Below are 55,560 nucleotides of genomic sequence, written 5' to 3' on the forward strand. Positions count from 1 at the left end.
GCTCATCGCCGAGGAACTCGGCCACACCGTCAAGCGCGTCTCCGAGGCCGACGTCGAGGAGGGCCTCTTCGGCGAAGCCGACATCGACGATCATCTGGAGCCGCGTCCGCCGGTCGTGACCATCATGGGCCATGTCGACCACGGCAAGACCTCGCTGCTCGACGCCATCCGCTCGGCGAACGTCGTCGCGGGCGAGGCCGGCGGCATCACCCAGCATATCGGCGCCTACCAGGTGACCTCGCCGCTCGGCGGCAAGATCACCTTCATCGACACGCCCGGCCACGCCGCCTTCACCGCCATGCGCGCCCGCGGCGCCAAGGTGACGGATATCGTGGTGCTGGTGGTGGCGGCCGATGACGGCGTCATGCCGCAGACGGTGGAAGCCATCAACCACGCGGCCGCCGCCAAGGTGCCGCTGATCGTGGCGATCAACAAGATCGACAAGCCCGACGCCAGGCCGGAGCGCGTGCGCACCGAGCTCCTCCAGTACAACGTGCAGGTGGAGACCATGGGCGGCGAGACGCTGGAGGTCGAGGTTTCCGCCAAGCAGAAGACCAATCTCGACAAGCTGCTCGAGGCGATCGAACTGCAGGCCGAGATCCTCAATCTCCAGGCCAACCCCGACCGGGCCGCCGAAGGCACCGTCATCGAGGCCAAGCTCGACCGCGGCCGCGGTCCCGTCGCCACGGTCCTGGTCCAGCGCGGCACGCTGCATCCCGGCGACATCGTCGTCGCCGGCGCCGAGTGGGGCCGCGTGCGCGCTCTGGTCAGCGATGTCGGCGAGCCCATTGCCGCCGCCGGTCCTTCGGTTCCGGTCGAGGTGCTGGGCTTCAACGGCACGCCGGAAGCGGGCGACCGCGTCGCGGTGGTCGAGAACGAGGCCCGGGCCCGCGAGATCACCGACTATCGCGAACGCCAGAAGCGCGAGCGCGCCGCTGCCCGCATGGGCGCCGGCCGCGGCACGCTGGCGGACATGATGTCGGCGCTCAAGAGCGGCTCCGGCGCCAAGGAACTGCCGCTCGTCGTCAAGGCGGACGTGCAGGGCTCGGTCGAAGCCATCATCGGCGCGCTGGAGAAGGTCGGCAACGACGAGGTGAAGGCTCGCGTCATCCATTCGGGTGTCGGCGGCATCACCGAGTCCGACATCACCCTGGCCGAAGCCTCCGGGGCCGCGGTCATCGGCTTCAACGTGCGCGCCCACAAGGAAGCGCGCGAGGCGGCCGAGCGCACGGGCACCGAGATCCGCTACTACAACATCATCTACGACCTCGTGGATGACATCAAAGGCGTGCTCTCCGGCCTGCTGGCGCCCACGCTGCGCGAGGCTTTCCTCGGCAACGCCGAGATCCTGGAGGTGTTCAACATCTCCAAGGTCGGCAAGGTCGCCGGCTGCCGCGTCACCGACGGCCGCGTCGAGCGCGGGGCGAGCGTGCGCCTGATCCGCGACAACGTGGTGGTGCACGAAGGCAAGCTCTCGACGCTCAAGCGCTTCAAGGACGAGGTCAAGGAAGTTCAGGTCGGCCAGGAATGCGGCATGGCCTTCGAGAACTACCAGGACATGCGTGCCGGCGACGTCATCGAGTGCTATCGCGTCGAGGAGATCAAGCGGACGCTCTGAGGCGAGGAGACAAGGAGCGGCACCCCGCGGTCGCCGCTCCCTTCGGATGGGACGCCGGGGCAGGGCCCCGGCGTTCGGCTATCGTGACGGCGGGGCTTGCGGTGTTCGACCTGCCGATCGTCCCTGGTGGGCCAAAGCGTTTTGCGATTTGACGGAATCGCGTCAAGTCGCAAAGACGCGTCGAAACAAGGCGTTGGAGCAAAGCGCGTTTCCACCAGAACGCGCTTTGCTCCAGGGCTTGCTTGCAGTCGTGCGAGACGCCGCGGTTCCGGCCTCGCCGCGACGCATAAGTCTTCCCTCCCCTTGCGGGACGGGGAGCGGCTGGCGTGGCGCCTGAAGCGCTATTGGCGAATGAGTCCTTCGGGCGTGGCCGCTGGCCAGCCTGAAGTGGCGTCCGTTCCTGTTCTGCAGACGTGAGAGAAGAAGAGACCCCTTTGCCCCGTTTGACGCCCTCCTCCAGCAAGGCCCCCTCGCAGCGCCAACTGCGCGTGGCGGAGTTGATCCGCCATGCCGTCGCCGAGGCGCTGACGCGCGGCGAGATCATCGATCCCGTCATCGAGCGGCATGTCATCACCGTGCCCGAGGTGCGCATGTCCCCGGATCTGAAGATCGCGACGATCTTCGTCATGCCGCTCGGCGGCAAGGATGGCCCGCAGGTGATCAAGGCATTGGCGCAGAACGCCAGGTTCCTGCGCGGCCTGGTGGCGCGCCGCCTCACCATGAAGTTCACCCCCGACCTGCGCTTCCGCCTCGACGAGACCTTCGACCAGGCCGGGCGCGTCGACAGCCTGCTGCGCCAGCCCGAGGTCAGCCGCGATCTCGACAGGCCGCTGCCCAAGCTGGAAGGAGACGAGGAATGAGCGCTCCCCGTTCCAATCGGGTCGAGGTCAACGGCTGGGTCATCCTCGACAAGCCGGTCGGCATGACCTCGACGCAGGGCGTTTCCGTGGTCAAGCGCATCTTCAACGCCAAGAAGGCCGGCCATGCCGGCACGCTCGATCCGCTGGCCTCGGGGCTGCTGCCGATCGCGCTCGGCGAGGCGACCAAGACGGTGCCCTACGTCATGGACGGTCGGAAGGTCTATCGCTTCACCGTGCAATGGGGCGTGGAGACCACCACCGACGACACCGAGGGCACGCCGGTCGCCACTTCGCCGCTGCGCCCGGACAGCGCCGCGATCGCGGCGCTGCTGCCGCGCTACACCGGCCTCATCCGCCAGGTGCCCCCGCAGTTTTCGGCCATCAAGGTCAATGGCGAGCGCGCCTACGATCTCGCGCGCGACGGCGAGGACGTGGTGCTCGAGGCACGCGACATCGAGATCCACCGGCTTGCCCTGGTCGAAGCGACGACCGAGACCGCGACCTTCGAGGCCGAATGCGGCAAGGGCACCTATGTGCGCTCGCTTGCCCGCGACCTCGGCCGCGACCTCGGCTGCGGGGGGCATGTCGTCGCGCTGCGCCGCGCCGTGGTCGGATCCTTCGACGAGAAGGATGCGGTGACGCCGGACGAACTGCGGGCGATGAAGGAGGGCGGCGAAGGCCTCCTGCCGGTCGAGGATGCGCTCCTGCCGGTGGAGACCGCGCTGGAGGCGCTGCCGTCGGTGACCGTGTCGCGGCACGACGCCGGCCGTCTCGCTCGCGGTCAGAGCGTCATCCTGCGCGGGCGCGACGCGCCGATGTTCGAGGGCACGGCCGCGATCATGGCCGGCGGCGCGCTGGTGGCGCTGGCCGATCTCGAACGCGGCGAGCTTGTGCCAAAGCGCATATTCCATCTCGGCGGGCTGGACTAGGGATCATGACAAGTGGGCGCGCCTCCGAACTGGCGCATCTTCGATGCCCGGGGCGTGCCGTGAAGCGCGCGTCGGTCGCCGTCTGCCTGATCCTCGCCGGCCCGGGAGCTCAGGCGGCCGACCGCTGCATGGTCACCGACCCGACGGGCACGCCGCTCAATGTCCGCTCCGCCCCGGGCGGCAAGCGCATCCTCACCACCTTGCCCAACGGCGTCACGCTGGACGTCGACACCTATGCCGCGGATGCCTCCGGCAAGGCCTGGGCCCATATCGAGGGCGTCAAGGAGCATGGCGAGGCGACCGGCGGCTGGGTGCTGCGCGAGTTCGTCAGCTGCTTCTGACCCGGCGGGGCAAGGCTCTCAGGCGCCCGGCGCCTTCTCGTCCAGCGGCTGCCATTCCCCCTCCTGCAGGTCGATGACCTTGCCGCGCGGATCGGCGCGGGGCGTGTGCGGCCGCGCGGCAGGGGGGGAGCCGATGCGCCGGCTGCGCAGCAGGCTCGGCAGGATCAGTGCGAAGCCGATCGCGTCCGACACGAAGCCGGGCAGGATCATCAGGACGCCGCCGAGAGCCACCATGAAGCTCTCGCGGGCCGCGCCGTGCGGCGGTTCGCCGCGTCGGAAGGCGACGGTCATGCGCGTCAGCGCCTCGGCGCCCTGGCGCCGCAGCAGCGAGGCACCGATGAACGAGGTGGCGATCAGCGCCACCAGCGCGGGCAGGAGGCCGATCCGTCCGGCCACCCAGAAGAAGGCGGCGAACTCGACGAAGGGCAGGGCAAGCAGGCCAGCGAGCACCAGCCACAGCGGAGCAATGGCGGCTCGGGTCGTTTGCACGGGCATGGTCGTTTCGGGTCCTCTCAGCTTTCGCACTGGAATGGCGACGCTGTTCGTTCCATATAGGGAAAGATTGTGGCTTTGCCACGCCCAACCGATCTGCCCGGCTCGGGCTCAAGAACCGAAGGTCCCATGGGATTCGATCTTTACACCCTCATCTTTCTGGGGCTTGCCGTCTTCATCTTCTTCCGGTTGCGGTCTGTGTTGGGGCAGCGCACCGGCAATGAGCGCCCGCCTGCCGAGACGTTCCGGCGTGACACCCGCGAGCCGCCGCAGGCCGAGCCGAACGGCGGCAACGGCAAGGTGATACCCCTGCCGATGCGTCCGGCCGAGGGGGCTCCCGCCGCGGATGCGGCCCCGCGCGAGTTCCGCTGGAAGGAGTTCGCGGAGGAAGGGTCCGATCTGGCCGCCGGCTTCGACGCCATCGCGGCCGCCGACCAGAGCTTCGAGCCCAAGGCCTTCACCGTGGGCGCCAAGGCCGCCTACGAAATGATCGTCAACGCCTTCAACGCCGGCGACCGCAAGGCCTTGAAGAGCCTGCTCGGTCGCGAGGTCTATGACAGTTTCGTGCAGGCGATCACCGAGCGTGAGGGACGCGGCGAGGTGGTGCAGTCGAGCTTCGTCTCGCTCGACAAGGCCGACATCGTCTCCGCCGGCCTGAAGGGTCGTACCGCCCAGATCGCCGTGCGCTTCGCCTCGCAGATGATCTCCGCCACCAAGGATCGCGGCGGCGCCGTCATCGACGGCAGCCTCGACAGGATCTCGGAGGTGACGGATCTGTGGACCTTCGCGCGGGACACCGGCGCCAGCGACCCGAACTGGCTGCTGGTGGCGACCGAGGACGCCTAGGCGTGCTGGCGATGGTCCCGTCCTGCCGTGATGGAATGCAATCGAGATGACGGGCCGGCGCGGCCGCTGCACCGCGCGGCATCCCTCCTTGCCGGCATCGTCGGACTGGTCATGACCCTCGGCGTCGCCGAGGCTGCTCCGGTCGTCGCCGGCGCCCGGGTGGAGCGGGTGGCCTTCGCCGACCTGCCGGGCTGGGTGGCCGACGACCATGCCGAGGCCTGGCGCGCCTGGCTGGTGTCCTGCCGGGCCGATGCCGGCAGGGCGCCGCCGCTGCGCGCCGGCCGCGCGGTGACCGACAGGCTGGCGCGCCTGTGTCGGACAGCGCTGAAGGCCGGAACCAAGGACGCGGCCGCGGCACGGCGCTTCTTCCAGCGCCATTTCTCCGCCTTCCGCATCACGCCCGACGGAGGCAACGGTTTCTTCACCGGTTATTACGAGCCGGAGGTGGCCGGCTCCCTGACCGCGTCCGGCCCCTTCCGTACACCGCTCTACGATCGTCCGCCCGACCTCGTCACCTTCGCCCAGGGCGAGGCGCCGCAGGGGTTCGAAGGCTATGCCGCCGCCCGCCGCGCGGCGGACGGCAGCCTGGAGATCTATCCTGACCGCGCGGCGATCGAGGAGGGGGCACTCGATGGCCGGGGGCTGGAGCGTGTCTTCCTCGCCGACCCCGTCGACCGCTTCTTCATGCAGGTGCAGGGCTCGGGCCGCGTGCGCCTGCCCGATGGCCGCGTGGCGCGCCTGGCCTATGCCGGTCGCAACGGCCATCCCTACACCGCCATCGGCCGCATCGTTGCCGACCGGACCGGCACGCCGCGCCCGAGCATGACCATGGACGTGCTGCGCGCCTGGCTGGCCGAGGACAAGGACCGGGCTCGCGCGGTGATGCGCGAGAACAAGTCCTTCGTCTTCTTCCGCCTGGCCACCGAGCTCGACCCGACGCTCGGCCCGATCGGCGGTCAAGGCGTGCCGCTGACGCCGCTTCGCTCGCTGGCGGTGGACCGCGCGATCTGGCCCTATGGCCTGCCGGTCTATGTCGACGCCGAGGTGCCGGCGGCCGGCGGCGGGCAGGCGCCGTTCCGCCGCCTGATGATCGCGCAGGACACGGGCTCGGCCATTGTCGGGCCGGCGCGGGGCGACATCTTCTTCGGTCCGGGCGACGAGGCCGGCGCCAGGGCGGGCAGGACGCGCCAGTCCGGCGCCTTCGTGGTGCTGTGGCCGAAGGGGCCGGCGGGAGGGCGGCGATGACGCGGCGCCGGCCCGGCCTGACGGAAGAGGACATGGCGCTGTGGGCGCATGTCGTCGAGACGGTGGTGCCGCTCAAGCGCCGCCGCAGCCGCATGCCCAAGGCCGCGCCGCCCACCATGCCCGAGCCGGCACCGGAAGCCAAGGCACCGCCTCCGGCCGTTCCCCGCGTGCCCGAGCCGCCGCGGCCGGCCCCGCCCAAGGCACCGCCGATCCCGCCGCTGGCGCCCATCGACAAGCATGAGCGCCGCCGCCTGGTGCGAGGCGTGCGCGCCATCGACGGCCGCATCGACCTGCACGGCATGCGCCAGGCCGAGGCGCATTCCGCCCTGCGCGGCTTTCTCGCCCATTCGCAGATGCGCGGCGACAGCATCGTTCTGGTCATCACCGGCAAGGGGCGGGAGGACATCCAGTACGCCTTCGCGGATGAGCGCGGCGTGCTGCGCCGGGTCGTGCCGCAATGGCTGCGCATGCCGGATCTGCGGCGTTTCGTCGTGGGCTTCGAGGAGGCGCATCGGGGCCATGGCGGTGGCGGCGCGCTCTATGTCCGGCTGCGGCGGTCCGGGCGGGGAGGCCTGCCGTGACGCCGCTCGGCGCCAAGCTGCGCGCCATGCGCGCCGAGCGCGGCGAAAGCCTCAAGGCGATGGCCGCCGGCATCGGCGTCTCGCCGGCCTATCTCTCGGCCCTGGAGCACGGCAAGCGCGGCACGCCGACTTGGCTGCTGCTGCAGCGGATCATCGCCCATTTCAACGTGATCTGGGACGAGGCCGAGGATCTGCAGCGCCTTGCCGGCCTGTCCGATCCGCGCGTCGTGGTCGACACGGCGCAGCTTTCTCCGGTGGCGACCGAACTCGCCAACCGCCTGGCCCGGGAGATCGGCGGTCTCGGCGAGAGCGACATTGCCGCCATCATGGCCGTGCTCGACAGGGCGAAGCGAGCCTGACTTTCAAGGGGGCTGGCGCTGCGGCGGTGATGCGATATCGTGGTGCGTCCAGCGAGACCCTCCCGTGCCCAGGTTCGCCGCCAATCTCAGCATGATGTTCCACGAATGGTCGTTCCTCGACCGCTTCGCCGCCGCGGCGGGGGCCGGCTTCGAGGCCGTGGAATTCCTGTTTCCCTACGACTATGCCCCCGAAGAGATCGCGGCCCGCCTCGAATCCAACAATCTGACGCTGGTGAACTTCAACCTGCCGCCCGGGAACTGGGGGGCGGGCGAACGAGGCACCGCCGCACTGCCCGGGCGCGAGAAGGAGTTCCGCGCCGGCCTCGACCATGCCCTGGTCTATGCCCGCGCCACCGGCGCGGCCCGCATGCACGCCATGGCCGGCCTGGCGCCGGCCGGCGATGCCGAGGCCGGGCGCACCTACCTCGCCAACCTTGCCCTTGCCGCCGAACGCTGCGCCACGGCCGGCGTCGATCTCCTGATCGAGCCCCTCAATCCTCGCGACGTGCCGGGCTATTTCCTGTGCGACTTCGGCCGCGCCCTGGCGCTGATCCGCAGCCTGGCGCTGCCGAACCTGAAGCTGCAGTTCGACATCTATCACCGGCAGATCCTGCATGGCGACGTCGCCAAGGGCCTGCGCGAGGCGATGCCGTCGATCGGGCACATCCAGATCGCCGGCGTGCCGGACCGGCACGAGCCCGACTGCGGCGAGCTCGACTTTGCCTTCGTCTGCAGCGAGCTCGACCGGCTCGGCTATGCCGGCCATGTCGGCTGCGAGTACCGGCCGCGTTCCGGCACGCTGGAGGGGCTCGGCTGGTTCACGCCCTACGCCACATTCGCTTGATCCGCCCCCTTCACAATTCCGTCTCGCTGCGTGCATAAGGCTGGCCCGAGGACGGGGCCTGCCGGGTGCCGTCCGTTGCGTCGATCCTGCGGTGGCAGGCTATGGGGAGGCAGCGTGACGGCGAAGAACGAGGCGAATCAAGCGCCGGCGCCGATGCTGCCCGTCGTGACGTCCAGAACAGGCAAGCCTGCGGGCCGGCTGCGCCGTGCCCTGCGCCGGGTGCCGTGGGGGTTCGTCGGTCCGATCCTGAGCGTCGGCCTGTTCGCCGGCGCCCTGGTCGTGCTCGCCAACATCCTGCGCGAGGTCGACCCGGGCGACGTGGTTGCCGCCTTCGCGGCGACTCCGGCTTCCGCCGTCCTGCTCAGCATCCTGTGCACGGCGCTCTCCTATCTCGCCCTGACCGGCTATGACGGACTGGCGCTGCGTCAGATCGGCGCGGCGGACGTGCCCTATTCCACCGCCGCGATCGGCTCCTTCACCAGCTACGCCATCAGCTACACGCTCGGCCTGCCGCTCCTGACCGCCGGCACGGTAAGATACCGCGTCTATGGCGGCGCCGGCCTCACCGCGCCGCAGATCGCGGCGCTGACGCTGGTGTGCACGCTCACCTTCTGGCTCGGGATGGGGGCGGTGCTGGCGATCGGCCTGGTGCTGGTGCCCGATGCCGTCGCCCATATCGACCGGCTGCCGCTCGGCCTCAACATCGCCATCGGCATCGCCATCCTCGCCGTCATCGTCGCCTATGTCGCCTATGTCTCGACCCGGCGCCGCGTCGTGACGGTGGAAGGCTGGTCGCTGCCTCTGCCGGGCGGGCAGGTGACCCTGGCGCAGATCGCTCTCGGCGTGTTCGACGTCTGCGCCGGCTCGGCGGCGCTCTATTTCCTGCTGCCTTCGGTGCCGACGCCCTTCCTCACCTTCACGGTCATCTACGTGCTGGCGGCGGTGCTCGGCGTCGCCAGCCATGCGCCCGGCGGCATCGGAGTGTTCGAGGCGACGATGCTGATCGCGCTGCCCTCGATCCCCAAGGATCAGTTGCTCGGCTCGATCCTCCTGTTCCGGGTGATCTACTATTTCATACCCTTCGCCCTGGCCCTGGCGACGCTCGGAGCATACGAGGTCGCGCGCCGGCGCCATGTGGTGGTGCGCGCCGTCGAACAGGCCTCGGGCGTGATGAAGCCGCTGGCGCCGATCCTGGTCGGCGGCGCGGTGTTCCTGACCGGCGCGGCGCTGATCGTCACCGGAGCGCTGCCGATCGGCTCCGACCGCCGGGCGACGCTGATGGCGTTCGCCCCGCTCCCCCTGGTCGAGGTGGCGCATGTCGCCAGCTCGGTGATCGGCGTGGCGCTGCTGTTCCTGGCGCGCGGCCTGGTCCGGCGCCTGGCGGGCGCCTGGCGCGGCGCCAGCCTGCTGCTGGTCCTGGCCGCCGGCGCCGAGATCCTGCGCGGCGCCGACCTGCGGCTGGCGCTGGTGACGCTCGGCGTCATGGCGGTGGTGACGGTGAGCCGCCCGGCCTTTCCGCGCGGCGCGCGCCTGTTCAACCGCGACGTCTCGCCGATCTGGCTGGCCCTGCTCGTCGCCGTGCTGGTGATCGCGGCCTGGGTCGGCCTGTTCGCCTTCCGCTCCCTCGACTATCATTCCCTGCTTTGGCTCACCTTCGGCTATGAGGACGACATGCCGCGCTTCCTGCGCGGCATGGCGGCGGCCGTCATCGCGGCGCTGCTGCTCGGGGCCTTCGCCTTCGGTCGGCGCGAGCGCGCCACGGCCACGCTGGCCGGCGGCGGCGAGCATGCCGCCATCGGCGCGATCATCGCTGCCTCGCCGCGCTCGGACGCCCGGCTCGCGCTGCTGCCGGATCGCACCATCCTGGCCAACGAGGCACGCGACGCGGCGATGATGGTCGCCATGCGCGGCAGCTCCAGCATCGCGCTCGGCGACCCGATCGGCGCGGCCGACCGGGCGCAGGAGGTGCTCTGGGCCTTCCGCGAGCGCGCCGACCGGGCCCGGCTCTGGCCGGTGATCGTCTCGGCCTCGCGCGAGCTGCGCGCGGTCTATCTCGATGCCGGCCTGACCCTGACCCATATCGGCGACATCGCCCGGCTCGAGCTCGCCGGCCTCGGCGCCGAGCCGTTCGAGGGGGCGGCGGAGGTGTCGGCCTGGGGAGACGTGGAGGCGCTCAGCCTCGATCTCGTCCCCGCCCGCCATGTCGGCCCACTGCTGCCGGCCCTGCGGGCGGTGTCCGATGCCTGGCTGGCCGAGGACGGGCGCCGGGAGGCCTATTTCACCATCGGCCGCTTCTCCGACGACTGGGTCGGCGCCAATGACTGCGCCGTGCTGCGCCGCGCCGGGGAAGTCGTCGGCTTCGCCGTGCTGCTGCGCGGTGCCGGGGACATGGAGTGGGGCGTCGACATCCTGCGCTACCGCCCCGAACTCGGCCAGCGTGCCCTCGATTTCATTCTGCTGCGGTTGCTGCGCCTGGCCGCGGCGCGCGGTGTCGGCCGCTTCGACCTCGGTCTGACCCCGACGCCGGATCTCGCCGCCGACAATCTCGGGCCGACCTGGCAGCGCGTGACGCCGAAACTGTTCCGCTTCGGCGACCATCTGCGCGACTTCGATGCGCTGCGCGCCTTCAAGGCCCGGTTCTCGCCGCGCTTCGAGCCGCGCTATCTTGCCTGCACCGCCGGCTTCGCCCTGCCGCACATCCTGCTCGACGTCACCGCGCTGATCGAGGACGGGCCGATGGATGTCGGCCTGGCGCTGCCGGAGCGGCCGTGAGGGGTATCACTTAACCTCGCCGCCTTCGTGCTCCTCCGTCGTCATGCTGTCACAGTTTGCCGCCGACAATCGTGCAACGGGAGATTCGTATGGCCGGAAGGCGTGACGTTTCCCCGTCACGCTGGATCGGACGGAACGACCCATGGCCATGCAGCTCGACACGCTGGAGCGCTTGACGGAGCCGCTGCAACAGGGCACCGCTCACCTCGTGGGGTGGAACCGTACATTGTCGAGCCGGCTGTGGGCCGGGCGCTGGATCCTGGCCGTGGCGGTGCCGGTGCTGGCGACCGTCGTCGCGGTCGACGGCATCCAGCTCTGGCACGCGATCGCCGCCTGGCTGTCGCTGGCGGTTACCGCAGTCCTGTTGCCCGGCCGCGACGGCGAGGCCGTCCAGCCGGCCTCTGGCGCGCCGGGCGAGCGGGCGGTGCCGACGATCGAGACCTTCCTGGCGGCGGTGCAGAACCCGGTCGTCATTCTCGACGACGCCATGGCGGTGCAATATTTCAACGCGTCGGCCCGCGAGCTCATCCCCAATCTGCGCCTTGCCGAGCCGATCGCTTTCGCGCTGCGGGTGCCCGACGTCATCGACGCCGTCCGGGTGGTGACGGAGAAGGGCGGGGCGCGGCGCGTCGACTACGCCGAGCGCGTGCCGGTGGAGCGGTCGGTCGAGGCGCAGATTTCCGCTGTCCCCGGCGCCGGCGATCGCACGGCCTTCGTGCTGATCGTGCTGCGCGACGTGACGCAGCAGCACCGGGTCGAGCAGATGCGCGCCGATTTCGTCGCCAACGCCAGCCACGAGCTGCGCACCCCGCTGGCCTCGCTCCTCGGCTTCGTCGAGACCCTGCAGGGGCCGGCGAAGAACGACGCCGCGGCCCGCGAGAAGTTTCTGGGGATCATGCGCTCCCAGGCCAACCGCATGTCGCGGCTGATCGACGACCTCCTGTCGCTGTCGCGCATCGAGCTCAACGCCCATGTCCGCCCCGGCCAGGTCGTCGACCTCTATCCGATCGTCGCCCATGTCGCCGACACCCTGGCCCCGCTCGCCCGGGAGCGCAGCGTCGAACTCGTCATCGAGCGTTCCGTCCCGCGCCTGATGGTGCTCGGCGATCGCGACGAGCTGATCCGCGTCTTCGAAAACCTGGTCGAGAACGGCATCAAGTACGGGGCCTCCGGCGGCAGGGTTGACGTTACCCTGGTCGAGGCACCGCGCGGCGCCGGGCGTCCGGCTGAGGCCGTGGTGACCGTGCGCGACCACGGCCCCGGCATCGCCAGCGAGCATCTGCCGCGCCTGACCGAGCGTTTCTACCGCGCCGACATCGCCCAGTCGCGCGAGAAAGGCGGCACCGGCCTCGGCCTTGCCATCGTCAAGCACATCCTCGCCCGCCATCGCGGCCGCCTGGTGATCGAGAGCGAACTCGGCAAGGGCGCGACGTTCATCGTGCGCCTGGACTCGGCCGCCTGATCCCATCGCCAGCCGCAAGGCTTGACAAGGCGGGGTGCGCCGATGACGGGCTCCGGCTGGAGGGGATGATCAACGTATTGATCTTCATTGGATTTTTCTGTCATAAAAGCTTCGTTGCGGTGTCATAGAAGGGTTGCGCGGCGCCAATAGGTGTAGCGGCGTGGCTCGGCGAGGGCTCCCACGGGGAGACGCTGCCGGCATCACATCGAACGGAGATATCCCGTGAAGCTCTCGATCCTCGCAGTGGCGGCGGCTGTTTCGCTCGCCGGAACCCTGTCGTCCTTCGCGGCCGACATCACCGGCGCCGGCGCCACCTTCCCCGCGCCGGTCTATACGGCCTGGGCTGCCGAGTACAAGGCCAAGACCGGCAACGGCCTGAACTACCAGGCGATCGGCTCGGGCGGCGGCCAGACCCAGATCACCAACCGCACCGTCGACTTCGGCGCGTCCGACGCCCCGATGGCCGACGACAAGCTCACCTCAGCCAAGCTGCTGCAGTTCCCCACGGTCGTCGGCGCCGTCGTGCCGATCGTCAACCTCGACGGCATCGCCGCCAACCAGCTCAAGCTGACCGGCGAGGTGCTCGGCGACATCTATCTCGGCAAGATCACCAAGTGGAACGACGCCAAGATCGCCGAGCTCAACCCCGGCGTGACGCTCCCCGACGTCGACATCGCCACCGTCTACCGCTCCGACGGCTCGGGCACCACCTTCGTGTTCACCAGCTACCTCAACGCCGCCAACCCCGGCTGGAAGGACGCGGTCGGCGCCGCCACCTCGGTGCAGTGGCCCGCCGGCGCCGGCGCCAAGGGCAATGACGGCGTCTCCGGCACCGTCAAGAACACCAAGGGCGCGATCGGCTATGTCGAATACGTCTACGCCGCCAAGAACGGCCTGACCACGGTCGAGCTGAAGAACAAGGCCGGCCAGTTCGTCAAGCCGACCGTCGAGGCCTTCAAGGCCGCCGCCGCCAAGGCGGACTGGGCCGGTGCCAAGAACTTCGCCGCCTCGATCATCGATGTCGAGGGCGACGCCTCCTGGCCGATCACCTCGGCGACCTTCATCCTCCTGCCGAAGGACCCCAAGGACCCGGCTCAGTCCGCCGAAGTCATCAAGTTCTTCGACTGGGCCTTCAAGGATGGCGGCAAGATCGCCGAGGACCTGCACTACATCACCCTGCCCGAAGAGGTCGTGGGCCGCGTCCGCGAGGCCTGGAAGGCCGAGGTGAAGGGCGCCGACGGCAAGGCCGTCTACAACTGATCCGCGCATGATGCCGCGCCCGGCGCCTGTCGCGCCGGGCGCTCCCCTCACGAGGATGAGCAAACCCATGAGCGCCGTCGCAGACGTCTTGACGGACAGCACCGCCGAAAGCGACGCCCGTCGACGGGGGCCGCCCTCCGACCGCGGCAGAGTGCCCGGCGCCGCGTTCGATCCGATCTTCCGGGCCGCCCTCTACGGCTGCGGCTTCTTCGTCCTGCTGCTGCTCGGCCTGATCATCGCCCTGCTGTTCCAGGGCGGCCTGCCCGCCCTCTTCGAGTTCGGACCGGCCTTCTACTGGGGCACCATCTGGAACCCGGTCACCGAGAAGTTCAGCGCCGGCGTGATGATCTACGGCACGCTGTTCACCGGCATCATCGCCATCCTCGTGGCGCTGCCGATGTCGTTCGGCATCGCCTTCTTTCTCACCGAGATCGCGCCGGTCCGCCTGCGCCGTCCGATCGGCGTCGCCATCCAGCTCCTGGCCGCCGTGCCCTCGATCATCTTCGGCATGTGGGGCTTCTTCGTCGTGGTGCCGTTGATCGCCGCCTATGTGCAGCCGCCGTTGATCGCCGCCTTCGGCGGCATTCCGGTGATCGGCGCGCTGTTCAAGGGACCGGCCCTGGGCGCGGGCATGTTCACCGCCGGGCTGATCCTGGCCCTGATGATCATCCCCTTCATCACCGCGATGTTCGTCGAGATCATCGAATCCGTGCCGCCCATGCTGAAGGAATCGGCCTACGGCGTCGGCGCCACCACCTATGAGGTGTTCCGCAACGTCTCCGTGCCTTATGGCCGCACCGCCCTGGTCGGCGCGGTGATGCTGGGGCTCGGCCGCGCGCTCGGCGAGACCATGGCGGTCACCTTCGTCATCGGCAACGCCAACCGCATCTCGGCCTCGCTGTTCGCGCCGGGCTCGACGATCGCCTCCACCGTCGCCAATGAATTTCCTGAGGCCGGCGCCGGCACCCTCAAGCTGCACTCGCTGCTGCAGCTCGGCTTCGTGCTGTTCGTGATTTCCTTCATCGTGCTCGCCATCTCGCGCGCCCTCGTGCGCACCCGGCTGAAGTGAGGCCGACCATGAACCGTCTCGCCCGCCGCCGCGCCATCGACTACGCCGTCAAGGGGGCCAGCACCGGCTTTGCCGTGATCTCCCTGTTCATGCTGGCCTGGATCCTCTACACGCTCATCGTCCGCGGCGCCCCGGCGCTGAGTTCGACCGTGTTCACCAACGTCATGGCGCCTCCGGGCGGCGGCGGCGGCCTGCTCAACGCCATCGTCGGCAGCCTGATGCAGATCGTCGTGGCACTGATCATCGGCGCGCCGGTCGGCATCATGGCCGGTACCTTCCTGGCCGAGGCCGGGCGCGGCAGCCGCCTGGCCGGCATGGTCCGCTTCGTCAACGACATCCTGCTCTCGGCGCCGTCCATCCTGATCGGCCTCTTCGTCTACCAGATGGTGGTGGTGCCGATGGGCGGCTTCTCCGGCTGGGCCGGCACCCTGGCGCTGGCCATCATCCTGATGCCGGTGGTGGTGCGCACCACCGAGGACATGCTGGCCCTGGTGCCGACCACCCTGCGCGAGGCGGCCTTCGCCCTCGGCGCGCCGCAGTGGAAGGTGATCACCCTAGTGACGTGGCGGGCCGCACAGACCGGCATCACCACCGGTATCCTGCTGGCCCTGGCCCGCGCCGCCGGCGAGACCGCGCCGCTGCTGTTCACCTCGCTCGGCAACAACGACTGGTCGCTCGACATGTCCAGGCCGATGGCGAGCCTGCCTGTCGCCATCTACCAGTATGCCGGCAGCCCCTTCGACGATTGGGTGGCGCTGGCCTGGGCCGGAGCGCTGCTGATCACGGCCGGCGTGCTCGCCCTCAACATCGTCACCCGTGTTCTCCTGGCTCCCAAGCGGTGAGTGGTCCCATGTCCTCGCTTCCCAATCCGACCGTCGCCGTGGCCGCGGCCAACCGTCCGCAGGCCGAGACGGCTGTGCGCGCCAAGATCAAGTGCGAGAAGCTGAACTTCTATTACGGCGAGAAGCACGCCCTCAAGGATATCAACCTGGAGATGGGCGAGCGGCAGGTCACGGCCATGATCGGCCCGTCCGGCTGCGGCAAGTCCACGCTGCTGCGCGTGCTCAACCGCATGTACGATCTCTATCCCGGCCAGCGCGCCGAGGGACGCATCCTGCTCGACGACCAGGACATCATCGCCAAGAGCAGTATCGACCCGGCCATCCTGCGGGCCCGCGTCGGCATGGTGTTCCAGAAGCCGACGCCGTTTCCGATGTCGATCTACGACAACATCGCCTTCGGCGTGCGCCTGCATGAGCGCCTGAGCAAGGCCGACATGGACGACCGGGTCGAATGGTGCCTGTCCAAGGCCGCGATCTGGGAAGAAGTGAAGGATCGGCTCGGCACTTCGGCGCTGGGCCTGTCCGGCGGCCAGCAGCAGCGCCTGTGCATTGCCCGCTCCATCGCGGTCAAGCCCGAGGTCGTGCTCCTGGACGAGCCGACCTCGGCTCTCGACCCGATCTCGACCGCCAAGATCGAGGAACTGATCGACGAGTTGAAGCGGGACTTCACCATCGTCATCGTCACCCACAACATGCAGCAGGCCGCCCGTTGCGCCGACGTGACAGCCTTCTTCTATCTCGGCAATCTGATCGAGGTCGGCCAGACCATGCAGATGTTCTCGACGCCGACCGACCGCCGCACCCAAGACTATATCACCGGCCGCTTCGGCTGACGCGCGCTGGACGAGGAGCAACGCCCATGGCCGACCATATCGTCAAATCCTTCGACCAGGAGCTGCTCGAGCTGCGCAACATGATCGCCGAGATGGGTGGTTATGCCGAGAAGAGCGTGCTCGACAGCATCAATGCGCTGATCAAGCGCGACCTGGAGCTGGCGCAGCGCGTCATCGCGCTCGACGGCACCATCGACACGCTGCAGCGCTCCGCCGAGGATCGGGCGATCCTGATGATCGCCAAGCGCCAGCCCATGGCGCAGGATCTGCGCGAGATCGTCGCGGCGCTACGCGTCTCCGGCGACCTCGAGCGCATCGGCGACCTCGGCAAGAACATCGCCAAGCGCGTCGTCGCCATCAACGGCCAGATGCAGGGCACCAAGATCTTCGGCGGCTTCAACCACATGGCCGATCTGGTGCTCGAGCAGCTCAAGCAGGTGCTCGACGCCTTCGCCCAGCGCGACGTCGAGGAGGCCCTGGCGGTGTGGCGCTCGGACGGCGCCGTGGACGCGATGTACACCTCGCTGTTCCGCGAGCTCCTGACCTACATGATGGAAGATCCGCGCAATATCGGCTTCTGCACCCATCTCCTGTTCTGCGCCAAGAACATCGAGCGCATCGGCGACCACGCCACCAACATCGCCGAGACCGTCCACTACCTGGTGACCGGCCAGTCGCCGAGCGGCGAGCGGCCCAAGAACGACAGCACCAGCATCATGCCGGTGGAGTATCCCGCCGCCTGAAGAGACAGAGGTTTTGAATGTCTCCGCGCGTTTTGATCGTCGAGGACGAGGAAGCGTTGACCACGCTGCTTCGCTACAACCTCGAATCGGAAGGCTATGACGTCGACAGTGTCGGGCGCGGCGACGAGGCGGAGCTGCGCCTGCGCGAGAGCGTGCCCGACCTCGTGCTGCTCGACTGGATGCTGCCGGGCCTCTCCGGCATCGAACTGTGCCGCCGTATCCGCATGCGGCCGGAAACCGAGCGGCTGCCGGTGATCATGCTCACCGCACGCGGCGAGGAGACCGAGCGCGTGCGCGGCCTGGCCACGGGCGCCGACGACTATGTCGTCAAGCCGTTCTCGGTGCCGGAACTGGTGGCGCGGGTGAAGGCGCTGCTGCGGCGGGCCAAGCCCGACCATGTCGCCTCGGTGCTCAAGGCCGGCGACATCTCGCTCGACCGCGAGACCAAGCGCGTCCATCGCGGTGCCCGCGAGATCCGCCTGGGGCCGACCGAGTTCCGCCTGCTGGAGTTCCTGATGCAGGCGCCCGGCCGGGTCTTCGCCCGCGAACAGCTGCTCGACAGCGTCTGGGGCCGCGACGTCTATATCGACGAGCGCACCGTGGACGTGCATGTCGGGCGCCTGCGCAAGTCGATCAACCGGTCGCGCGAGATCGACCCGATCCGCACCGTGCGCGGCGCCGGCTATTCCTTCGACGAGACCTTCTCGAAGCATTGACCGGCGGGCGGCGGGATTGATGGTTCAAAAAACACGAAAGCCTTCTCCGCGGAGCGGGGAAGGCTTTCGCATTCGATCCTGCTCTCGGTGAGCCGATAGCCGGCTCACCTTGTCCCGTCCTAGCCCGTCTTCGCGGATTCGCGCGCGGAAACGTCGATTTCGAGGTTTTTTGAGCGCGTAAGTATTTGATCTGATTGAGGCGAGGTTCGCATGTTCTACCGGAATCGGCTGTAGTGAAGACCTAGGCTATTTCCAAGATACGGTTTGGCGTGCATAGATTCATGTCGCCATGTTTCTGCGACGAACCGAGCGAAGGAAGGACGGCAAGACGCATACCTACTGGAACATCGTCGAGAACAAGCGTCTCGACGATGGCCGGGTGGTGCAGCGGCAGGTTTTGTATTTGGGTGAAATCAACTCTTCTCAGGCCGCCGCCTGGCGCAAAGCCATCGAGGTGCTCGATACCGACACCGGCGATCGACAGACGCTGGCTCTGTTTCCGGAGGATCGCTGCCAAGCCGTCGCGGCCGATGCCTCAGTGGTGCAGCTTCGCTTGTCGGAGCTCCGGCTGTGCCGGCCGCGCCAATGGGGTGCCTGTTGGCTGGCCGGGCTCCTATGGCGCGACCTGCACCTCGATCGGTTCTGGGCCGACCGCCTGCCGCCGAGCCGCAAGGGGACACGCTGGGACCAGGTGCTTCAGGTTCTGGTGACCTATCGCCTGATCGCACCGGGCAGCGAATGGCGCCTGCATCGCGAATGGTTCGAGCGTAGCGCCATGGCCGACCTCTTGGGGGCGGACTTCGGGTTGGCCGAGGCGCACAAACTGTATGCCTGCCACGACCTGCTCCTGGCGCACAGGCAGACCCTGTTCGCTCATCTGGCGGAGCGCTGGCGCGATCTGTTCAACGCCCGCTTCGACGTGCTGCTCTACGATCTGACCAGCACCTATTTTGAGGTCAACGCCTCGGATCTGCCCGAGGGCGACAAGCGCCGTCACGGCTATAGCCGCGACAAGCGGCCGGACTGTCCGCAAGTGGTGATCGCCCTGGTCGTCACCCCGGAGGGCTTGCCTTTGGCCTACGAGGTGCTGGCCGGCAACACCGCCGACAGCAAGACGCTGGGGATGTTCCTCGGCAAGATCGAGCAGCAATACGGCAAGGCGCGGCGCGTCTGGGTGATGGATCGCGGCATTCCCACCGAGGCGGCCCTGGCACAGATGCGGGCCAGTGACCCGCCGGTCCAGTATCTGGTGGGAACGCCCAAGGGACGGCTGAACCGCCTGGAAAAGCACCTGCTGGACAAGCCCTGGCAGGAGGCGCGGCAGGGCGTTCAGGTGAAGCTGCTGGCCGAGGATGGCGAACTCTATGTCTTCGCCCAGAGCCTCGACCGCGTCTCCAAGGAACGGGCCATGCGGCGGCGGCAGTTGAAATGGCTGTGGAAGCGGCTCCGGCAGATCGCCGCCATGGCGGTCTCCCGCGAGGAGCTCCTGATGAAGCTGGGCGCCGCGCGCTCCAAGGCGCCGACCGCCTGGCGCCTGGTCGATGTCGACATCGACAAGAACGGCGGGCTGACCTTCCGCCTCGACCGCAAGAGGCTGCGAACCATCAGACGGCGTGAAGGGCGCTATCTGCTGCGAACCAATCTCACCGACAACGATCCCGCCCTGCTATGGCAATATTACATTCAGCTCGTCGCCGTCGAAGAGGTCTTCAAGACCCTGAAAGGCGACCTGGCGATCCGCCCGGTCTTCCACAAGGATGAGAGGCGGATAGAAGCCCACATCTTCATCGCCTTCCTGGCCTATTGCCTGCAGATCACCCTGACCCGCCGCCTCCACGCCCTGGCCCCGGGACTGACCGCTCGAAGTGCTCTGGAAAAGTTCGTTGCCATCCAGATGATCGACGTCCACTTGCCCACCACCGATGGTCGCGAGATCCAGCTGACCCGCTACACCCAGCCCGAGCCCGAACTCAGCCTCCTCATCAGCCGCCTCAAGCTCCAATTGCCGCCACAGCCCCCGCCCAGAATCACCTCCTCCGTCCTCGCCCAAGCCAGTCGACGTAGTGAAGACCTTTTAGCCTAACCCATTGATCGCCAACCGCGGGGATGCCTCAATCTGCCCCCAATCCGCGAAGACGGGCTAGCCGCCGTCGATCTGCTGGCCGATCAGGGCGATGGCGCGCTGGTAGACCGAGGCGGCGTTCCAGGCCTCGATGGCGGCGAAGTTCGGCTCGCCGGGCTGGTAGCCCGCGCCGGCCTGCCAGCCATGCGCCTTCAGGAAGTTCGCGGTCGCGGTCAGCGCGCCGGTCGGGGTTTCCAGGCTGCCGCCGGCCGCGTAGTTCAGGACGTTCTTGGGCATGAACTGCGTCTGGCCGATCTCGCCATGCATGGACGAGCGGGCATTGGCCGAGATGACACCGCGATCGATCAGCGTCAGGGTCGCATAGAGCTGGTCGGTGAAGAAGTCGGACCGACGGCAGTCATAGGCCAGGGTGGCGACCGAGGAGAGCAGCTTCTGGTTGCCCTTGACGTTGCCGAAGCCGGTCTCCATGCCCCAGATCGCCAGGAGCGGTCCCGGCGGGACGCCGTAGCGCTTCTCGATCGAGGCGAACAGCGCCGCATTGGACTGCTTCAGCTTGCGGCCGCGGCTGGCGATCACCGATCCGCCGCGCTTGGCCAGGAACTGGTCGAGCGACAGGCGGAAGCTTTTCTGGCCGCGGTCGGCGGCGATCGTCGCGGTGGCGTAGGTCGTCGCCTTCAGATCCGCGATGGCGGCCGGGCTGACGCCCCTGGCCGCGGCTTCGGCGGCGAATTCCTGCTTCCAGGCTTCGAATCCGGCTGCCGTGTGGCCGCATTGCGCCGCGCTCGCCTGGCCCGCCATGGCCGTCAGCGCCAGCAAGGCCGCGGCAACAACCGTCTTGGACTGCACGCCCATCGACATTCAGAACTCCTTTCGACTCGATATGTCCGCGCCGGATCCGGGCTCGACTCGATTCCTATCCTAACGGATCGTGTATGAATTTTGTTCTTATCTCCAGATCTCTCCGGCGCCTGGCAAACGTTTCTTTTCGCAGGATCCGGGGCGCATCGACGCAGCTTCGCCTGCCGGGCGGCGGAGATGCGGCCCCTGCGGCCCCGGCGAGCCGGGGGCGGGGAGGGCCGGTATGCCAGGCCGCGCTTTCCTGCTATGTCGAACCGAGGAAGGAACCGTCCATGGCCAAGCAGTTCGCCCAGATCGGGGTCGCCCATCGCGACTTCATCAGCCGGCAGCGCATCTTCTTCGCCGCGTCGGCCACGGCCGACAGCCGAGTCAACATCTCGCCGCGCGGCGCGGACAGGTTTCGGGTGCTCGGCCCGAACTCCGCCGCCTATCTCGACCTGACCGGCAGCGGCTGCGAGACCGCGGCGCATCTGCTGGCGGACGGACGTCTCACCTTCATGTTCTGCGCCTTCGAGGGGCCGCCGCTGATCCTGCGCCTGTTCGGCCAGGGCAAGAGCCTGTGGCGCGGCACGCCCGCCTATGCCCGCCTGCTCGCCGAGGCGTTCGGCGGCGAGGAGCCGCTCGGCGCCCGCCAGATCGTCACCCTGGACATCGATCTCGTGCAGACCTCCTGCGGCTTCGGCGTGCCGCTGTTCGACTATTCCGGCGAGCGCGACACGCTCGCCCGCTGGGCCGCGGCCAAGGGCGAGTCCGGTCTCGACGCCTACCAGCGCGAGAAGAATGTCCAGAGCATCGACGGCCTGCCGTCGGGCATGTTCGCCGAGCAGGAGCTCGGCTCGCCCTAACCAGCTTCTCGCGGCTCTCGTCACGATTGATTTTGCATTTTCAATGCAAAATCAATGCTGGCCAAACTTACACGTGCAAGCAGGTTCGAGAGAACCTGCTTGGGCGCTCGCCGGGGGCCCACGGCCGCTGGCCGTTGCTGGAGGATCGCCGGTCCTCACCCGTAGATGCCAAGTTAGGCAGTCTCCGGAAAAACGGGCTCGCCGGTTCAATCGCGTCACGGCCGTAGATCAAGTCCGGCCATGACGGCCGAGAGGGCATCGCCTTTCCCCGGAGCGACATGGTCCAGCCTATCTCGGCGCCTGTGGGGCCTCGCACGGCGACGTACCGGTCTCAGCCATCCGCCCGCCGTGCCTCGCGCACCTCATAGTGCTGCGAGCGGGCGTCGAAGCGCGACAGCACGGCGCGCGCCGCGGGCGGCACGACGGCGGCTTCGTAATCCGTGCCGGCGAAGGCGCGGACGGCGTCGAGTGACGTGAACCACATGACGGTGATGAACTCGACCTCCGCCCCGCCCTCGCGGCGCAGCAGCTCGATGCGCTCGAAGCCCGGGACCCGCCGGGCCAGGATGCCGGGGAAGATCCGGGTGCGGAGCAGCGTCTCGTAGGCGTCGGCGTTCTGCGGCGTGGTCCAGCCATGCCAGATGCGGCTGATCATGGGACACCTCCTCGCGAGCGGGCGCAGTCCACGCGGTTTCGGTGCCGAGCGCAAGCCGGCCGGCCCCGGTGATCGGGAGCCTCTCGGGATCGTGAGTTGACGTTTACGTCAACGTTGATTAGAAGCAATCGCCGATCGACGAGGGAATGGTCCGTGATTGCCGCAACCATGTCCGTGCTGTCGCCCAGTCTCGCCGACCCGGCGGACACCGACAGGCCCGGTGCGTTCAGCATCCATGACCTCGTCGCCGAGTTCGATGTCACGGCCCGCACCCTGCGCTTCTACGAGGAGAAGGGCCTGCTCGCCCCGGAGCGGCGCGGCCTGGAGCGCGTCTATTCCCGGCGCGACCGGGCGCGGCTCAAGCTGGTGCTGATGGGCAAGAGCGTCGGCTTCTCCCTGGAGGAGGTGCGCGACATGCTCGACCTCTACGACCTCGGCGACGGCCAGGCGACCCAGCTCGCCGTGGCGCTCGCCCGCTTCGAGGCCAAGCTGATCGAGCTGGAGAACCGCCGGCGCGACATCGACCGCGCCCATGCCGAGCTCAGCCATGCCCGCGACGCCGTGCGCGCCCGCCTCGCCGGCCTGGCCGGCCCCCGCGACTGAACGGAGGACACCATGCCGAGCTACAAGGCCCCGATCGACGACGTGCTGTTCCTGCTCGGCGACGTCCTCGGCATCGGCCGCTACAGCAATCTGCCCGGCTTCGAGGATGTTTCGCCCGAGACGATCCGCGCCATCCTGGAGGAGGGGGCCAAGGTCTGCGAGGAGACGATGCAGCCGATCAACGCCTCGGGCGACCGCGAGGGCTGCCGCCGCGCCGAGGACGGTTCCGTCGCCACGCCCAGGGGCTTCAAGGCCGCCTATGACGCCTATTGCGAAGGCGGCTGGGTCGGCCTGCACATGCCGGCCGAGTTCGGCGGCATGGGCCTGCCGGCGACGCTCAACGCGGTGATGCAGGAATTCGTCTCCTCGGCCAACCTGGCGCTCGGCATGTATCCCGGCCTGACCCAGGGGGCGATGGCGGCGCTGCTGGCGCACGGCTCGCAGCGGCAGAAGGACACCTACCTGCCGAAGATGGTCGCCGGCACCTGGTCGGGCACCATGAACCTGACCGAGCCGCATTGCGGCACCGATCTCGGCCTGATCCGCACCAAGGCGGCGCCGCAGGCCGACGGCACCTACAGGATCACCGGCCAGAAGATCTTCATCTCCGCCGGCGAGCACGACCTCGCCGAGAACATCGTCCACCTCGTGCTCGCCCGCATCGAGGGGGCGCCGGCCGGCACCAAGGGCATCTCGCTGTTCGTCTGCCCGAAATTCCTGCCGGACGAGGCCGGCAGGCCCGGCGCGCGCAACGCCCTCGCCTGCGGCAAGCTCGAGGAGAAGATGGGCATCCATGCCAATGCCACCTGCGTCATGAACTATGACGGGGCCACGGGCTGGCTGGTCGGCGAGGAGCACAAGGGCCTCGCCGCCATGTTCGTGATGATGAACGAGGCGCGGCTCGCGGTCGGCGTCCAGGGCCTCGGCATCGGCGAGGTCGCCTACCAGAACGCGCTGGCCTATGCGAAGGACCGCCTGCAGGGCCGTTCGCTGTCGGGTGCCAAGGCGCCTGACAAGCCGGCCGACCCGATCATCGTCCATCCCGACGTGCGCCGCACGCTGATGACCATCAAGGCGCTGACCGAGGCCGGCCGCGCCCTGGTGCTGGCCACGGCGCTCCAGGCCGACCTGCACCACCGCTCGCCCGACGACAAGGTGCGACAGGCCGCCGACGACCGGCTCGGCCTGATGACGCCCGTGGTCAAGGCCGTGCTCACCGACAACGGCTTCGCCCATGCGGTCAACGCCCAGCAGATGCTCGGCGGCCACGGCTACATCGCCGAATGGGGGATGGAGCAGTTCGTGCGGGACGCGCGCATCACCATGATCTACGAGGGCGCCAACGGCATCCAGGCGCTCGACCTGGTCGGCCGCAAGCTGCCCAGGGACGGCGGCCGGGCGATGACGGCCTTCCTGGCCGAGGTCAACGGCCTGCTCGAGGAGACCGCGGCGGAGGAGGCGATGCAGCCCTACACCGTGCCGCTGAAGGCCTCGCTCGGCCATCTGCAGCAGGCGACCCTGTGGTTCATGCAGAACGCCCTCGCCAAGCCCGACAACGCCGGCGCCGGCTCCACCGACTATCTCCAGCTCTTCGGCCTGGTGGCCTTCGGCCATATGTGGGCGCTGATGGCCAGGGCCGCGCTGAAGCGGCCCGGCGAGCCGGCCATGCAGGCCAAGCTCGTCACCGGCCGGTTCTTCGCCGAGAAGCTTTTGCCCGAGACGGCGACACGGCTGGCGCGGATCGTCGCCGGGGCCGATAGTGTGATGGCGCTGCCGGCCGAGATGTTCTGACGGCACGGCTGGCGACGCCGGTTCAAGGAGAGGCCCGATGACCGAAGCCTATATCTATGACGCCGTGCGCACGCCGCGCGGGCGCGGCAAGGCCGACGGCGCGCTGCACGAGGTGACGAGCCTGGCGCTCTCCTCCGGCACGCTCGGGGCCATCGCCCGGCGCAACGCCTTGCCCGAGGACGCGGTCGAGGACGTCATCCTCGGCTGCGTCGATCCGATCGGCGAGGCGGGCGGCGACATCGCCCGCATGGCGGCGCTGCATGCCGGCCTCGGCACCAGGGTGCCGGGCGTGCAGATCAACCGCTTCTGCGCGTCCGGCCTCGACGCGGTGAACCTCGCCGCCGCGCAGGTCGCCTCCGGCCAGAAGGATCTGGTCATCGGCGGCGGCGTCGAGAGCATGTCGCGCATCGGCATGATGGCCTCGGGCGGCGCCTGGGCGCTCGATCCTTCCAGCGCCGTGCCGACCTATTTCATGCCGCAGGGCATCTCCGCCGACCTGATCGCCACCAGATACGGCTTCTCGCGCAGCGACGTCGACGCCTATGCGGTGGAGTCGCAGCGCCGGACGGCGCAGGCCTGGGCCGAGGGCCGCTTCGCCCGGACGGTGGAGCCGGTCCGGGACGTCAACGGCCTGACCATCCTCGACAGGGACGAGCACATGCGCCCGTCCACCACCATGCAGTCGCTCGCCGCGCTCAACCCCGCCTTCGTGCAGATGGGCGAGATGGGCGGCTTCGACGCCGTTGCCGTGCAGGCCCATCCCGAGGTCGAGAAGGTCGAGCATGTGCACCATGCCGGCAACTCCTCCGGCATCGTCGACGGCGCCGCGGCCGTGCTGGTCGGCTCGAAGGCGGCCGGCGAGCGCTACGGGCTGACGCCGCGCGCCCGCATCCGCGCCGCCGCCTCGATCGGCTCCGACACGGCGCTGATGCTGACCGGGCCGGTCGACGTCACCGCGCTGATCTTCCGCCGGACCGGGCTCGGCAAGGCCGACATCGACCTGTTCGAGATCAACGAGGCCTTCTCCTCGGTGGTGCTGCGCTACATCCAGGCCTTCGACCTCGACCCCGCCAGGGTCAACCCCTGCGGCGGCGCCATCGCCATGGGCCATCCGCTCGGCGCCACCGGCGCCATGATCCTCGGCACCGCGCTGGACGAGCTGGAACGCACCGGCCGCGAGCGCGCCCTGGTCACGCTCTGCGTCGCCGCCGGCATGGGCGCCGCCACGATCATCGAACGCGTCTGACGCGTCCACACCACGCCCGACCACGGTCCCGGCACGGGGAGCCAGCCATGAACCTCGCGAATTTCAGCTTCGACGTCGACGCGGACGGCATCGCCCTCGCCACCTGGGACATGCCGAACCGCTCGATGAACGTGATCACCCTGGAGGTGATGGACGAGCTTGCGGCGATCGTCGAGCGCGTCGCCTCCGACGACGCCGTCAGGGGCTGCGTCATCACCTCGGGCAAGGAAAGCTTCTCCGGCGGCGCCGACCTCACCATGCTGGAGGGGCTCGGGCGCAGCTATCGGCAGATGCGCGCCGCCGACGGCGAGGCGGCGGCGATGCAGGCCTTCTTCGACGGCAGCCGCCGGCTGACGCTGCTCTACCGGCGCCTGGAGACATCGGGCAAGCCTTTCGCCGCGGCGATCGGCGGCGTGTGCCTCGGTGGCGCCTTCGAGCTGGCGCTCGCCTGCCATCACCGCATCGGCGCCTCCGACGACGACAAGGCCCGCGTCGGCCTGCCGGAGGTCAAGGTCGGCCTGTTCCCCGGAGCCGGCGGCACCACCCGCGTGTCGCGCCTGATGCAGCCGGGCGATGCCCTGCAGATGCTGCTGAAGGGCGAGCAGCTGAAGATGGCGCAGGCCCAGAAGATGGGCCTGATCCACGCCCTCGCGCCCAAGGCGGAGATCGTCGGCCGGGCCAAGGCCTGGGTGAAGGCCAACCCCGCCGCCAGGGCGCCCTGGGACGTCGAGGGCTTCCGGCTGCCCGGCGGCCTGGTCTACTCCAAGGCCGGCATGATGGTGTTCCCGCCGGCGAATGCCATCTACCGCCGCGAGACGCAGGACAACTACCCGGCCGCCCGCGCCATCCTGCAGACGGTCTATGAGGGCCTGCAACTGCCTTTCGACCGGGCGCTGACCGTGGAATCGCGCCACTTCGCCAGGGTGCTGCTCAGCCCCGAGGCCGCGGCGATGATCCGCACCCTGTTCGTCTCCCTGCAGGAGCTGAACAAGGGTGCCCGCCGCCCGGCGGCGGTGGCGCCGGCGAAGCTCGGGCGCATCGGCGTGGTCGGCGCCGGCTTCATGGGCGCCGGCATCGCCTATGTCTCGGCCCTGGCCGGGCTGGAGGTGGTGCTGGTCGACCGCGACCAGGAGGCCGCCGACAAGGGCAAGGCCCATTCCGACAAGCTGATCACCGGCCAGGTGATGAAGGGGCGGGCGAGCGCCGCCGACAAGGCGGCCCTGCTCGGGCGCATCACCGCCACGGCCGATTACGGCGCCCTGGCCGGCGTCGACCTGGTGGTCGAGGCCGTGTTCGAGGATCGGGCCGTCAAGGCCGAGGTGATCCGGAAGGTCGAAGCCGTCATCGGTCCGGAGACGGTCTTCGCCTCCAACACCTCCACCCTGCCGATCACCTCGCTGGCCGAGAACTCGGTGCGCCCGGAGAGCTTCGTCGGCGTGCACTTCTTCTCGCCGGTGGAGAAGATGCTGCTGGTCGAGGTGATCAAGGCGGGCAGGACCGGCGACCGCGCCCTCGCCGTGGCGCTCGACTATGTCCGCGCCATCCGCAAGACGCCGATCCTGGTCAATGACGGCCGCGGCTTCTTCGCCAACCGCTGCGTGCTCAACTATGTGCGCGAGGGCCACATCATGCTGGCGGAGGGCGTGCCGCCGGCGATGATCGAGACGGTCGCGCGCCTCGCCGGCATGCCGGTCGGCCCGCTCTCGCTCAACGACGAGGTGGCGGTCGACCTCGCCTGGAAGATCCTGCAGGCCACCAAGGCCGATCTCGGCCCGGCCGCGGTCGATCCGGCCCAGGAGGCGCTGCTCGACGCCATGGTCAACCGCCTCGGCCGGCTCGGGCGCAAGAACGGCAAGGGCTTCTACGACTATCCCGACAAGGGCCAGAAGCGCCTGTGGCCGGGCCTCGCCGACCTGCAGCCGGTGAAGCTCGACCCCGACGCGATCGACGTCGAGACGCTGAAGCAGCGCTTCCTCGCCATCCAGGCGCTGGAGGCGGCGCGCACCGTCGAGGACGGCGTCGTCACCGACGTGCGCGAGGCCGATGTCGGCTCGATCCTCGGCTTCGGCTTCGCCCCCTTCACCGGCGGCGCGCTGTCCTACATCGACGGCATGGGCACCAGGGCCTTCGTCGCCCTGTGCGAGAGGCTGACCGCAGCCTGCGGCCCGCGCTTCGCGCCGAACGCCCTGCTGAAGGACATGGCCGGGAAGGGTGAGAGCTTCTACGGGCGGTTCAGGCCGGAGGGGAAGAAGGCGGCGTGAGGGGAGGGCGGCCGGCCTTCGCCGCCTTCCCGTTCGACGCGGCCGCCGATCCTCGACCAGCCGCGGAACGGGCGCGGCGGGGTGGTTCGGCAGCCGTTCCCTCGGTTACGCGGCCTTCCGCTGCCCGAGGATCTGCTCCACCTTGCCCGCCAGCGCCTGGCCGAGGGCGGCATTGTTCTCCGCCGTGAAGTGGATGCCGTCGACGCCGGCGGTCGCCACGCAGCTCCCGGCGTCGAAGTAGTCGACCTTCACGAAGTCGGCGAGGGCCCTGTACTGGGCGGCGAGGGCGAGCGTCTTCTCGCGTCCGCCCTCGAACATGCCCTGGAACCAGGCGTGCGGCAGGTCGGCGAGCGGCGGCGGCGACACCACGAGCACCCGGGGGGCGGGATAGACCGTGCCGACCCCGCCGCCGGAGGCCAGGACCTGGCCGACCAGCTTCGACATGCCGAGCGCGATCTCGTAGGGCGTGCGGCGGTAGAAGCTCTTGGTGTCGTTGGTGCCGAGCATGATGATCACGAGATCGAGCGGCAGGTGCGAGGCCAGGGCCGAGGGCAGGTAGGCCGAGCCGTTCAGCCGCGGGTCGACGGGGTCGTCGATCGACGTGGTGCGGGCGCTGAGGCCCTCCTCGACGATCTCGTAGCCCGGGCCGAGCGCGGCGGCCATCACGCCGGTCCAGCGCTGCCCGTAGGGAAAGCGGGTGGTCGGCGCGCCTTCGGGCACGGCGACCCAGCCCCAGGTCAGGGAATCGCCGAAGCAGAGAATTCGCTTGGTGGTCATGGCAACGGTGCCTCCTCAATGGGTTCGCGTCCGCACGCCGTAGAAGACGGCGGCGAGAAGGATGATCAGGCCCTGCACGACCAGCTTTCCCGGCTCCTGCACGCCGAGGGAGGTCATGACGACGAAGAGCAGGGCGAAGCAGAGCACGCCGAAGAACGGGCCCCAGACGCCGGCGGCGCGGCCGAAGATCACGCCGCCGAGGATGGTGGCGGCGATCGAGTTCATCACCAGCTCAGGGCCGAAGCGGACGCTGCCGACGGCGATCGAGGCGGTCTGGACCAGGCCGGCGGTCGCCGACATCAGGCCGGCGACGACATGGGCGGCGACGACCGTGCGCTCGACCGGCACGCCGGAGAAATGCGCCGAGGTCGGGTTGCTGCCGATCGATGCGACGTAGCGGCCGAACACGCTCCGCGACAGGACGAGGCTCGTCGCGGCGGCGAGCGCCAGCCAGAACAGCAGCGGCGCGGGGATGCCGGCGGGGCGGGCATTGTAGAGGTTGCGGAACACCATCGGCACGTCGCCCGGCGGCTTGCCGTTGGCGAGGTATTCCACCAGCCCGATCAGCACGATGTTGACCGCCAGGGTGACGATCACCGCCGACGCCCGGCGCTTGCCGACCAGCAGGCCGTTGAGGCTGCCGACGACGAGGCCGATGGCGAGGCAGAGGCCGACGACGGCGAGCGGATGCAGGCCGGCGAGCAGGCCGGAGGAGATGAGGTAGTTGACCAGCAGGATCACGCCGCCGGCGGAGAGGTCGATCGAGCGCGAGGAGATCACCAGGAGCTGGCCGAGCACGACGATGCCGAGCGGCGCCACCTGGCGGGCGAAGGTCGCCAGGATGTTCGGGTTCATCATCGCCGGCTTCAGGATCCAGAGCGTCGCCAGCAGGGCCGCGAACACGACGTAGGACGGCGGGACGCGGGCGGCGGCGCGCAGAGCGGGGTGGCTGAAGGCGCTCATGGCGACACTCGGCGGCTGGGTGTGGGAAAGGACGCTCACGTCAGAGCCCGATGGTCTTGCGCGGCTGGAGCGAGATCACCGCCAGCAGGATCAGCCCCTTGACCGCGGTCTGGACGAAGGCCGAGAGGTTGAGCAGGTTCATGCCGTTGGCGAGCAGGGCGAGCAGCAGCGTGCCGACGACGGTGCCCTGCAGGCTGCCGATGCCGCCGGCGAGCTGCGTGCCGCCGAGGGCGACGGCGGTGATCGAGTCCACCGCATATTGCGTGCCGATGCCGGGGTCGCCCGAGGCGATCCTCCCGGCGAGGAAGACCCCCGCCAGCGCCGCGAACAGGGCGCAGGCGACGTAGGCGACGAGCGCGTTGCGCCGGTCCGGGATGCCGAAGGCGTGCGCCGTCTCGCCGCCGCCTATGGCGTAGAGGTGCAGGCCGAAGCGCGAGCCGTGCAGCAGCTTCCAGCCGCCGAGCACGGCCAGCGCCACCCAGACCACCGGCATGTCGATGCCGAGCACCTCGCCCTTGACCAGGGCGGTCACGACGGCCGGGATCGTCCCGCCGGCGACCGGGCGCACGAGCATGGTGACGCCCTGCACGATGCCCGTCACCGACAGCGTCGCGATGATCGGGTGGACGTGAAGACGGGTGACCGCCACCCCGTTCACCAGCCCGACCAGCAGCGCCGCTGCGAACACCGCGGGGATGGTCACCGCCGCCGGCGCGTCGAGCGACAGGATGGCGGTGGAGAGGCTGATGACCGAGCCGACCGAGAGATCCAGGCCCCGCACCAGCACGACGATCATCTGTCCGATGCTGACGAGCAGCAGCGGCGCCGCCTGCGCCGCGAGGTTGAGGACGTTCCGCACCGTGGCGAAATCCTCGGTCGTCGCGGCCAGGGCGGCGCAGCCGGCGATCGCCACGAGCAGCGGCAGCAGCCACAGGCCGTGCCGCGAGGTCTTTCCGGACAGGGCATTTGCAAGAGGGGAGACCATCGTTTCCACCCTGGGTTCAGCGGTGCAGGGCCGCTTCGAGGATCGCGTGCTCGGTGGCCTCCGCCGCCGGCATCTCGCCGACGATCGCCCGGTCGTGGACGACATAGAGGCGGTCGCAGAGCCCGATGAGCTCGACGGTTTCGCGGGAAAGCACGAGGACGGCGCCGCCGCGATCGGCGAAGTCGCGGAGCAGCCTGTACATCTCCGCCTTGGCACCGACGTCGACGCCGCGCGTCGGCTCCTCCACCAGGAGGATGTCCGCGCCCAGGGCGAGATAGCGCCCCAGCAGCACCTTCTGCTGGTTGCCGCCCGAGAGCGAGCCGACGGGCGCGCCCGGACGGGAGACCTTGATGGCCATGCTGCGGATGACGTCCCGGACAACGTCCCTGTAGCTGCCGGCCGGGCTCAGCGCCGACCGGCGGCTGTGCAGGCCGATGGCGACGTTGTGCGCCACCGACAGGTCGAGGAACAGGCCTTCGTCCTTGCGATCCTCCGGGACGAAGCCGAGCCCGAGCGCCTGCAGCCGGCGGACGCCGGCGTCCGTCGAGACGGGAAGCGCGATCCGCCGGCCCTTCACCTCCACCGTGCCGGCGGCGGGATGGTGCCGGCCGATCACCGAGCGCAGCAGCTCCCGCTGGCCCTGGCCCTCCAGGCCGGCCAGGGCGACGATCTCGCCCTTGTGCAGCCTGAGGCTGACGGGGGCCGAGCCGGGGGCGAGCCTCACCCCGTCGAAGGCCAGGACGACCGCCGGGTCGGTTCGCGCCGCCCGGGGCGGGAAGAGCTCGGCGATGTCGCGGCCGACCATCATCGCGATCAGCTGCCGGGGCGACACGGCGTCGATCCGGACGGTCCCGACATTGCGGCCGTCCTTCAGCACCGAGGCGACGTCGCAGACCCGGAAGATCTCCTCCATCCGGTGCGAGATGTAGACGATGCCGCGGCCCTGGGCCTTGAGCCGGGCGATGTGCCGGTTCAGCACCTCGACGTCGGCGGCGTTCAGCGCGGCCGTCGGCTCGTCGAGGATGACGACGTCGGCATTGGCCGTGATGCCGCGGGCGATCTCGACGAACTGGCGCTCGGCGATCGAGAGGCTGCCGACGAGGCGGCCGGGGTCGAGATCGAGATCGAGCTGCCGCAGCGTGTCGCGGGCCGCCCCTTCCATCGCCGCGCGGTCGACGCGCCCGAAGCGCGTCAGCGGCTCCCGGCCGAGGAACATGTTCTCGGCGATGGTCAGGTTCGGCAGCAGCGACAGTTCCTGGAAGACGGTCGAGATGCCGGCGTCGAGCGCCTCGCGCGGCGTGGTCAGGCGGACGGGCGCGCCGTTCCGGCGGATCTCGCCGCCATCGGGGTGAACGACGCCGGCCAGGATCTTCATGAGCGTCGACTTGCCGGCGCCGTTCTCGCCCATCAGCGCGTGGACGGTGCCGGGGCGGAGCTCGAACGAGACGTCCCGGAGCGCGGCGATGCTGCCGAACGACTTGGAGACGGACGTCATGCTGACGAGGGGGACTGCGGTCATGGCGCGTTCGCGGGCCTGGGGCGCATGGCTCCCCGGGGAGGCGGCGCAGGGCCGCGTCCCCGGGCGTGGCGGCCGGCTTTACTTGTTGCCGTAGTACTTCTGCAGATCCTCCTCGCTGAGGCTGGTCGGGAACCAGGCGTTGGCGGAGAGATCGGCGCGATAATGGGCCTTGGCCTTCTCGATGTCCCAGCCTTCCGGCTCGTAGATGTAGCGCTTGTGCAGCGGCTTGCCCTCGAGCAGGGCGACGGCGGCGCGCACGCCCGCCGCCCCCTGCTCGGGGCCGTACTCGGGCGAGATCGAGGCGATGCCGGTCTCGATCCACTTGGCGAAGAAGCCGTTGTTGCCCTCGCCGGTGATCGGCGGGATCGGAGCCCCGTATTGCTGGAACACGTCCATGCAGGCCCGGGTCATGTCGGCGCCGGAGGACCAGATGCCGTCGACCTGGGGATTGTTGAGGTAGAAGGTCTCGCAGACCTGCTTGCCGGTGTCGTACTGCCACTTGCCGGCGTCTTCCTGGACGATCTTGATCTGCGTGCCCTCGAGCGCCTTGAGCAGGCCCTTGTAGCGGTTGATGTCCTCGGGGTGGGCGGGCAGGCCGCGCAGCACCCAGATATTGCCCTTGCCGCCGAGCTTCTTCACCAGGAAGTCGCCCATCACCTTGCCGAAATGCTCGCCGCCGCCCTGGATGTCGACAGTGTACTTGTCGGTCCCGGTGAGGCCGGTGTGGACGATGACCGGGATGCCGGCCGCGACCGCCTTCTCGATGCCGGCGTCGGCGGAGGTCGGCGTCAGCGGCGTGACGATGATCGCATCGACCTTCTGCGCGATCAGATCCTCGATGTCGGCGACCTGCTTGGCCTGGCTGATGTTGGCGTCGAGCAGGATGAACTGGCCGATGCGCGAATCCTTCCTGGCGGCCGCCTCGGCGTCGTGCGCCATCTGGACGGTCCAGGTGTTGGCGTTCACCCCGAAATGGCTCATGCCGATCTTCCAGGGGCCGGCCTTCCTGAACTGGTCGGGGGCGGTCATCCGGTCGTCGCCGGGGCGCGGCGTCACGCCGTTCATGAGGTTGACCTCCTCCGCCCGGACCGCGGCGCCGACCAGCACCGTCGATCCGACCAGGACGCCGAAACCGAATTTCCACAGGGCTCCACGCATGGCTTTCCTCCCGCCGGCGCCGCGCTGGACACCGACCTGCTCGATTTTTCTGGATGTCGGATGAACCCAGGCAAAAGCACGGGCTCGCAGGCGCGGGATCCGGCCTGCAGATGATGGCGGCTTGTCGAGGGGACGGGCTTCGTCGGCGCCCTCCACTGCGCCGTCGCGCTCCGGCGGCAGCCTCCCGTTCCACCGCGCGACCAAATCAATGCCGTGGAAATTGCAGCCTGTCAATGATTAGTCATAATGAATGAATAATCGGATCCTTGCGATGCCGGGGGCGGCCGCGCGATGATCCCGGCGCGGCCGAACCGGTCCGGCCGCGTTTCCGACGAGATGGCGAGATGCGATCAGTCCTGTGCTACGGCGACTCGAACACGCACGGACAGATGCCCGGACGCGGGCCTCTGGACCGGTTCGCGCGCGACATCCGCTGGCCCGGCGTGCTGCAGCGCGAGCTCGGTCCGAAATGGCATGTGATCGAGGAGGGGCTGAGCGGCAGGACGACGGTGCATGACGATCCTATCGAGGGGGCGCACAAGAACGGCCGCACCTATCTCAAGCCCTGCCTGCAGAGCCACGCCACGCTCGACCTCGTCATCATCATGCTCGGCACGAACGACCTGAAGGTGCGGTTCAACAAACCGGCCTCCGAGGTCGCGATGGGCATCGGCTGCCTGATCTACGACATCCGGGAACTGGCACCTGGGCCGAAAGGCGCCGTCCCCGAGATCATGATCGTGGCGCCGCCGCCGATCCTCGAGGACATCCGGGAGTGGAAGTCGATCTTCGCGGGCGCCTACGAGAAATCCCATGAGCTCGCGCTCGAGTTCGAGATCATGGCGGACTCCCTCGGCGTGCATTTCTTCAACGCCGGCGCGGTGTGCCGGTGCGATCCGGAGGACGGTTTTCACATCGGCGCCGAAGCGCATCGGGCTCTCGGCGCCGCGCTGGCGCAGGAAGTCGAGGCCATCGGCTGGCTCGCCGATCCATGACAGGCACGGGCCGTCCTCCGGACGGCATGTCCCGCTCGAAGATGAGGTTTTCCCGTGCCTGACATGAGGTTCGCTCCGCCGAATCCGCTGCGGATCGCCGATCGCGCCAGCGGCCTCAACGCGCCCAGCGTGCGGAGCTACAACGAGCGGCTGGTCCTGTCGCTGCTGCTGCAGAACGAGGGGACGACCCGCCTGGAGATCGGGGAGAAGACCGGCCTGTCGGCGCAGACGGTGTCCGTGATCGTCCGCTCGCTCGAGGCGGAGGGGCTGGTCGCCAAGGGCGAGGCGCAGCGCGGCCGCGTCGGTCCGCCGACCATTCCCCTGATGCTCAACCCGGACGGCGCCTTCTCTCTCGGCCTGAGCTTCGGGCCGGCGGCCGCCGACGTCGTGGTGATCGATTTCGTCGGCGGCATCCGCTTCCACCGGGCCTATGCCTATGCGCAGTTGCGCCCCGGCAGCCCGGGACCGCTCCTGCGCGCGCCCATCGAAGAGGCGCTGAACGCCGTTCCCGCCGCGCTGCGGCCGCGCATCGCCGGCATCGGCCTGGCCGTGCCCGACGAGGGCGCGGTCGGCGTCGGCGCGGCCTCGGTCCTCGGCGACGACCTGCCGGAGGCGCAGCGGCGGATGGAGCGGGAGTTCGAGCTGCCCGTCTTCATGCAGAACGAGATCACAGCGGCGGCGGGCGGCGAAAGCCTGTTCGGCGTCGCCCGCCACCTGTCCGATTTCGTCTTCTTCTACCTCGGGTCGCGGCTGCATGGCCGCCTGATCCTGAACCACCGGATCCACAACGGCAGGACGGCCGCGGGCCACGACGTCGGCCTCGACGATGTCGGGCGTTCGCTCGCACCCTTCGGCCTGGAGGCCCTGGCGCGCGATCCCTGGCTCGACATGCCCGGCGAAGCCGGTGGCGCCGGCCGGGCCTGGCTGGCGCGATGCCGGTCGAGGATCGTGGATTCGGTGTCGGCGCTGCTCGACTTCATCGAGCTCAGATCGCTGGTGCTGTCGACCTATGCGCCGTCCCACGTTGCCGAGCGCCTGCGCGACGAGCTGGTGCTCGCCCTGCCGGGGCTCGAGGTGCTGCTGGGGCGCGACCGCACGGCCCCGAAGGCCTGGGGCGCGGCGAGCCTGCCCTACCACTCCCGCTTCATGGTGCAATGATCCGCGCGACGCCGCCTCAGGCGCCGCCCCGCTCATACGTCACCTGCCCCCCGCAGATCGTCGCCGCGACCTTCAGCCCGTCGATCGCCTCGGCCGGCACCGCCTCGATATCCCCCGTCAGCACCACCAGGTCCGCCATCGCGCCCGGCTTCAGCACACCCTTTCTCTCCTCGGCGAATTCGGCGAAGGCGCCGTCGGTGGTGAAGCCGGCGATCGCATCCGTCAGGCTCTGGCGTTCGTCCGGCGCGCCGGCGAAGGCGGGTCCGCGGGTGACCGCCGTCCTGATGCCGAGCAGCGGGTCGAGCGGGGCGACCGGCCAGTCGCTGGCGAAGACCAGGCGGGCGCCGGTGCGGCGGATGGTTTGCCAGGCATAGCCGGTCATCATCCGTTCGCGGCCGACCATGGAGAGGATCGGCTCGACCGGATAGGCTCCGCCCGGCGCATGGGTCGGCTGCATCGAGGCCAGCACGCCGAGCTCCGCGAAGCGCGGCAGGTCGGCCGGCCGCAGCATCTCGATATGCTCGATGCGATGGCGGCTGTCGCGGCGGCCATTGGCGCGCCGCGCCGCCTCGTAGCCGTCGAGCGTGCGGGCGACGGCGGCGTCGCCGATGGCGTGCACGGCGATCTGCAGGCCGTGCCGGTCGGCGGCGATACAGATGGCGTCGAACGCGTCCGGCTCGAAGAAGGACGAGCCGCGAACGTCCGGCATGCCGCAATAGTCCTCGAACATGTGGGCGGTGGTCGATTCGATCACGCCGTCCATGAAGATCTTGACGAAGTCGCTCTTCAGCCGGTCGGAGCGCCAGCGCGTCCGTATCTCCACCGCCTTGTCCAGCTCCGACAGGGCCATGCCCGGCAGCATCCGGAACGGCACGCGGCCGCGCACCGTCAGCCCGCCCTCCCGCTCGATCTCCTCCAGGAGCTCGAGCTGGTAGACGTTGCCGTCCATGTTGTGGAAGCTGGTGATGCCGAGCGAAGCGCAATAGGCCAGGCCCCGGCGCAGGATGTCGCGGTCGACGGCGCGCTGCGCCGGGGTCGGGGGTATCCGCGGCTCGTGGCCGGTGAGGCCGAGCATCTCGCGCCCGCCGGTCGGCGTCAGGTCGGTGATCGGGGCGAAGCCCTCGAACTCGCGCAGTTCGCCGGTCGCCAGCCCGTCGGCGCCCATGACGATCTCGCTGCCGGGCGGCGTGGCGCGGCCATGCAGGACGCCGGCTGCCGCCAGCGCCGCCGTGTTCGCCCACATGGTGTGATGGTCGCTGGCGAACAGGGCCAGCGGCCGGTCGGGCAGGACGCGGTCGAGCAGATGGCGGGTGATCGGCTCGTTCTCGCCGAACATGAAATAGGCGGCCTGCTCGGCGATCAGGACCTTGGTGTCCGGTTCCGCGCCGGCCCGCGAGCGCACCGCCGCGGCGATGGCCTCGAATCCGGTCACGCCGGCCAGCGACAGGCTGGCGAGCTGCGCCCCGCCGGCGAAGAGATGGATGTGGCTGTCGATGAAGCTGGGCAGCACGGAATGGCCGCCGGCATCGATGCGCCGCGTCGCCGGCCCGGCCAGCGCCGCCAGCTCGGCACGGCTGCCGACGGCCAGGATGGCGCCGTCCTTCAGCGCCACCGCCCCGGCTCGCGGCCGCGCCGGATCCATGGTCAGCACCCGGGCGTTCTCGACGATCATGTCGGCAATGGTCATGGCTGTGCGTCCTCCCGGCACATTCATATCGACCCGCCTTGCCGGAAGCCAAGTCGTCACCTAGGCTGCGTTCATCGCCGCATCGGGAGGCCCTGCCGCCCGCCGCGGCGACAACGATAAACACGGGTGCAGAGCATGCCGGAGCTTGCCGGGGCGGGGGACAAGCGCGTTGCGGTCGAGGCGCGAGGCATCGTCAAGGCGTTCGGCCAGGGGCCGGGCGCCACGCGGGCGCTCGACGACGTCTCCATCGCCATCCGCGAGAACGAGTTCTTCACGCTGCTCGGCCCCTCGGGCTGCGGCAAGACCACGCTGCTGCGCCTGATCGCCGGCTTCGAGTATCCGACCGAGGGAGCGATCCTGCTGCACGGCGAGGACATCGCCGGGCTGCCGCCGTTCAAGCGGCCCGTCAACACGGTGTTCCAGAGCTACGCGCTCTTTCCCCACCTCACCGTCGCGGAGAACGTCGCCTTCGGCCTGGAGATGCTCGGCCGGCCGAAGGGTGAGATCGCGTCCCGCGTCGCGGCCATGCTGAAGCTGGTGCACATGGAGGAGCTCGGCAAGCGCCGTACCGACCAGATCTCCGGCGGCCAGGCCCAGCGCGTCGCGCTCGCCCGGGCGCTGGCGCCGAGCCCGAAGGTGCTGCTGCTCGACGAGCCGCTCTCGGCGCTCGACTACAAGCTGCGCAAGGAGATGCAGATCGAGCTCAAGCGCATGCAGCACGAGACCGGCATCACCTTCATCTTCGTCACCCACGACCAGGAGGAAGCGCTCACCATGTCCGACCGCATCGCGGTCATGTCCAAGGGCAAGGTGCTGCAGGTCGGGGCGCCGCGGGACATCTACGAGCACCCGGCCGACCGCTTCGTCGCCAACTTCATCGGCGAGACCAATTTCCTCGACGGCGAGCTGCAGGGCGCCGGCGAGGGCGGGGGCGAGGTCCGGCTCGATGCCGGCGCCCGCATCCGCGCCGGCCTGCCGCGCGAGGCCGTGCCTTCGGGGCGTGTCACCGTGGTCGTCCGGCCCGAGCATGCCGAGATCGCCGCCGCGGCGGCCGAGGGCGACCTGACCGGCCATCTGGAGAACATCGTCTATTCCGGCATCGACACCCAGTTCCACGTTCGCCTCGGCTCCGGCGACGTCTTCCTGGTGCGCACGCCGAACCGGCGCGGCACCGCGCCGCGCTTCGATGTCGGGCAGACGATCGCGGTCCGCATCCAGGACGGGGCGGCCCAGGTGTTGAGGCACTGATGGCGACGGCAGCCGGCCAGGCCGCGCGGGCAGCCGCCAGGCGCGGTATCGTCAACCGCTGGCTGCTGTCGGCGCCGGCGCTGCTCATCATCCTGTTCGCGGCGATCGGCCCGCTCTTCGTGATGCTGGCCTATTCCTTCATGGTGAAGGGCGACTACGGCGACGTGAAGCCGGGCCAGTACTCGCTCGACGGCTGGTTCTCGGTGTTCTTCCAGCGCGACATCTTCGACGACACCCTCACCCTGGCCGACGCCCACCTGTCGATCTTCTGGCGCTCGCTGCGCCTGTCGCTGATCACGACGGCAGTGACCCTGCTGCTCGGCTTCCCCACCGCCTATTTCATCGCCACGCGCCCGCGGCATACCCGCGAGGTCTGGGTGTTCCTGATCACCATCCCGTTCTGGACCAACCTCCTGATCCGCACCTTCGCCATGCAGCAGGTGATCCGCAACGAGGGCATCCTCAACACGCTGCTGATGGCCACCGGCGTCATCCGCGAGCCGCTGCAGATCATGTACACCGACACGGCGATCCTGTTCGGCATGGTCTATGTCTATCTGCCGCTGATGGTTCTGCCGCTCTATGCCAGCATGGAGAAGCTCGACTTCCGGCTGATCGAGGCCGGCTACGACCTCTATGCCGGCCGGCTCAGCGTGCTGTGGCGCATCATCATCCCGCTGGTCAGGCCGGGCATCGTCGCCGGCTCGATCCTGGTCTTCATCCCCTCGCTCGGCGCCTATGTCATCCCGCGCGTCCTCGGCGGCGGCAAGAACCTGATGCTCGGCAACCTGATCGAGCTGCAGTTCGGTTCCGGCCGCAACTGGCCGCTCGGCGCGGCGCTGTCGATCACGCTGATGATCATCGTCATGGTCGCCCTGCTCGTCTATGTGCGCAACGCCTCGCGTTCGGGAGGCAGCCATGGCTAGCCGGCGGTTCGACATTCGCGTGCAGCCCGGCTTCGCCGCCACGGCGATGCTGACCTTCGTCCTGCTCTACCTGCCGATCGTCACGCTGGTCGCCTATGCCTTCAACGCCAGCGAGTCGGTGACGGTATGGCAGGGCGTGTCGCTGCGCTGGTTCGTCACCGCCTCGCAGAACGCGGACGTGCAGGACGCGGCGATCCTGTCCTTCGTCATCGCCATGTCAGCCGCCACGGTCGCCACCATCACCGCCACCATGGCGGCGCTGGCGACGACGCGCACCGCGCCCTATCCGGGCCTCGGCTTCAAGTATGCCTTCATCAACCAGCCGCTGATGGTGCCCGAAATCGTCACGGCGGTGGCGCTGCTGATCGTGTTCTCGCGGATCAAGGTGTGGACCGGCTATTCCGGCCTGGGCTACCTCATCATCGCGCACACCGCCTTCTGCATCCCCTTCGCCTATCTGCCGATCCGCGCCCGCCTGGAGAGCATGGACCTGACGCTGGAGCGGGCCGCGGCCGACCTCTACGCCACGCCCTGGATGACGTTCCGGCGGGTGACGCTGCCGCTGCTGCGGCCGGGCGTCATCGCCGGCTTCATGCTCGCCTTCGTCATCTCCCTGGACGACGTCGTCATCACCGAGTTCGTCAAGTCGGGCGGCCAGGACACGCTGCCCACCTACATGCTCGGCCAGCTGCGCCGCTCCGTCACGCCGGAGGTCAACGCCATCGCCACGGCGTTCCTGGCCCTGTCCGTCCTGCTGGTGACCGCGTTCTTCTTCATCAACCGCAAGAAAACCTGAACCCAAGCCAATGGAGAGGGACATGAGGTGGAAGACGACGGCTGCGGCAGCAGCCTTGGCGATCCTTGGATTCGCCGGCAGCGCCGCGGCGGACGGCGCGCTCAACATCTACAATTGGGGCGACTACACCAGCCCCGAGATGATCAAGAAGTTCGAGAAGACCTACAACGTCAAGGTCACCATCACCGACTATGATTCCAACGACACGGCGCTGGCCAAGGTGCGGGCCGGCGGCCACGGCTTCGACATCGTCGTGCCCTCGGCCAATTACGTGCCGATCTGGGTCAAGGAGGGTCTGCTGCTCGAGGCCCGGCCCGACCAGATGGAGAACTTCAAGAACGTCGATCCGCGCTGGGTCGACGTGGACTGGGACAAGGGCCGCCACTACACCGTGCCGTGGCAGTGGGGCCTGACCGGCATCGGCGTCAACAAGAAGGTCTATGGCGGCGACATCAACACCTCCGCCATCTTCCTCGACCCGCCGCCCGAGCTCGTCGGCAAGATCAACGTCGCGCCCGAGATGAACGACGTGCTGTTCGCCACCATCAAATATCTCGGCGGCAAATGGTGTACGGACGACAAGGAGCTTTTGAAGAAGGTCCGCGACAAGCTGATCGAGGCCAAGCCGAAATGGCTGGCCATGGACTACAGCGTCACCGAGAAGCTGCCGGCCGGAGACTATGCCGGGGTCTACTACTGGAACGGCGCCATCTTCCGCTCGCGGCTGAAGAACCCGGACATCGCCTTCGGCTATCCGAAGGAGGGCTTCCCCTACTTCATGGACAGCGTCGCTATCCTCAAGGACGCCAAGAACGTCGAGAACGCCAAGCTGTTCATGAACTTCATCATGGATCCCGAGAACGCCGCGATGCTCTCGGCCTTCGCCAAATACGCCAACGGCATCAAGGGGTCGGAGAAGTTCATGCCGGAGGAGATGCGCACGGCGCCCGAGCTGGTGGTGCCGGCGGAATTCCAGGACAAGGGCGAGTTCCTGACCACCTGTCCGCCGGAGGTGAGCGCGCTCTATGCCCGCATCTGGACCGATGTGAACAAGTGACCGGCATTGGAGGGCATGATCGTGGCGCAGCCTGGCATGAGCGACCCGACGGCCCTCGCCGCCGAAATCCTCTCGCGGGCGATCGCCGCCCGCGAGATCTCCTGCGCCGAGGTGATGGCCGCCTTCCTCGACCGCATCGAGCGCCTCAACCCGGCCCTCAACGCCATCGTCTCGCTCCGGCCACGCGACGAACTGATCGCCGAGGCAAGGGCGGCCGATGCGGCGCCGCGGCGCGGGCCGCTGCACGGCCTTCCCTTCGCCGTCAAGGACCTGGTCGAGACGGCCGGCATCCGCACCACCCATGGCTCGCCGCTCTACGCCGATCACGTGCCGGATGCGGACGACCTGCTGGCCGCCCGCATCCGTGCCGGCGGCGCCATCCTGATCGGCAAGACCAACACGCCCGAATTCGGCCTGGGCTCGCACAGCTTCAACCCGGTCCACGGCGTCACCCGCAACCCCTACGACCTGTCGAGGACCGCGGGCGGTTCCAGCGGCGGGGCGGCGGCGGCGCTGGCGGCGCGGCTCGTGCCGCTCGCCGACGGCTCCGACACCATGGGCTCGCTGCGCAATCCCGCCGCCTTCTGCAACGTCTACGGCTTCCGGCCGAGCTTCGGGCGGATCCCGCGCGATCCCGTCGGCGACCTGTTCCTCAACCAGATCTCGACCGACGGCCCGATGGCGCGCACCGTGCGCGACCTCGCCTTGCTGCTCGACGTCATGGCCGGTCCGGTGGCGCATGACCCGCACGCGCTGCCGGCGCATCCCTCCTTCCTCGCCGGGCTGGACGAGCCCTCGCGGGCCCGGCGCATCGGCTGGATCGGCGACTGGGCCGGCTATTTCGCCGTCGAGCCGGCGGTGCTGGAAACCTGCGAGGCGGCGCTGCGGACCTTTGCCGGGCTCGGCATGCAGGTCGAGCGCGTCGTGCCGCCCTTCGACCCGCGGCGCCTGTGGGACGCCTGGCTGGCGCTGCGCAGCTTCGCCAATGCCGGCGGCAAGCGCCAGCTCTACGTCGACCCGGCGACCCGCGCCCTGCTGAAGCCGGAGCTGATCTACGAGATCGAGAGCGGGCTCGCTGTCTCGGCCCTCGCGGTGCACGAGGGCAGCGCCGTCCGCTCCGAGTGGTTCGCGGTCGCCGCCGAGCTTTTCGAGACCTATGACGCCCTGGTGCTGCCCAGCGCCCAGCTCTTCCCCTTCGACGCCGGGATCCGCTGGCCGGATGTCGTCGCCGGGCGGACCATGACGACCTATCACCAATGGATGGAGATCGTCGTCCCGGCCTCGATCGCCGGCCTGCCGGCGCTGAACGTGCCGGCCGGCTTCTCGGCCGCCGGCCTGCCGATGGGCATGCAGCTGATCGGCCCGCGCGGCGCCGACCTCGCCGTGCTGCAGCTCGGCGAGGCCTATCACCGCGCGACCGACTGGCCCGGCCGCCGGCCGCCGCAACTGGCCGCGAGGTCCGACGCGCCATAGGCAAGGCCGATCGCGGCCGCGATGCACGAGCGGTCTCCGGGCCGGCGAGCGACCTTAGAGGGCCGCGCAGGGGGAGCGCCACTTGCCGTTTCGCCCGGCAACCCGCACTGTGGCCGGCCCCCGCACCCCGCACGGAGGTTGTCGATGGCCGAGGTCCTGCTGTTCCATCACGCGCAGGGGCTGACCGCGGGCGTGCACGCCTTCGCCGGCGATCTGCGAGCGGCCGGACACATCGTGCACACGCCCGACCTGTTCGACGGCCGTACCTTCCCCGGCATTGACGACGGCCTCGCCCATATCGGAGCGGTCGGCTTCGACGCCATGCGCGAGCGCGGTGTGCGCGCGGCCGACGCCCTGCCGCCCCGACTCGTCTATGCCGGCTTCTCCTTCGGGGTGCTGCCGGCGCAAACGCTCGCGCAGACGCGTCCCGGCGCCTGCGGGGCGCTGCTCTTCCATGCCTGTCTGCCCATCAGCGGCAAGTGGGCCGTCGGCCCCTGGCCGGACGGCGTCCCGGTCCAGATCCACGGCATGGACAACGATCCGTTCTTCGTCGGCGAGGGCGACGTCGACGCCGCTCGCGAGATCGTGGCCACGGTCGCCGACGCGGAGCTGTTCCTCTATCCCGGCGATCGGCACTATTTCGCGGACAGTTCGCTGCCGTCTTATGACGCCGATGCCGCAGCGCTGCTCACCCGGCGGGTGCTCGCGTTTCTCGGCCGGATGTAGACGGATCGGCCGGCCGCCACGGACGGAATTATTTTCCGCCCGTGTCGAAATGCCTGCCGCCCCGTGCGTCATCGGGGCGGCGGGGTGGTCCCGCCCAGGATGGAGAGAGTGATGCAGTACATGTTGATGATCTATTTCGACGAGGCCGTGATGCGGGCCGCCTCGCCGGAGGTGATGACCGATAGCCCGGACACCTACCAGGTGTCGGCCGCCTATCAGGCCTACACCGAGGCGCTGATCGCGGCCGGGGCGCGGGTGGCGGGCGAACGGCTGCGGCCGACCTCGACCGCCACCACCGTGCGCGTCGCCGACGGCAAGACCCACGTGCTGAACGGGCCCTATGCCGAGGCCAGGGAGCAGCTCGGCGGCTTCTACATCATCGACGTGCCGGATCTCGACGCGGCGCTGGCCTGGGCCGCCCGCTGTCCCGGCGCCAGCACCGGCGTCATCGAGGTGCGGCCGATCTGGCCGCACACCATGGCCAATGCGGCCTGAACCCGCGCCCGCCTGGGAGACGGCGGAGGCCGTGGCCCGTCGCAGCTACGGCCGTCTCGTCGCATCCCTCGCGGCGCGGATGCGCGACCTGGCCGGCGCGGAGGACGCCTTTTCCGACGCCTTCGCCGCCGCCCTGGTCGACTGGCCGGCAAAGGGCGTGCCGGCCAATCCGGAGGGGTGGCTGGTTGCGACGGCGCGCCGGCGGATGATCGATGCCGGTCGCCGCCGGGCGCGGGGCGAGAGCCTGGCCTGGGAGATGCAGCGGGTGGCCGGGGAGCTGGAGAGCATGGCCGCGGCGCCGGAACCGGTGCCGGATGAACGCCTGCGCCTGATGTTCGTCTGCGCCCATCCGGCCATCGACGCCGCCGTCCGTGCCCCGCTGATCCTGCAGACCGTGCTGGGCTGGGACGCGGCGACCATCGCCTCGGCCTTCCTGGTCGCCCCCGCCACCATGGGCCAGCGCCTGGTGCGCGCCAAGGCGAAGATCAGGCTGGCAGGCATCCCGTTCCGCGTGCCCGAGCGTTCGGAGCTGGCGCCGCGGCTGCAGGCCGTCCTCGATGCGATCTATGCCGTCTTCGCCGAGGGCTGGTCCGACCCGGCGGGAGCCGGCGGGCGCGGCGGCAACCTGGCGGCCGAGGGTATCTTCCTCGGCCGGTTGGTCGTGGCGCTGCTGCCGGGCGAGCCGGAGGCGCTCGGCCTGCTCGCGCTGATGCTGCATGCCGAGGCCCGGCGGCGGGCACGGCGCGATGCGTCGGGCGATTACGTGCCGCTGACCCTGCAGGACGTGGCGCGCTGGGATGCCGGACTGATCGAGGAAGCCGAGGCGCTGCTGCAACGCGCCGGCACCATGGGCGCGCCCGGCCGCTACCAGCTCGAGGCGGCGGTGCAATCCGCCCACGCCGTCCGCCGCCGCACCGGCGGTTCCGACTGGGTGGCGGTCGCGCGGCTGTACGGAGCGCTGTCGGCCCTCACCAATTCGCCGGTGGTCACCATCAACCGGGCGGTCGCCCTGGCCGAGTTGCAGGGCGCGGCAGCGGGGCTGCGGCTGCTCGATACCCTGGAGGGCGATGCACGCCTCGCGCAATACCAGCCCTATTGGGCGGCGCGGGCCGATCTGCTGCACCGCACGGGCGCCGTCGCCGCCGCGGCCGAAGCCTATCAGCGGGCGATCGGCCTGGAATCCGATGCCGCCGTGCGCCGCTTCCTGAAGCGGCGTTGTGACATGCTGCCGGATCGTCCGGATCTCAGCGGTGACGGAGGCCCCGCTTGATCTCCTGCACCAGGCCCGGCCCGCGATAGACCATGGCCGAGTAGATCTGCACCAGCGTCGCGCCGGCCGCGAGCTTCGCCTTCGCCGCCGCGGCCGAGTCGATGCCGCCGACGCCGACCAGCGGGAAACGGCCTTCGACGCGGGCCGCCGTCTGCGCCAGCATCCGGGTCGAGAGATCGAACAGCGGCGCGCCGGAGAGGCCGCCGGCCTCGGCGGCGACCGCCTTGTCGCGGAGGCTGTCCGGCCGTGAGATCGTGGTGTTGGAGACGATCATGCCGTCGAGGCCGCGGGCGAGCGCCACGGCGACGATGTCGTCGAGTTCGTCCAGCGTCAGGTCGGGGGCGATCTTCAGCAGCAGCGGCCGGCGCGGATGGCGCTGCGAGGCCTCGTCCCGCGCCGCCACCGACCGAGCCAGCAGGTCGTCCAGCGCCTCGCGTTTCTGCAGGTTGCGCAGGCCCGGCGTGTTGGGCGAGGAGACGTTGAGGGTGAAGTAGGAGGCGACGCCGGCGAAAGCGGCGATGCCGGCGGCATAGTCGGCCGCCTTGTCCTCGCTGTCCTTGTTGGCCCCGACATTCACCCCGACGATGCCGGCCGGCGGCCGGGCCGAAAGGCGCCCCAGCGCGTCGGCATGGCCGCGGTTGTTGAAGCCGAAGCGGTTGATCACGCCCTCGTCGGCCGGCAGGCGGAACAGGCGCGGGCGCGGATTGCCGTCCTGCGGCCGCGGCGTCAGGCTTCCGACCTCGACGAAGCCGAAGCCGAGCCGGAGCAGCGGGTCGACCGCCTCGGCGTTCTTGTCGAAGCCGGCAGCGACGCCGACCGGGTTGGGAAAGCGCAGGCCGAAAGCCTCCACCGCCAGCGCCGGATCGTCCTTGGGAGCCGGCGGCAGCGGCAGGACCTTCAGGGCGCGCAGCGTCAGATCGTGCGCCCGTTCGGCGTCGAGGCCGTGCAGCAGCGGGCGGACGAGCGGGTAGAGCGCGCCGATCATACGAGCGGCTCCGGGAAGACATGGCGGCCGTCCGGCCCGAGCGGCAACGGCTTGACCCACTGCACGGCGGCGAGCGGCAGGGAGCCGTAGAGGTGCGGGAACAGGGCGCCGCCGCGCGAGACCTCCCATTTCAGCGCCGGGCCGAGTCTGTCGGCCTCGACTGCCACCAACTGGAGGTCGGCCTGGCCGGCGAAATGCCGGGCCGCGGTCTCGCGCACCGTGCCGGCGTCGGAGAAATGGATGAAGCCGTCGGCGAGGTCGACCGGCGCACCGTCGAAGCGGCCCAGCGTCTCGGCCTCGTGCCACTGCGCGCTGGTGGCGATCTTGTAGATGGTCGGCATGGCCCTTCCCGTCAGATTTGCGTCCGCTTCCGGCCCGGCGTGATGACAAGCGTATTGATAGGTGATAAATCCTATCGCGTAGGTATCGTCGCCTAGGTTCCGCCAGGATCGCCCGATGCTCACCCACGCCCAGATCTGGAACGCCATCGATGCGCTGGCGGCTCGCCACGGGCTATCGGCTTCCGGCCTCGCCCGCAAGGCCGGCCTCGATGCCACCACCTTCAACAAGTCCAAGCGCATCACCGGCGACGGCCGGGCGCGCTGGCCCTCGACCGAGTCGGTCGCCAAGATCCTGGAGGCGACCGGTGATTCGCTCGACGCCTTCCTGAGCATCCTCGACCGGGCGCGGGAAAAGGCGCCGCGGCGCATTCCGATGATCGGGCTCGGCCAGGCTGGCGCGGACGGGCTGTTCGACGAGGCCGGCCTGCCCACCGGCAAGGGCTGGGACGAGACGGTGTTTCCCGGAACCGGCGACGAGCGCCTCTACGCTCTGGAGATTTCGGGCGAGGCCATGCAGCCGCTCTACCGCGACGGCGACGTGATCGTCGTGGCTCCGCAGACGCAGATCCGCAAGGGCGACCGCATCGTGGTCAGGACGCGGGGCGGCGAGGTGCTGGCCCGCGAGTTGAAGCGCCGCACGGCGCGGGTCGTCGAGCTCGTCGGCCTCGGCCCGACGGAAGGCGACCGGGTCCTGCAACAGGGCGAAATCGCGTCGATGGCGCGCATCGTCTGGGCCAGCCAGTAGCGGCGCGGCGATCCGGCGCCTAATACGCCCTTAATGCGGCCGTGATTATTCTGTTAAGGAGCATCGGCCTATTCGAGCGGATTGACGGGAGAGCGCCGACGCATGATCGAGGGACGGCGCGAACCGCATTTCGAGGACGAGCGAGGCGGTGCCGACATGCGCGTAACCCGGGACGATCGTCCGGCTCCGGCATCCATGGCCGAGACCGCCGGGCGAGGCAAGGTGCGCCGGGGGCGTCGCGAGGAGACCGGCCGGAACCGGGCCGCGGCGGAAGCGCCGGGCGGATCGCCTCGTCGCGGCGGTGGTGGCGAGCGCAAGCCGCGCCCGGGCCGCAAGCGCCGCTCCTTTTTCTGGCGGTTGTTCTACTGGGGCTTCGTCCTGTCGATCTGGGGCGTGCTCGCGGTCGGCGGACTGGTCGCCTGGTATGCCGCGCGGCTGCCCCCGATCCAGAACCTGGAGGTGCCGCAGCGCCCGCCCAACGTCCAGATCCTCGCTTCCGACGGCACCCCGATCGCCAATCGCGGCGACATGGGCGGGGCGGCGGTGTCGATCAAGAGCTTGCCGTCCTACGTGCCGGCGGCCTTCGTCGCCATCGAGGACCGGCGCTTCTACTCCCATTTCGGCATCGACCCGCTGGGCCTCGCCCGCGCCATGACGCGCAACCTGACCAGCGGCCAGGTCGAGCAGGGCGGCTCGACGCTGACCCAGCAGCTCGCCAAGAACCTGTTCCTGACCCAGGAGCGCAACATCGAGCGCAAGGTGCAGGAGGCGGTCCTGGCGCTATGGCTGGAGCACAAATACTCCAAGGATCAGATCCTGGAGATGTACCTCAACCGCGTCTATTTCGGCGCCGGCGCCTATGGCATCGAGGCGGCGGCGCAGCGCTATTTCGGCCGGCCGGCCTCGAAGCTGACCCTGCCTCAGGCCGCCATGCTGGCCGGCCTGGTCAAGGCGCCCTCGAAGCTGGCGCCCAACAGGAACGCCAAGGGCGCCCAGGAGCGGGCGGGGATCGTGCTCGACGCCATGGCCGACATGGGCGTGATCACCGGCAAGGACGCCAAGGCCGCGATCGCCAAGCCGGCCGTCGTCACCAGCCGGGCCGACAACTTCTCCGGCAACTATCCCGCCGACTGGGTGATGGACCTGCTCGACGACTATGTCGGGCCGCTGGAAACCGACGTCGTGGTCGACACCACCATCGATTCCAAGCTGCAGGTCGCGGCCGAGCAGGCGCTGACCCAGGCGCTCGACAAGAACGGCGCCAAACTCAATGTCGGCCAGGGCGCCGTGGTGGCGATGGAGCCGACCGGCGCGGTGCGCGCCCTGGTCGGCGGGCGTTCCTATGCCGCCAGCCAGTTCAACCGCGTCATCACCGCCCGGCGCCAGCCCGGCTCCACCTTCAAGCCCTTCGTCTACCTGGCGGCGCTGGATGCGGGCATGACGCCCGAGACCATCCGCGACGACGCCCCCGTCAGCCTCGCCGGCTGGCGTCCCGAGGACTTCTCGAAGGAGTATCGCGGCCCGGTGTCGCTAGCGACGGCGCTCGCCCTGTCGCTCAACACGGTGGCGGTGCGCTTGTGCGCCGAGGTCGGCCCGAAGGCGGTGGTGGCGGTGGCCCAGCGCCTCGGCATCGCCTCCAAGCTCGATCCCAACCCGTCCATCGCGTTGGGCACCTCCGAGGTGACGCCGCTGGAGATCACCTCCGCCTATGCGGTCTTCGCCAATGGCGGCCGCAGCATCATCCCCTACGTCGTCACCCGGGTGAAGAGCGTCTCGGGCAAGGTGCTCTACCAGCGCAACGCCCCGCCGATGCCCCAGGTGATCAGCGACGCCGAGGTCGGCATGATGAACGCGATGATGAGCCAGACGCTGACCATCGGTACCGCGCGCAAGGCGGCGCTGCCGGGCTGGCAGTCGGCGGGCAAGAGCGGCACCAGCCAGAACTACCGCGACGCCTGGTTCATCGGCTTCACCAGCCACATGGTCACGGCCGTCTGGCTCGGCAATGACGACGGCACCTCGACCCGGCGCATCACCGGCGGCAGCCTGCCGGCTTCGATCTGGAACACGTTCATGGTCGCCGCCCACAAGGGCCTGCAGCCGCAGCCGCTGCCCGGCCGGCCCTGGTCGCCGGCTCCGCCGCAGGATGCGAACCCCGTGGTCGCGGCGCAGCCCCAGCTCGACGGCGCCCCCGACGACCAGCCCGTGGCCATGACCCCCGCCCCGGCCGGCAACGGCGCCTGGCTGCCGCCCCAGGGCCCGAACCTCGGCGACTGGATCAAGCAGGTGGTCGGGCAGTAGCCCCGCTCAGATATCCGCCTCGAAGGCGTTGACGATGTGCAGCGGCCAGCGGCCGGGGGCGATGAAGACGGCGTCGAAGCGCAGGGTGCGGGTGGCATCCTCGGGATGGCGCGCCAGCCAGGCTCGCGCCGCGGCGGCGATACGACGCTGCTGCGTCAGGGTGATCGCCTCCTGCGCCATGGTCAGCTCGCTCCGCGCCTTGACCTCGACGAAGACCAGCACGCCGCCGCGGAGCGCCACCAGATCCGCCTCGCCGCCGGGCGTGCGAAAGCGCCGGGCCAGGACGCGGTAGCCCTTGAAGCGCAACAGCCAGGCGGCGCGGCCCTCGGCGCCAAGGCCGAAGCGGAAAGCGCGCCGCCGGCCGGTGAGGTCGCTCATCGGCGGATGCTCACGGGTCCTTGGCGCGCCGCGCAGCCGCCAGCTCCACCGCCCGGGCATAGACGTCGCGCCGGGGCAGGCCGAGCCGGGCGGCTACGGAGGCGGCGGCGTCCTTCACCGACAGGCTGTCGAGCGCCGAGGCCAGCGAGGCTTCCATCTCGTCGGCGCTCGCCTTCTCCTCGACCGGCGGGCCGACCACCACGACGATCTCGCCGCGCGTCTCCCCGCCGAGGGCGAAATCCGTCGCCAGCGACACCAGCGTGCCGCGATAGACGGTCTCGTAGGCCTTGGTCAGCTCGCGCGCCACGGTCGCGGCCCGGTCGCCCAGCACGGCCGCCATGGCGGCGAGGCTGTCGGCGAGGCGCGGCCCGCTCTCGTAGAACACCAGCGTCGCCGGCACCGTCTTGAGTTCGGCCAGGCGGTTGGCGCGCGCCCCGTCCTTGGGCGGCAGGAAGCCTTCGAAGAAGAAGCGGTCGGTCGGCAGCCCGGCCACGGTCAGCGCCGCCAGCGCCGCCGAGGCCCCCGGGGCGGAATAGACGGCGATGCCAGCCTCGATGGCATCGCGCACCAGCTTGTAGCCGGGGTCGGACACCATCGGCGTGCCGGCATCGGAGACCAGGGCAACGGTGGCGCCGTCGTCCAGGCGCTCCAGGATCTGCGGCCGCACGCGCGGGGCGTTGTGGTCGTTGTAGGGCACGAGGTCGGCCTCGATGCCGTAATGGTTGGTGAGACGGCTGGTGACGCGCGTGTCCTCGCACACCACGAGGTCGGCCGCGGCCAGGGTGGTGAGGGCGCGCAGGGTCACGTCGGCGAGGTTGCCGATCGGCGTCGCCACCACGTGCAGGCCGGGCTGGAGCGAGGGCGCGGCCAGGCGCTGGCCGTGCAGCGTGTAGCTGCGGCGGGCGGCGATATCGGCCGGGGGGCTGTCGGGAGGCATGGCGAGGGCCCTCGCGGAATTGTGGACGGCGGGCGGCGACGGCTTGGCGCGGACGCGGCCATCCCGCATGTTGAACCAGTATCATTCCAGCCGAGGTTCATGCAAAATCAACGGGTGCTTCGGCCGAATCCGGGGACGGATACCCCCGGCAGCACTCAGATGCCGTGCGTGGAGTCCGCCTTGAGTCACCAGCCCGACTGCTCCGACACGATCCCCGATCTTTCGCGTCGCGCCTCCATCCGCCTGCTCGGCCTCGGCGGCGCCGCGCTGCTGGCGGGCTGCACCTCGACCGAAACCATGATCAAGCCCGCCGGGCCGGCGGGGCGCTCCTTCGGCTCGGGCCCGGTGACGGTGGCGCTGCTGCTGCCGCTTTCGGCCGGCGGCGGCGGGGGAGCGGTCGGCACGGCCATCCGCAACGCCGCCGAGATGGCCATGTCCGAGTTCGTCCAGGGCCAGTTCCAGCTCGTGGTCAAGGACGACCTCGGCACCGCCGAAGGCGCCAGCGCCGCGGCCACGGCGGCGCTGGCGGAGGGCGCCCGCATCATCCTCGGTCCCGTCTTCGCTCCCGCGGTGCGGGCGGGCGGGGCGGTGGCGCGATCGGGCGGCGTGCCGATGATCGCCTTCTCCTCCGACGCCAGCGTTGCCGCGCCCGGCATCTATCTCCTGTCCTTCATGCCGCAGTCGGACGTCGACAGGATCGTCGCCTACGCTGCCGGCATCGGCAAGACCTCCTTCGCCGCCCTGATCCCGCAGACCGCCTACGGGACCGTGGTGCAGGGCGAGTTCCAGCAGGCCGTCTCGCGCCAGAATGCGCGGATCCTCGCCATCGAATCCTTCCCGATGGACCGCATGCAGATGCAGGGGCCGATCGCCCGCCTCGCCCAGGTCATGCGCGGCGGCCAGGCCGACGCACTGTTCATCCCGGAAGGCGGCGACGCCCTGCCGCTGGTCGTCCAGTCGCTCGGCGCGGCCGGCGTCAACACGCGCAGCGTGCAGCTCCTGGGCACCGGCGTCTGGGACGACAAGCGCGTCTTTGCCGAGCCGCTGCTGCAGGGCGGCCTCTATGCCGCGCCGGATGCCAGCGGCTTCCAGGCCTTTGCGGCGCGCTATCGTGCCCGCTTCGGCTCCGACCCGGTGCGTCTGGCGAGCCTTGGCTATGACGCCGTCTCCCTGGTCGCGGGCCTGCTCAAGGCCTATGGCGGCCAGGCCTTCGATCCGGCCAATCTCACCAATCCGTCCGGGTTCAGCGGCATCGACGGCGCCTTCCGCTTCCGTAGCGACGGCACCAACGAGCGCAGCCTCTCGGTGCTGCGCGTCACGCCGCAGGGCGGGCAGGTGGTCTCGCCCGCGGCGCGCAACTTCGTCTCCTGACCACGCATTCTGTCCGCCATGCCCGCACAAGACACCGACATCCTGCTCGTCGTCGACGTCCAGAACGATTTCTGCCCCGGCGGCGCCCTGGCCGTGCCGGAAGGCGATGCCGTGGTGCCGGTGATCAACCGCCTCGTCGGCCGCTTCGCCCATGTCGTGCTCACGCAGGACTGGCACCCCGCGGGCCATTCCTCCTTTGCCTCCAGCCATCCCGGCAAGGCGGCGTTCTCGACCGTGACCATGGCCTATGGCGAGCAGACGCTGTGGCCGGACCATTGCGTCCAGGGCACGGCCGGCGCCGCCTTCCGTGCCGATCTCGACACGACCCGGGCCGAGCTGGTGATCCGCAAGGGCTTTCGTAGCGCCATCGACAGCTACTCCGCCTTCTTCGAGAACGACCGCGTCACGCCCACCGGCCTTGCCGGCTATCTCAGGGAACGCGGCATGCGGCGCATCGTCTGCGTCGGCCTCGCCACGGACTTCTGCGTGCGGTTCTCCGCCGAGGATGCCCGCCGCCTCGGCTTCGAGGTGGTGGTCGCCGCCGATGCCTGCCGCGGCATCGATCTCGGCGGCTCGGTCGCCGCAGCGCTGGCGGCCCTGGCGGCGGCCGGAGTGGGGATCGTGGACAGCACGCGCGACTTCTCTTGAACAGCGCGGCATTCGGCGCAATCATGACGGAACGACGACACGGCGCGAGCCGTCTCGTCGTCCTGGTCGGCAGGCCGGATACCGCCGGTGCGGAATCCGAGCCGGTCATGCCGTCCAGGCCATGGAAGGAGGCGCCATGAGCGAGGTTGATCCGCCCGGAAGCTTGCAGGCGGGCGGCGCGGAGATCGCGATCTTCCCGGTCCAACGCCGCTCCGAGCCGCCCGCGATCTCGTTCGACCGTCACGAGCTTCGCCAGATCATGGGCCTCTACGGGCGCATGGTGGCGCTTGGCGAATGGCGCGACTATGCCATCGACTTCCTGCGCGACAAGGCGGTGTTCTCGATCTTCCGCCGGTCGTCCGAGATGCCGCTCTACCGGATCGTCAAGGACCCGGCGCTGGCCCGGCGCCAGGGCGCCTACGCCATCCTCACCCCCACCGGCATGATCCTCAAGCGCGGCCACGAGCTGGCGCGCGTGCTGCAGGCGATCGACAAGCCCGTGATGTCGGTGGTGCAGTGAGGTGACCGTGTCGGATCCCGTCCGGGGCGGCGTGGGGGCGTCGCATGCTTGACCTCGTCTGGCGCTCGATCGTTATCGGCATCGGCGCCACCGCCCTGATGGATCTGTGGGCGGTGGTGCTGAATCGCGTCTTCGGCCTTGCCCTGCCGAACTGGGGCCTTGTCGGGCGCTGGGTCTGGTACCTGCGCGAGGGCCGGGTGTTCCATGACGACATCGCCGCCGCCGCGCCCGCGCCGCAGGAGGCGGCGATCGGGTGGCTGTTCCACTATGCCGTCGGCATCGTCTATGCCGGCATTCTCGTCGTGCTGGCGGGCCCCGGCTGGCTCGCCGCTCCGACCTTCCTGCCGGCCTGGATCCTCGGGCTGGTCACTGTCGGCGCCGGCTGGTTCCTGCTGGCCCCGGGCATGGGCGCCGGCTGGGCATCGTCGATGCGTCCCAATCCCGGCCTTATCCGCGCCCTCAACATCGTCGCCCACACCGTGTTCGCGGCCGGCCTCTACGGCACGGCCTTGGTGATGCGCTGAGGACCGGCCGCCGTCGTCCAGACCGCCGGCGTCAGGCCATAGGCTTGCTTGAACTGGCGCGCCATGTGGCTCTGGTCGGCAAAGCCCGCCGCCAGTGCCGCCTCGCACAGCGGCACGCCCGTCGTCATCAGCCGGCGTGCCCGGTCGAGCTGGCGCATGGTGCGGAAGCGGCTCGGGCTGGTGCCGAAGGCGGCGCGGAACTGGCGTGCGATCGTCCAGCGGTCGAGACCGGCAATCCGTTCGAGCCGTCCTGCGCCGAGCGGGCGGGCCGGGTCGTCGGCGATCAGCTCGCGCACCCGTGCCAGCGCCGCCAGGCGCAGCGGCGCCCGCCGCTTCGGCGCGGCCGGCGCAAGATGTTCCAGCATGGCGGCGACCGCCGCCACGATCTCCACGTGCTCCAGCGGGCCGATCGGCGTGTCGATGTCGCCGAGGATGTCGACCAGGGCCGGATCCAGGTCGTGGCGCCGCAGCACGGGATCGGCGAGGAAGGGCAGCGGCCGTCCGCCGAGGGCCGCCTGGACGAGCGCCGGGTCGACATAGGCGATGCGATAGCCGAAGCCGTCCTCCGTGCCGGCGCCGCCGTCATGCCGCTCGTCTGGATGGAGGACATGGCCTTCGCCGGCCAGGCAGCGACGCCGCTCGCCGCGATAGGCGAAGGTCTGCACGCCCGCCAGGGTGATGCCGATCGCATAGGTGTCGTGCCGGTGCGGCGCGAAGGCCTGGCCGGTGAAATGAGCCTCCAACCGTTCCAGGCCCGCGGCTCCCGAGCCCAGGCGAATGTGCCGCCGGGGCGGCTCGCCGGCCGCATCTTGGCACAAGCCTTCAAGACCGGGAGCATCGGCCCCGCATAGCGTGCTGCGCATCGCCGCAAGCTACAGGCTCTTTCATGACGGTGCAGCCGCTTTTTGTGAGTGCGACGTTGCAGCCGCTGCCGGCGCTGCTGCTCGCGGCGCTGGTGGTGATGGGCAGCCCCGGCCCGGCGACGATCAGCGTGGCGGCGGTGGGGGCGAGCTTCGGGTTCCGGCGATCGCTGCCCTATGCCGCCGGGCTGGTTCTCGGCACCGTCCTGGTGCTCGGCGCCGTGTCGGCCGGCCTCGTCTCGCTGCTGCTGTCGCTGCCGCGGCTCGCGCCGGGGCTGCACGGCCTGTCGGCGGCCTATCTCCTCTATCTGGCGCTGCGGATCGCCGCGGCGCCGCTGCCGGCCGCCGGCGGCCGCGCGTCGGCACCGGCCTTCGCCGGAGGACTGGCGCTCGCCGTCGCCAATCCCAAGGCCTATGTCGCCATCGCCGCAATATCGGCCGGCCCGGGGCTCGGTCTGGCCTCGCCGCTGGCGGAGGCCTCGGTCAAGGCGGCGGTGCTGGCGGCGATGATCGTGCTCGTCCACCTCGCTTGGCTGGCGGCGGGCACGGCGTTCGCGGGCCGG

53 protein-coding genes and 1 pseudogene (1 of these 54 only partly in view) are annotated in these 55,560 nt (G+C 69.8%); 40 read left to right on the forward strand and 14 right to left on the reverse strand.

The features are described from left to right. The 4 genes from infB to AC27L4_RS00020 all read left to right on the forward strand — a co-directional run. A partial coding sequence (gene infB, locus AC27L4_RS00005) for a translation initiation factor IF-2 (protein WP_487139895.1) occupies positions 1–1,618 on the forward strand: 1,618 nt, incomplete at its 5' end. A gap of 434 nt (positions 1,619–2,052) precedes the next feature. Beyond that, complete coding sequence (gene rbfA / locus AC27L4_RS00010; protein ID WP_487139896.1) at positions 2,053–2,478, forward strand: 30S ribosome-binding factor RbfA; 426 nt, start codon at positions 2,053–2,055, stop codon at positions 2,476–2,478. Beyond that, a complete protein-coding gene (gene truB / locus AC27L4_RS00015) occupies positions 2,475–3,407 on the forward strand; it encodes a tRNA pseudouridine(55) synthase TruB (protein WP_487139897.1) in 933 nt (310 codons plus the stop codon). The genes rbfA and truB overlap by 4 nt, the downstream gene beginning before the upstream one ends. 59 nt (positions 3,408–3,466) lie before the next feature. Beyond that, positions 3,467–3,748, forward strand: a complete 282-nt coding sequence (locus AC27L4_RS00020; RefSeq protein WP_487139898.1) for an SH3 domain-containing protein — start codon at positions 3,467–3,469, stop codon at positions 3,746–3,748. Between the two features lie 18 nt (positions 3,749–3,766). Here the strand turns inward: AC27L4_RS00020 and AC27L4_RS00025 are convergent, their stop codons facing one another. Next, the gene (locus tag AC27L4_RS00025; RefSeq protein ID WP_487139899.1) at positions 3,767–4,243 is read right to left on the reverse strand and encodes an FxsA family protein; all 477 of its coding nucleotides are present in this window, start codon (positions 4,241–4,243) and stop codon (positions 3,767–3,769) included. Between the two features lie 126 nt (positions 4,244–4,369). Here AC27L4_RS00025 and AC27L4_RS00030 point away from each other — a divergent pair, with 126 nt between their 5' ends. From AC27L4_RS00030 to AC27L4_RS00095, 14 genes are all read left to right on the forward strand, one after another. Next, a complete protein-coding gene (locus AC27L4_RS00030) occupies positions 4,370–5,086 on the forward strand; it encodes a Tim44/TimA family putative adaptor protein (RefSeq protein ID WP_487139900.1) in 717 nt (238 codons plus the stop codon). A gap of 111 nt (positions 5,087–5,197) precedes the next feature. Beyond that, positions 5,198–6,331: a murein transglycosylase A gene (gene mltA / locus AC27L4_RS00035; protein WP_487139901.1), complete on the forward strand. Its 1,134-nt coding sequence runs from the start codon at positions 5,198–5,200 to the stop codon at positions 6,329–6,331. Next, positions 6,328–6,912 (forward strand): Smr/MutS family protein, encoded by a 585-nt coding sequence (locus AC27L4_RS00040; protein WP_487139902.1) that lies wholly within the window; start codon positions 6,328–6,330, stop codon positions 6,910–6,912. The genes mltA and AC27L4_RS00040 overlap by 4 nt, the downstream gene beginning before the upstream one ends. After that, complete coding sequence (locus AC27L4_RS00045; RefSeq protein WP_487139903.1) at positions 6,909–7,271, forward strand: helix-turn-helix domain-containing protein; 363 nt, start codon at positions 6,909–6,911, stop codon at positions 7,269–7,271. The genes AC27L4_RS00040 and AC27L4_RS00045 overlap by 4 nt, the downstream gene beginning before the upstream one ends. A gap of 64 nt (positions 7,272–7,335) precedes the next feature. Next, entirely contained in the window at positions 7,336–8,115 is a 780-nt protein-coding gene (gene otnI, locus AC27L4_RS00050; protein WP_487139904.1) for a 2-oxo-tetronate isomerase, read from the forward strand. Between the two features lie 114 nt (positions 8,116–8,229). Continuing rightward, positions 8,230–10,887, forward strand: a complete 2,658-nt coding sequence (gene mprF / locus AC27L4_RS00055) for a bifunctional lysylphosphatidylglycerol flippase/synthetase MprF (RefSeq protein WP_487139905.1) — start codon at positions 8,230–8,232, stop codon at positions 10,885–10,887. 142 nt (positions 10,888–11,029) lie between these two features. Then, on the forward strand, positions 11,030–12,349 hold the full coding sequence (locus AC27L4_RS00060) for an ATP-binding protein (protein WP_487139907.1): 1,320 nt from the start codon (positions 11,030–11,032) through the stop codon (positions 12,347–12,349). Between the two features lie 222 nt (positions 12,350–12,571). Beyond that, the gene (pstS, locus tag AC27L4_RS00065; RefSeq protein WP_487139908.1) at positions 12,572–13,609 is read left to right on the forward strand and encodes a phosphate ABC transporter substrate-binding protein PstS; all 1,038 of its coding nucleotides are present in this window, start codon (positions 12,572–12,574) and stop codon (positions 13,607–13,609) included. A 67-nt stretch (positions 13,610–13,676) separates the two neighbouring features. Further along, positions 13,677–14,678 (forward strand): phosphate ABC transporter permease subunit PstC, encoded by a 1,002-nt coding sequence (pstC, locus tag AC27L4_RS00070; RefSeq protein ID WP_487139909.1) that lies wholly within the window; start codon positions 13,677–13,679, stop codon positions 14,676–14,678. Between the two features lie 8 nt (positions 14,679–14,686). Further along, complete coding sequence (gene pstA, locus AC27L4_RS00075) at positions 14,687–15,520, forward strand: phosphate ABC transporter permease PstA (protein WP_487139910.1); 834 nt, start codon at positions 14,687–14,689, stop codon at positions 15,518–15,520. An 8-nt stretch (positions 15,521–15,528) separates the two neighbouring features. Then, positions 15,529–16,353 (forward strand): phosphate ABC transporter ATP-binding protein PstB, encoded by an 825-nt coding sequence (gene pstB / locus AC27L4_RS00080; protein WP_487139911.1) that lies wholly within the window; start codon positions 15,529–15,531, stop codon positions 16,351–16,353. A 26-nt stretch (positions 16,354–16,379) separates the two neighbouring features. Next, positions 16,380–17,096: a phosphate signaling complex protein PhoU gene (gene phoU, locus AC27L4_RS00085; protein WP_487139912.1), complete on the forward strand. Its 717-nt coding sequence runs from the start codon at positions 16,380–16,382 to the stop codon at positions 17,094–17,096. Between the two features lie 17 nt (positions 17,097–17,113). Beyond that, a complete protein-coding gene (gene phoB, locus AC27L4_RS00090) occupies positions 17,114–17,812 on the forward strand; it encodes a phosphate regulon transcriptional regulator PhoB (RefSeq protein ID WP_487139913.1) in 699 nt (232 codons plus the stop codon). Positions 17,813–18,101: 289 nt separating this feature from the next. Then, entirely contained in the window at positions 18,102–19,895 is a 1,794-nt protein-coding gene (locus AC27L4_RS00095; protein WP_487139914.1) for an IS1634 family transposase, read from the forward strand. 57 nt (positions 19,896–19,952) lie between these two features. Here AC27L4_RS00095 and AC27L4_RS00100 read toward each other — a convergent pair whose 3' ends face one another. Further along, complete coding sequence (locus tag AC27L4_RS00100; protein WP_487139915.1) at positions 19,953–20,753, reverse strand: lytic murein transglycosylase; 801 nt, start codon at positions 20,751–20,753, stop codon at positions 19,953–19,955. 272 nt (positions 20,754–21,025) lie between these two features. On the opposite strand from AC27L4_RS00100, the gene AC27L4_RS00105 reads away from it, so the two are divergent. Next, positions 21,026–21,598: a pyridoxamine 5'-phosphate oxidase family protein gene (locus AC27L4_RS00105; protein WP_487139916.1), complete on the forward strand. Its 573-nt coding sequence runs from the start codon at positions 21,026–21,028 to the stop codon at positions 21,596–21,598. A gap of 331 nt (positions 21,599–21,929) precedes the next feature. On the opposite strand, the gene AC27L4_RS00110 is transcribed toward AC27L4_RS00105, so the two are convergent. After that, a complete protein-coding gene (locus AC27L4_RS00110) occupies positions 21,930–22,253 on the reverse strand; it encodes an antibiotic biosynthesis monooxygenase (RefSeq protein ID WP_487139917.1) in 324 nt (107 codons plus the stop codon). Positions 22,254–22,406: 153 nt separating this feature from the next. Here AC27L4_RS00110 and AC27L4_RS00115 point away from each other — a divergent pair, with 153 nt between their 5' ends. The 4 genes from AC27L4_RS00115 to AC27L4_RS00130 are packed head-to-tail and all read left to right on the forward strand — an operon-like array spanning position 22,407 to position 28,154. Beyond that, a complete protein-coding gene (locus AC27L4_RS00115; RefSeq protein WP_487139918.1) occupies positions 22,407–22,856 on the forward strand; it encodes a MerR family transcriptional regulator in 450 nt (149 codons plus the stop codon). Between the two features lie 12 nt (positions 22,857–22,868). Beyond that, a complete protein-coding gene (locus AC27L4_RS00120) occupies positions 22,869–24,647 on the forward strand; it encodes an acyl-CoA dehydrogenase C-terminal domain-containing protein (protein WP_487139919.1) in 1,779 nt (592 codons plus the stop codon). Positions 24,648–24,684: 37 nt separating this feature from the next. Then, entirely contained in the window at positions 24,685–25,893 is a 1,209-nt protein-coding gene (locus AC27L4_RS00125) for an acetyl-CoA C-acetyltransferase (protein ID WP_487139920.1), read from the forward strand. 47 nt (positions 25,894–25,940) lie between these two features. Beyond that, complete coding sequence (locus tag AC27L4_RS00130; protein WP_487139921.1) at positions 25,941–28,154, forward strand: 3-hydroxyacyl-CoA dehydrogenase NAD-binding domain-containing protein; 2,214 nt, start codon at positions 25,941–25,943, stop codon at positions 28,152–28,154. A 105-nt stretch (positions 28,155–28,259) separates the two neighbouring features. Here AC27L4_RS00130 and AC27L4_RS00135 read toward each other — a convergent pair whose 3' ends face one another. The 5 genes from AC27L4_RS00135 to AC27L4_RS00155 all read right to left on the reverse strand — a co-directional run bounded on the left by AC27L4_RS00135 (position 28,260) and on the right by AC27L4_RS00155 (position 33,556). Then, on the reverse strand, positions 28,260–28,931 hold the full coding sequence (locus AC27L4_RS00135; protein WP_487139922.1) for an SGNH/GDSL hydrolase family protein: 672 nt from the start codon (positions 28,929–28,931) through the stop codon (positions 28,260–28,262). Positions 28,932–28,946: 15 nt separating this feature from the next. Further along, on the reverse strand, positions 28,947–29,933 hold the full coding sequence (locus AC27L4_RS00140; protein WP_487139923.1) for an ABC transporter permease: 987 nt from the start codon (positions 29,931–29,933) through the stop codon (positions 28,947–28,949). 1 nt (position 29,934) lies between these two features. Continuing rightward, the gene (locus AC27L4_RS00145) at positions 29,935–30,879 is read right to left on the reverse strand and encodes an ABC transporter permease (RefSeq protein ID WP_487139924.1); all 945 of its coding nucleotides are present in this window, start codon (positions 30,877–30,879) and stop codon (positions 29,935–29,937) included. A gap of 16 nt (positions 30,880–30,895) precedes the next feature. Then, entirely contained in the window at positions 30,896–32,398 is a 1,503-nt protein-coding gene (locus AC27L4_RS00150; RefSeq protein WP_487139925.1) for a sugar ABC transporter ATP-binding protein, read from the reverse strand. Positions 32,399–32,476: 78 nt separating this feature from the next. Further along, positions 32,477–33,556, reverse strand: a complete 1,080-nt coding sequence (locus AC27L4_RS00155; RefSeq protein ID WP_487139926.1) for a substrate-binding domain-containing protein — start codon at positions 33,554–33,556, stop codon at positions 32,477–32,479. Between the two features lie 344 nt (positions 33,557–33,900). On the opposite strand from AC27L4_RS00155, the gene AC27L4_RS00160 reads away from it, so the two are divergent. Then, positions 33,901–34,551: an SGNH/GDSL hydrolase family protein gene (locus tag AC27L4_RS00160; protein WP_487139927.1), complete on the forward strand. Its 651-nt coding sequence runs from the start codon at positions 33,901–33,903 to the stop codon at positions 34,549–34,551. A 63-nt stretch (positions 34,552–34,614) separates the two neighbouring features. Further along, on the forward strand, positions 34,615–35,709 hold the full coding sequence (locus tag AC27L4_RS00165) for an ROK family transcriptional regulator (RefSeq protein ID WP_487140923.1): 1,095 nt from the start codon (positions 34,615–34,617) through the stop codon (positions 35,707–35,709). A gap of 16 nt (positions 35,710–35,725) precedes the next feature. Here the strand turns inward: AC27L4_RS00165 and AC27L4_RS00170 are convergent, their stop codons facing one another. Beyond that, the gene (locus AC27L4_RS00170; protein ID WP_487139928.1) at positions 35,726–37,396 is read right to left on the reverse strand and encodes an amidohydrolase; all 1,671 of its coding nucleotides are present in this window, start codon (positions 37,394–37,396) and stop codon (positions 35,726–35,728) included. Positions 37,397–37,531: 135 nt separating this feature from the next. On the opposite strand from AC27L4_RS00170, the gene AC27L4_RS00175 reads away from it, so the two are divergent. From AC27L4_RS00175 to AC27L4_RS00210, 8 genes are all read left to right on the forward strand, one after another. Then, positions 37,532–38,644 (forward strand): ABC transporter ATP-binding protein, encoded by a 1,113-nt coding sequence (locus tag AC27L4_RS00175; RefSeq protein ID WP_487140924.1) that lies wholly within the window; start codon positions 37,532–37,534, stop codon positions 38,642–38,644. Continuing rightward, entirely contained in the window at positions 38,644–39,570 is a 927-nt protein-coding gene (locus AC27L4_RS00180) for an ABC transporter permease (RefSeq protein ID WP_487139929.1), read from the forward strand. The genes AC27L4_RS00175 and AC27L4_RS00180 overlap by 1 nt, the downstream gene beginning before the upstream one ends. Continuing rightward, positions 39,563–40,366, forward strand: a complete 804-nt coding sequence (locus tag AC27L4_RS00185) for an ABC transporter permease (RefSeq protein WP_487139930.1) — start codon at positions 39,563–39,565, stop codon at positions 40,364–40,366. Before AC27L4_RS00180 ends, AC27L4_RS00185 begins: the two co-directional genes overlap by 8 nt. A gap of 22 nt (positions 40,367–40,388) precedes the next feature. Then, positions 40,389–41,423, forward strand: coding sequence for an ABC transporter substrate-binding protein (locus AC27L4_RS00190; protein WP_487139931.1), 1,035 nt, complete (start codon positions 40,389–40,391; stop codon positions 41,421–41,423). Between the two features lie 36 nt (positions 41,424–41,459). Further along, positions 41,460–42,896: an amidase gene (locus AC27L4_RS00195; protein WP_487139932.1), complete on the forward strand. Its 1,437-nt coding sequence runs from the start codon at positions 41,460–41,462 to the stop codon at positions 42,894–42,896. Between the two features lie 144 nt (positions 42,897–43,040). Further along, on the forward strand, positions 43,041–43,622 hold the full coding sequence (locus AC27L4_RS00200) for a dienelactone hydrolase family protein (protein WP_487139933.1): 582 nt from the start codon (positions 43,041–43,043) through the stop codon (positions 43,620–43,622). Between the two features lie 111 nt (positions 43,623–43,733). Continuing rightward, positions 43,734–44,117, forward strand: coding sequence for a YciI family protein (locus AC27L4_RS00205; protein ID WP_487139934.1), 384 nt, complete (start codon positions 43,734–43,736; stop codon positions 44,115–44,117). Next, positions 44,107–45,387: an RNA polymerase sigma factor gene (locus AC27L4_RS00210; RefSeq protein WP_487139935.1), complete on the forward strand. Its 1,281-nt coding sequence runs from the start codon at positions 44,107–44,109 to the stop codon at positions 45,385–45,387. The genes AC27L4_RS00205 and AC27L4_RS00210 overlap by 11 nt, the downstream gene beginning before the upstream one ends. Here AC27L4_RS00210 and AC27L4_RS00215 read toward each other — a convergent pair. Both AC27L4_RS00215 and AC27L4_RS00220 read right to left on the reverse strand, forming a co-directional pair. Next, a complete protein-coding gene (locus tag AC27L4_RS00215) occupies positions 45,362–46,372 on the reverse strand; it encodes a quinone-dependent dihydroorotate dehydrogenase (RefSeq protein WP_487139936.1) in 1,011 nt (336 codons plus the stop codon). The genes AC27L4_RS00210 and AC27L4_RS00215 overlap by 26 nt on opposite strands. Further along, positions 46,369–46,713 (reverse strand): DUF952 domain-containing protein, encoded by a 345-nt coding sequence (locus AC27L4_RS00220; protein WP_487139937.1) that lies wholly within the window; start codon positions 46,711–46,713, stop codon positions 46,369–46,371. The genes AC27L4_RS00215 and AC27L4_RS00220 overlap by 4 nt, the downstream gene beginning before the upstream one ends. Positions 46,714–46,828: 115 nt before the next feature. On the opposite strand from AC27L4_RS00220, the gene AC27L4_RS00225 reads away from it, so the two are divergent. Beyond that, positions 46,829–47,458 carry a S24 family peptidase gene (locus AC27L4_RS00225; protein WP_487139938.1) on the forward strand — a complete coding sequence of 210 codons (630 nt, stop codon included), beginning with the start codon at positions 46,829–46,831 and terminating at the stop codon, positions 47,456–47,458. A gap of 102 nt (positions 47,459–47,560) precedes the next feature. Continuing rightward, positions 47,561–49,759 carry a transglycosylase domain-containing protein gene (locus AC27L4_RS00230; protein ID WP_487139939.1) on the forward strand — a complete coding sequence of 733 codons (2,199 nt, stop codon included), beginning with the start codon at positions 47,561–47,563 and terminating at the stop codon, positions 49,757–49,759. A 6-nt stretch (positions 49,760–49,765) separates the two neighbouring features. Here AC27L4_RS00230 and AC27L4_RS00235 read toward each other — a convergent pair whose 3' ends face one another. Continuing rightward, positions 49,766–50,137, reverse strand: a complete 372-nt coding sequence (locus AC27L4_RS00235; protein WP_487139940.1) for a YraN family protein — start codon at positions 50,135–50,137, stop codon at positions 49,766–49,768. Between the two features lie 10 nt (positions 50,138–50,147). Further along, the gene (gene rsmI, locus AC27L4_RS00240; protein ID WP_487139941.1) at positions 50,148–51,074 is read right to left on the reverse strand and encodes a 16S rRNA (cytidine(1402)-2'-O)-methyltransferase; all 927 of its coding nucleotides are present in this window, start codon (positions 51,072–51,074) and stop codon (positions 50,148–50,150) included. Between the two features lie 180 nt (positions 51,075–51,254). Between rsmI and AC27L4_RS00245 the strand changes: the two genes are divergently transcribed. From AC27L4_RS00245 to AC27L4_RS00260, 4 genes are all read left to right on the forward strand, one after another. After that, positions 51,255–52,445, forward strand: coding sequence for a penicillin-binding protein activator (locus tag AC27L4_RS00245; RefSeq protein ID WP_487139942.1), 1,191 nt, complete (start codon positions 51,255–51,257; stop codon positions 52,443–52,445). A gap of 18 nt (positions 52,446–52,463) precedes the next feature. Continuing rightward, the gene (pncA, locus tag AC27L4_RS00250; protein ID WP_487139943.1) at positions 52,464–53,093 is read left to right on the forward strand and encodes a bifunctional nicotinamidase/pyrazinamidase; all 630 of its coding nucleotides are present in this window, start codon (positions 52,464–52,466) and stop codon (positions 53,091–53,093) included. A gap of 136 nt (positions 53,094–53,229) precedes the next feature. Next, positions 53,230–53,613 (forward strand): DUF2794 domain-containing protein, encoded by a 384-nt coding sequence (locus AC27L4_RS00255; protein ID WP_487139944.1) that lies wholly within the window; start codon positions 53,230–53,232, stop codon positions 53,611–53,613. Between the two features lie 44 nt (positions 53,614–53,657). Beyond that, a complete protein-coding gene (locus tag AC27L4_RS00260) occupies positions 53,658–54,137 on the forward strand; it encodes a DUF2938 domain-containing protein (RefSeq protein ID WP_487139945.1) in 480 nt (159 codons plus the stop codon). Here AC27L4_RS00260 and AC27L4_RS00265 read toward each other — a convergent pair. Beyond that, positions 54,110–54,880 (reverse strand): AraC family transcriptional regulator, encoded by a 771-nt coding sequence (locus AC27L4_RS00265; protein WP_487139946.1) that lies wholly within the window; start codon positions 54,878–54,880, stop codon positions 54,110–54,112. The genes AC27L4_RS00260 and AC27L4_RS00265 overlap by 28 nt on opposite strands. A 218-nt stretch (positions 54,881–55,098) precedes the next feature. Here AC27L4_RS00265 and AC27L4_RS00270 point away from each other — a divergent pair. Beyond that, positions 55,099–55,560: pseudogene (locus AC27L4_RS00270) on the forward strand (LysE family translocator) (its annotated part continues 18 nt past the right edge of the window); the annotation flags it as partial.

The sequence above is a fragment of the Labrys sp. Lb11 genome, from assembly GCF_057554225.1.

What these genes read in the sequence shown, in the direction of transcription:
- mltA (WP_487139901.1), top strand. Translation starts at nt 5,198, where the DNA reads ATGACCCTCGGCGTCGCCGAGGCTGCTCCGGTCGTCGCCGGCGCCCGG.
- AC27L4_RS00215 (WP_487139936.1), bottom strand. Translation starts at nt 46,372, where the DNA reads ATGATCGGCGCGCTCTACCCGCTCGTCCGCCCGCTGCTGCACGGCCTC.
- AC27L4_RS00225 (WP_487139938.1), top strand. Translation starts at nt 46,829, where the DNA reads ATGCTCACCCACGCCCAGATCTGGAACGCCATCGATGCGCTGGCGGCT.
- AC27L4_RS00135 (WP_487139922.1), bottom strand. Translation starts at nt 28,931, where the DNA reads ATGACCACCAAGCGAATTCTCTGCTTCGGCGATTCCCTGACCTGGGGC.
- phoB (WP_487139913.1), top strand. Translation starts at nt 17,114, where the DNA reads ATGTCTCCGCGCGTTTTGATCGTCGAGGACGAGGAAGCGTTGACCACG.
- AC27L4_RS00125 (WP_487139920.1), top strand. Translation starts at nt 24,685, where the DNA reads ATGACCGAAGCCTATATCTATGACGCCGTGCGCACGCCGCGCGGGCGC.
- AC27L4_RS00110 (WP_487139917.1), bottom strand. Translation starts at nt 22,253, where the DNA reads ATGATCAGCCGCATCTGGCATGGCTGGACCACGCCGCAGAACGCCGAC.
- AC27L4_RS00060 (WP_487139907.1), top strand. Translation starts at nt 11,030, where the DNA reads ATGGCCATGCAGCTCGACACGCTGGAGCGCTTGACGGAGCCGCTGCAA.
- AC27L4_RS00095 (WP_487139914.1), top strand. Translation starts at nt 18,102, where the DNA reads ATGTTTCTGCGACGAACCGAGCGAAGGAAGGACGGCAAGACGCATACC.
- AC27L4_RS00160 (WP_487139927.1), top strand. Translation starts at nt 33,901, where the DNA reads ATGCGATCAGTCCTGTGCTACGGCGACTCGAACACGCACGGACAGATG.
- AC27L4_RS00130 (WP_487139921.1), top strand. Translation starts at nt 25,941, where the DNA reads ATGAACCTCGCGAATTTCAGCTTCGACGTCGACGCGGACGGCATCGCC.
- AC27L4_RS00120 (WP_487139919.1), top strand. Translation starts at nt 22,869, where the DNA reads ATGCCGAGCTACAAGGCCCCGATCGACGACGTGCTGTTCCTGCTCGGC.
- AC27L4_RS00185 (WP_487139930.1), top strand. Translation starts at nt 39,563, where the DNA reads ATGGCTAGCCGGCGGTTCGACATTCGCGTGCAGCCCGGCTTCGCCGCC.
- AC27L4_RS00170 (WP_487139928.1), bottom strand. Translation starts at nt 37,396, where the DNA reads ATGACCATTGCCGACATGATCGTCGAGAACGCCCGGGTGCTGACCATG.
- pncA (WP_487139943.1), top strand. Translation starts at nt 52,464, where the DNA reads ATGCCCGCACAAGACACCGACATCCTGCTCGTCGTCGACGTCCAGAAC.
- AC27L4_RS00030 (WP_487139900.1), top strand. Translation starts at nt 4,370, where the DNA reads ATGGGATTCGATCTTTACACCCTCATCTTTCTGGGGCTTGCCGTCTTC.
- AC27L4_RS00105 (WP_487139916.1), top strand. Translation starts at nt 21,026, where the DNA reads ATGGCCAAGCAGTTCGCCCAGATCGGGGTCGCCCATCGCGACTTCATC.
- AC27L4_RS00180 (WP_487139929.1), top strand. Translation starts at nt 38,644, where the DNA reads ATGGCGACGGCAGCCGGCCAGGCCGCGCGGGCAGCCGCCAGGCGCGGT.
- AC27L4_RS00145 (WP_487139924.1), bottom strand. Translation starts at nt 30,879, where the DNA reads ATGGTCTCCCCTCTTGCAAATGCCCTGTCCGGAAAGACCTCGCGGCAC.
- AC27L4_RS00025 (WP_487139899.1), bottom strand. Translation starts at nt 4,243, where the DNA reads ATGCCCGTGCAAACGACCCGAGCCGCCATTGCTCCGCTGTGGCTGGTG.
- AC27L4_RS00155 (WP_487139926.1), bottom strand. Translation starts at nt 33,556, where the DNA reads ATGCGTGGAGCCCTGTGGAAATTCGGTTTCGGCGTCCTGGTCGGATCG.
- AC27L4_RS00195 (WP_487139932.1), top strand. Translation starts at nt 41,460, where the DNA reads ATGAGCGACCCGACGGCCCTCGCCGCCGAAATCCTCTCGCGGGCGATC.
- AC27L4_RS00040 (WP_487139902.1), top strand. Translation starts at nt 6,328, where the DNA reads ATGACGCGGCGCCGGCCCGGCCTGACGGAAGAGGACATGGCGCTGTGG.
- AC27L4_RS00200 (WP_487139933.1), top strand. Translation starts at nt 43,041, where the DNA reads ATGGCCGAGGTCCTGCTGTTCCATCACGCGCAGGGGCTGACCGCGGGC.
- AC27L4_RS00150 (WP_487139925.1), bottom strand. Translation starts at nt 32,398, where the DNA reads ATGACCGCAGTCCCCCTCGTCAGCATGACGTCCGTCTCCAAGTCGTTC.
- AC27L4_RS00165 (WP_487140923.1), top strand. Translation starts at nt 34,615, where the DNA reads ATGAGGTTCGCTCCGCCGAATCCGCTGCGGATCGCCGATCGCGCCAGC.
- AC27L4_RS00210 (WP_487139935.1), top strand. Translation starts at nt 44,107, where the DNA reads ATGCGGCCTGAACCCGCGCCCGCCTGGGAGACGGCGGAGGCCGTGGCC.
- AC27L4_RS00205 (WP_487139934.1), top strand. Translation starts at nt 43,734, where the DNA reads ATGCAGTACATGTTGATGATCTATTTCGACGAGGCCGTGATGCGGGCC.
- pstA (WP_487139910.1), top strand. Translation starts at nt 14,687, where the DNA reads ATGAACCGTCTCGCCCGCCGCCGCGCCATCGACTACGCCGTCAAGGGG.
- AC27L4_RS00235 (WP_487139940.1), bottom strand. Translation starts at nt 50,137, where the DNA reads ATGAGCGACCTCACCGGCCGGCGGCGCGCTTTCCGCTTCGGCCTTGGC.
- AC27L4_RS00175 (WP_487140924.1), top strand. Translation starts at nt 37,532, where the DNA reads ATGCCGGAGCTTGCCGGGGCGGGGGACAAGCGCGTTGCGGTCGAGGCG.
- AC27L4_RS00230 (WP_487139939.1), top strand. Translation starts at nt 47,561, where the DNA reads ATGATCGAGGGACGGCGCGAACCGCATTTCGAGGACGAGCGAGGCGGT.
- AC27L4_RS00220 (WP_487139937.1), bottom strand. Translation starts at nt 46,713, where the DNA reads ATGCCGACCATCTACAAGATCGCCACCAGCGCGCAGTGGCACGAGGCC.
- AC27L4_RS00255 (WP_487139944.1), top strand. Translation starts at nt 53,230, where the DNA reads ATGAGCGAGGTTGATCCGCCCGGAAGCTTGCAGGCGGGCGGCGCGGAG.
- AC27L4_RS00190 (WP_487139931.1), top strand. Translation starts at nt 40,389, where the DNA reads ATGAGGTGGAAGACGACGGCTGCGGCAGCAGCCTTGGCGATCCTTGGA.
- phoU (WP_487139912.1), top strand. Translation starts at nt 16,380, where the DNA reads ATGGCCGACCATATCGTCAAATCCTTCGACCAGGAGCTGCTCGAGCTG.
- AC27L4_RS00100 (WP_487139915.1), bottom strand. Translation starts at nt 20,753, where the DNA reads ATGTCGATGGGCGTGCAGTCCAAGACGGTTGTTGCCGCGGCCTTGCTG.
- truB (WP_487139897.1), top strand. Translation starts at nt 2,475, where the DNA reads ATGAGCGCTCCCCGTTCCAATCGGGTCGAGGTCAACGGCTGGGTCATC.
- pstB (WP_487139911.1), top strand. Translation starts at nt 15,529, where the DNA reads ATGTCCTCGCTTCCCAATCCGACCGTCGCCGTGGCCGCGGCCAACCGT.
- rsmI (WP_487139941.1), bottom strand. Translation starts at nt 51,074, where the DNA reads ATGCCTCCCGACAGCCCCCCGGCCGATATCGCCGCCCGCCGCAGCTAC.
- pstC (WP_487139909.1), top strand. Translation starts at nt 13,677, where the DNA reads ATGAGCGCCGTCGCAGACGTCTTGACGGACAGCACCGCCGAAAGCGAC.
- AC27L4_RS00260 (WP_487139945.1), top strand. Translation starts at nt 53,658, where the DNA reads ATGCTTGACCTCGTCTGGCGCTCGATCGTTATCGGCATCGGCGCCACC.